At 71.9% G+C, this 45382-nt stretch carries 38 protein-coding genes, 1 tRNA gene and 1 pseudogene; 18 read left to right on the top strand and 22 right to left on the bottom strand.

What is annotated here, in order from left to right; genetic code table 11:
• Positions 1-20 precede the first annotated feature (20 nt).
• The 5 genes from TR48_RS07040 to TR48_RS07020 form a co-directional block, all read right to left on the bottom strand.
• On the bottom strand, positions 21-1487 hold the full coding sequence (locus tag TR48_RS07040) for a penicillin-binding transpeptidase domain-containing protein (RefSeq protein ID WP_042365060.1): 1467 nt from the start codon (positions 1485-1487) through the stop codon (positions 21-23).
• Positions 1488-1561: 74 nt separating this feature from the next.
• On the bottom strand, positions 1562-3088 hold the full coding sequence (locus tag TR48_RS07035) for an FtsW/RodA/SpoVE family cell cycle protein (protein ID WP_063770925.1): 1527 nt from the start codon (positions 3086-3088) through the stop codon (positions 1562-1564).
• 46 nt (positions 3089-3134) lie between these two features.
• Entirely contained in the window at positions 3135-3320 is a 186-nt protein-coding gene (locus tag TR48_RS07030; protein WP_152627828.1) for a hypothetical protein, read from the bottom strand.
• A gap of 44 nt (positions 3321-3364) precedes the next feature.
• On the bottom strand, positions 3365-4894 hold the full coding sequence (locus tag TR48_RS07025) for a sensor histidine kinase (protein WP_063770924.1): 1530 nt from the start codon (positions 4892-4894) through the stop codon (positions 3365-3367).
• Positions 4891-5610 (bottom strand): response regulator transcription factor, encoded by a 720-nt coding sequence (locus TR48_RS07020; protein ID WP_042365016.1) that lies wholly within the window; start codon positions 5608-5610, stop codon positions 4891-4893. Before TR48_RS07020 ends, TR48_RS07025 begins: the two co-directional genes overlap by 4 nt.
• A 413-nt stretch (positions 5611-6023) precedes the next feature.
• On the opposite strand from TR48_RS07020, the gene TR48_RS07015 reads away from it, so the two are divergent.
• The 5 genes and pseudogenes from TR48_RS07015 to TR48_RS07005 all read left to right on the top strand — a co-directional run bounded on the left by TR48_RS07015 (position 6024) and on the right by TR48_RS07005 (position 8958).
• On the top strand, positions 6024-6731 hold the full coding sequence (locus TR48_RS07015; protein ID WP_236652041.1) for a maleylpyruvate isomerase family mycothiol-dependent enzyme: 708 nt from the start codon (positions 6024-6026) through the stop codon (positions 6729-6731).
• Positions 6728-6856: a hypothetical protein gene (locus TR48_RS46245; RefSeq protein WP_268873564.1), complete on the top strand. Its 129-nt coding sequence runs from the start codon at positions 6728-6730 to the stop codon at positions 6854-6856. Before TR48_RS07015 ends, TR48_RS46245 begins: the two co-directional genes overlap by 4 nt.
• A gap of 304 nt (positions 6857-7160) precedes the next feature.
• A pseudogene (locus TR48_RS45240) lies at positions 7161-7415 on the top strand (hypothetical protein); the annotation flags it as partial.
• Positions 7416-7501: 86 nt separating this feature from the next.
• On the top strand, positions 7502-8377 hold the full coding sequence (locus TR48_RS07010; protein WP_042365015.1) for a sulfurtransferase: 876 nt from the start codon (positions 7502-7504) through the stop codon (positions 8375-8377).
• A 50-nt stretch (positions 8378-8427) separates the two neighbouring features.
• Complete coding sequence (locus TR48_RS07005) at positions 8428-8958, top strand: HAD domain-containing protein (RefSeq protein WP_042365057.1); 531 nt, start codon at positions 8428-8430, stop codon at positions 8956-8958.
• Positions 8959-9377: 419 nt separating this feature from the next.
• On the opposite strand, the gene TR48_RS07000 is transcribed toward TR48_RS07005, so the two are convergent.
• The 8 genes from TR48_RS07000 to TR48_RS06965 form a co-directional block, all read right to left on the bottom strand.
• Positions 9378-9451, bottom strand: a tRNA-Ala gene (locus TR48_RS07000).
• Positions 9452-9497: 46 nt separating this feature from the next.
• Entirely contained in the window at positions 9498-10595 is a 1098-nt protein-coding gene (sepX, locus tag TR48_RS06995; protein WP_042365014.1) for a divisome protein SepX/GlpR, read from the bottom strand.
• Between the two features lie 78 nt (positions 10596-10673).
• A complete protein-coding gene (locus TR48_RS06990) occupies positions 10674-11306 on the bottom strand; it encodes a GNAT family N-acetyltransferase (protein ID WP_439654445.1) in 633 nt (210 codons plus the stop codon).
• On the bottom strand, positions 11303-11818 hold the full coding sequence (locus tag TR48_RS06985; protein ID WP_042365012.1) for a MogA/MoaB family molybdenum cofactor biosynthesis protein: 516 nt from the start codon (positions 11816-11818) through the stop codon (positions 11303-11305). Before TR48_RS06985 ends, TR48_RS06990 begins: the two co-directional genes overlap by 4 nt.
• Positions 11818-12306: a cyclic pyranopterin monophosphate synthase MoaC gene (moaC, locus tag TR48_RS06980; RefSeq protein WP_152627832.1), complete on the bottom strand. Its 489-nt coding sequence runs from the start codon at positions 12304-12306 to the stop codon at positions 11818-11820. Before moaC ends, TR48_RS06985 begins: the two co-directional genes overlap by 1 nt.
• A gap of 228 nt (positions 12307-12534) precedes the next feature.
• Positions 12535-13929 carry a molybdotransferase-like divisome protein Glp gene (gene glp / locus TR48_RS06975; RefSeq protein ID WP_084728922.1) on the bottom strand — a complete coding sequence of 465 codons (1395 nt, stop codon included), beginning with the start codon at positions 13927-13929 and terminating at the stop codon, positions 12535-12537.
• Positions 13930-14054: 125 nt separating this feature from the next.
• Positions 14055-15008, bottom strand: a complete 954-nt coding sequence (locus TR48_RS06970) for a UTP--glucose-1-phosphate uridylyltransferase (protein ID WP_042365011.1) — start codon at positions 15006-15008, stop codon at positions 14055-14057.
• On the bottom strand, positions 15005-15703 hold the full coding sequence (locus TR48_RS06965; protein WP_052442452.1) for a GGDEF domain-containing protein: 699 nt from the start codon (positions 15701-15703) through the stop codon (positions 15005-15007). The genes TR48_RS06970 and TR48_RS06965 overlap by 4 nt, the downstream gene beginning before the upstream one ends.
• Positions 15704-15757: 54 nt before the next feature.
• Between TR48_RS06965 and TR48_RS06960 the strand changes: the two genes are divergently transcribed.
• Positions 15758-16342 carry a 5-formyltetrahydrofolate cyclo-ligase gene (locus TR48_RS06960; protein ID WP_042365010.1) on the top strand — a complete coding sequence of 195 codons (585 nt, stop codon included), beginning with the start codon at positions 15758-15760 and terminating at the stop codon, positions 16340-16342.
• A gap of 111 nt (positions 16343-16453) precedes the next feature.
• Here TR48_RS06960 and TR48_RS06955 read toward each other — a convergent pair whose 3' ends face one another.
• Positions 16454-19315 (bottom strand): penicillin acylase family protein, encoded by a 2862-nt coding sequence (locus tag TR48_RS06955; protein WP_042365009.1) that lies wholly within the window; start codon positions 19313-19315, stop codon positions 16454-16456.
• Between the two features lie 270 nt (positions 19316-19585).
• Between TR48_RS06955 and TR48_RS06950 the strand changes: the two genes are divergently transcribed.
• From TR48_RS06950 to mscL, 4 genes are all read left to right on the top strand, one after another.
• Entirely contained in the window at positions 19586-21085 is a 1500-nt protein-coding gene (locus TR48_RS06950) for a potassium/proton antiporter (protein ID WP_084728918.1), read from the top strand.
• A gap of 94 nt (positions 21086-21179) precedes the next feature.
• On the top strand, positions 21180-21500 hold the full coding sequence (locus TR48_RS06945) for an FmdB family zinc ribbon protein (protein ID WP_042365007.1): 321 nt from the start codon (positions 21180-21182) through the stop codon (positions 21498-21500).
• A gap of 28 nt (positions 21501-21528) precedes the next feature.
• Positions 21529-22404, top strand: coding sequence for an S-methyl-5'-thioadenosine phosphorylase (locus TR48_RS06940; protein ID WP_042365006.1), 876 nt, complete (start codon positions 21529-21531; stop codon positions 22402-22404).
• Between the two features lie 509 nt (positions 22405-22913).
• On the top strand, positions 22914-23345 hold the full coding sequence (gene mscL, locus TR48_RS06935; RefSeq protein ID WP_052442451.1) for a large conductance mechanosensitive channel protein MscL: 432 nt from the start codon (positions 22914-22916) through the stop codon (positions 23343-23345).
• Between the two features lie 26 nt (positions 23346-23371).
• Here the strand turns inward: mscL and TR48_RS44235 are convergent, their stop codons facing one another.
• The gene (locus tag TR48_RS44235; protein WP_042365005.1) at positions 23372-23584 is read right to left on the bottom strand and encodes a hypothetical protein; all 213 of its coding nucleotides are present in this window, start codon (positions 23582-23584) and stop codon (positions 23372-23374) included.
• 421 nt (positions 23585-24005) lie between these two features.
• Complete coding sequence (locus tag TR48_RS06920; protein WP_042365003.1) at positions 24006-24977, bottom strand: sigma-70 family RNA polymerase sigma factor; 972 nt, start codon at positions 24975-24977, stop codon at positions 24006-24008.
• Between the two features lie 289 nt (positions 24978-25266).
• Between TR48_RS06920 and TR48_RS06915 the strand changes: the two genes are divergently transcribed.
• Positions 25267-25998, top strand: a complete 732-nt coding sequence (locus TR48_RS06915) for a phosphatase PAP2 family protein (protein WP_042365002.1) — start codon at positions 25267-25269, stop codon at positions 25996-25998.
• A gap of 80 nt (positions 25999-26078) precedes the next feature.
• Here TR48_RS06915 and TR48_RS46240 read toward each other — a convergent pair whose 3' ends face one another.
• From TR48_RS46240 to TR48_RS06900, 3 genes are all read right to left on the bottom strand, one after another.
• Positions 26079-28514: a glycosyltransferase family 39 protein gene (locus TR48_RS46240; RefSeq protein WP_063770923.1), complete on the bottom strand. Its 2436-nt coding sequence runs from the start codon at positions 28512-28514 to the stop codon at positions 26079-26081.
• The gene (locus TR48_RS06905; RefSeq protein ID WP_152627827.1) at positions 28511-29971 is read right to left on the bottom strand and encodes a bifunctional glycosyltransferase family 2/GtrA family protein; all 1461 of its coding nucleotides are present in this window, start codon (positions 29969-29971) and stop codon (positions 28511-28513) included. Before TR48_RS06905 ends, TR48_RS46240 begins: the two co-directional genes overlap by 4 nt.
• Before the next feature lie 162 nt (positions 29972-30133).
• Complete coding sequence (locus tag TR48_RS06900; protein WP_042365001.1) at positions 30134-31717, bottom strand: FadD3 family acyl-CoA ligase; 1584 nt, start codon at positions 31715-31717, stop codon at positions 30134-30136.
• Positions 31718-31898: 181 nt separating this feature from the next.
• On the opposite strand from TR48_RS06900, the gene TR48_RS06895 reads away from it, so the two are divergent.
• From TR48_RS06895 to galE, 4 genes are all read left to right on the top strand, one after another.
• Complete coding sequence (locus TR48_RS06895; protein WP_042365000.1) at positions 31899-33041, top strand: lipid-transfer protein; 1143 nt, start codon at positions 31899-31901, stop codon at positions 33039-33041.
• Between the two features lie 108 nt (positions 33042-33149).
• The gene (locus tag TR48_RS06890; RefSeq protein ID WP_439654444.1) at positions 33150-33611 is read left to right on the top strand and encodes a Zn-ribbon domain-containing OB-fold protein; all 462 of its coding nucleotides are present in this window, start codon (positions 33150-33152) and stop codon (positions 33609-33611) included.
• A gap of 322 nt (positions 33612-33933) precedes the next feature.
• Complete coding sequence (locus TR48_RS06885) at positions 33934-34647, top strand: polyprenol monophosphomannose synthase (RefSeq protein WP_084728940.1); 714 nt, start codon at positions 33934-33936, stop codon at positions 34645-34647.
• A gap of 111 nt (positions 34648-34758) precedes the next feature.
• A complete protein-coding gene (gene galE, locus TR48_RS06880) occupies positions 34759-35724 on the top strand; it encodes a UDP-glucose 4-epimerase GalE (protein WP_042364998.1) in 966 nt (321 codons plus the stop codon).
• A gap of 264 nt (positions 35725-35988) precedes the next feature.
• Here galE and TR48_RS06875 read toward each other — a convergent pair whose 3' ends face one another.
• Positions 35989-38700, bottom strand: a complete 2712-nt coding sequence (locus tag TR48_RS06875) for a serine/threonine-protein kinase (RefSeq protein WP_042364997.1) — start codon at positions 38698-38700, stop codon at positions 35989-35991.
• Between the two features lie 431 nt (positions 38701-39131).
• Between TR48_RS06875 and TR48_RS06870 the strand changes: the two genes are divergently transcribed.
• Together TR48_RS06870 and TR48_RS06865 are read left to right on the top strand one after the other, a co-directional pair.
• Entirely contained in the window at positions 39132-40538 is a 1407-nt protein-coding gene (locus tag TR48_RS06870; protein ID WP_042364996.1) for an SAM-dependent methyltransferase, read from the top strand.
• Between the two features lie 149 nt (positions 40539-40687).
• Positions 40688-41335, top strand: coding sequence for a TetR family transcriptional regulator (locus TR48_RS06865; protein WP_042364995.1), 648 nt, complete (start codon positions 40688-40690; stop codon positions 41333-41335).
• A 331-nt stretch (positions 41336-41666) separates the two neighbouring features.
• Here TR48_RS06865 and TR48_RS06860 read toward each other — a convergent pair whose 3' ends face one another.
• Both TR48_RS06860 and TR48_RS06855 read right to left on the bottom strand, forming a co-directional pair.
• On the bottom strand, positions 41667-42134 hold the full coding sequence (locus TR48_RS06860) for a nitroreductase family deazaflavin-dependent oxidoreductase (RefSeq protein ID WP_042364994.1): 468 nt from the start codon (positions 42132-42134) through the stop codon (positions 41667-41669).
• Positions 42131-43360, bottom strand: coding sequence for an acyl-CoA dehydrogenase family protein (locus TR48_RS06855; protein WP_042364993.1), 1230 nt, complete (start codon positions 43358-43360; stop codon positions 42131-42133). Before TR48_RS06855 ends, TR48_RS06860 begins: the two co-directional genes overlap by 4 nt.
• Before the next feature lie 133 nt (positions 43361-43493).
• On the opposite strand from TR48_RS06855, the gene TR48_RS06850 reads away from it, so the two are divergent.
• Positions 43494-44738, top strand: a complete 1245-nt coding sequence (locus TR48_RS06850) for a thiolase C-terminal domain-containing protein (RefSeq protein WP_084728916.1) — start codon at positions 43494-43496, stop codon at positions 44736-44738.
• Positions 44739-45382: the final 644 nt, after the last annotated feature.

Genomic DNA, 45382 nt, shown 5'->3' with positions numbered 1-45382 from the left:
GCTTCGGACCCCGCGGATCCTCAGCCCGACAGCACGGCCTGCATGACGTCCTTGGCGATCGGAGCCGCCAGGCCACCCCCGCTGATGTCGGCCCGGTGGGCGTCGCTGTCCTCGATCACCACCGCAACCGCGACCGGCGAGGAGGCCGTGGCACTCGGCTTCGCGTACGAAATGAACCACGCGTAGGGCGTGCCGCTGTTGCCGACGCCGTTCTGGGCTGTCCCGGTCTTGCCGCCGACGACGACCCCGGGGATCTGCGCGTTCGTGCCCGTACCGCTGTCGACCACGCCCACCATCGCCTGCTGGATCTGCGCGGCGACGTCCGCCGAGAACGGCCGGCCGAACGGTCTGTTCCCGAAGCTCTGCACGGTGGTGCCGTCGGCGCGGGTGATTTTGTCCAGCAGCCGCGGTTGCATCAGCGTCCCGTTGTTCGCCACAGCGGCCGCGACCTGGGCCATCTCCAACGGCGTCGCGGCGGTGTCGTACTGACCGATGGAGGACAACGCCAGAAAAGCCTCGCTGGTCAGGCCGGGGTCGAAGTTGCTCCTGGCCACACCCACCGGGATCGTCTGGCCGGACTGGTTGAAGCCGAACGCCTCCGCCATCCGCACCATGTTCTGCGCGCTGACGTCCACGCCGACCTTGGCGAAAACGGTGTTGCAGGACACCTGGAGCGCGTAGGCAAGCGTCGCGTTCAGGCACGCGTCGCCGGCCGACTCGTTGGTGATCGGGTGGTCCGTGTCCTCGGGCGTGTACGGGTCCGGCGAGTTCGTCGGGACGTCGATCCCGCTGTAGAGCCCGTACTGCAAGGCCGCCGCAAGCGTCACGACCTTGAATGTCGAGCCCGGCGGATAGCTCTGCCGCAGCGCGCGGTTCAGCATCGGCTCGGTGGTGTCCGTGGTGAGCCTCGTCCAGTCGGCGACCGTGGCCGGTCCGGTGCCGGTGATGCCGTTCGGGTCGTAGGACGGGGTGCTGGCCAGGGCCAGGATCCGCCCCGTCCCCGGTTCGATGGCGGCGACCGCGCCGCGCTTGCTGCCCAGCCCCTGGAAGGCGGCGCGCTGCGCTTTGGGGTTGATGGTCGTGAACACGTTGCCGCCCGGCACGCTGGCCCGGGAGATCGCATCCCAGACCGGGTTCGTCGAGAGACGGCTGTCCTGCCCGGTGAGGATCCGGTCCTCGACGCCCTCGAGGAGTGTGTTCCCGTAGGTCTGCGACGAGAAGCCGGTGACAGGCGCGTACAGGGCGCCGTCGGTGTAGGTCCGCTGATAGGCGAGGGTGCCGCCGGTCTTCTTGGAGCCGGTCACGGATTCCCCTGCCACCAGGATGTCCCCGCGCGGCCGGCTGTAGCGGGCGATGACGGCGCGTTGGTTCGCGGAGTTCTGGTTGAGCGATGGGGCCTGAAAGAACATCAGCCGCGTCGCGTTGGCGAGCAGGAGCAGGATCAGCACCAGACAGAAGAGCCCGGCGCGACGGCCGGTACGGCTCAGCGAGAGCCGCACCGCACCGCGTGGCGGTGCGGGCAGGTTCGCCTGGCCGCCCCTGCTCCCTCTGGTCCTCCGGTTCATGGGCGCGGCACCGCCTGCGTCTCCTCGTCGTCCCCGTAGTCCCCGTCGTCGCCGTCCCCGTCGTCGCCGTTCCCGTCGTCGCCGTCCCCCTCGTCGCCATCGGACTCGTCGTCGGGCTCGTCGCGGTCGCCGTCGAACGCGTCGCGGGCCGCAGCGTCCGAACCGGTGCCCGGAGGCGGGCCGAGCAGGTGCGGTACCGGTGGGCGAGGGCGGCGCGCCGCGTCGCCCAGCTTCACCAGCAGCGCGATCAGGATCCAGTTGGTCACCAACGAGGAGCCGCCCTGGGCGAGGAACGGCATGGTCATCCCGGTCAGCGGAATCAGGTCGGTGACGCCGCCGGCGACGACGAAGACCTGGAGCGCGAGCAGCGAGGCGAGCCCGACGGCGAGCAGCCGTCCGAAGGGATCGCGCAGTTCGCGGCCGATCCGGTAACCGCGGACCACGACGATCGCGTAGAGGAGGAAGAGCGCGGCCAGGCCGGCCAGGCCGATCTCCTCACCGAAGGTGGCAAGGATCCAGTCCGACTTCATCGCGAAGCCGATCAGGTACGAGTGGCCGAGCCCGAGGCCGGTGCCGAGCAGGCCACCGGCCGCGAAGGCGAACATGGACTGGGCGAGCTGGCTGGGCCCCTGGCCGAGCCGAACGGTCCGCATCGGATCGAGCCAGTCGAGAAAGCGGACATGGACGTGCGGCTCCCACAGCGCCACAGGGACCACCGCGATGCCGACCAGGACCAGGCTCACCGCGATCCAGCCCGTACGGGCCGTCGCCACGTAGAGCATCACCACGTACAGGCCGAAGAAGATCAGCAGCGTCCCTAGGTCCTGCTCCAGGAAGAGGATGGCCGCGCCGATCAGCCAGATCAGCACGATCGGGCCGAGATTGCGGCCACGCGGCAGCTCCAGCCGCCAGATCCGGCGTCCCGTCAGCGCGAGGGCGTCACGGTGCTGAGCCAGGTACGAGGCGAAGAAGATCGCCAGCGCGACCTTGGCGATCTCGCCCGGCTGGAACGAGAGCGGGCCGATCTTGATCCAGATCTTGGCTCCGTAGACCGCCGGCAGGAAGGCGGGCACGATCATCAGCAGCAGGGTGCTCAGGGCCAGCACGTAGGCGTAGCGCTGCAGCACCCGGTAGTCGCGCAGCAGGACGACGACGACGATGAAGAGGACGATGCCCACCATCGACCAGATCAGCTGGGTCGGCGCGGTGCTGTCGTGCGGAGTCGACCGGTCGAGGCGGTAGATGACCACCAGCCCGAGGCCGTTGAGAAGAACGGCAATCGGCAGGAGCAGCGGGTCGGCGTAGCGAGCACAGCGGCGAACGGCCAGGTGCGCGAGCAGCGCCAGGCCACCCAGCCCGAGGCCGTAGCGCAGGGTGTCCACGGGCACCCTGCCATCCATGTTGATGCCCACGTCGGCATACCCGTACGCCGCGATGGCGACGGCCAGGACCAGCAGAAGAAGCTCGATCCAGCGCCGGCTCGGTGGCCCTGGCAGCTCGGCGCGCGCCGTCCCACCCGTCACCGCCCCCGCACCGGACTCGACAGCGTCCGGGCCGTCGGCGCCAGGGTCAGGAGGCGTGGGCCGCACCCGCGCGCACGGCGGCGACCGCCTCGCTGAGAACGACGACGGCGTCCTCCCCCTCGATCAGCTTCTGCTTCCGGAGATCGACGAGCTTGGCCCCCACCCGCTCGGCGGTGGCCACGTCGGGGTGGGCGACGGCGATGAGGTTGCTCATGGCGATGAGGTTGCTCATGGAGTTCCCTTCGAGTCCCGTCGAGACGTCGGTCACGAGGGAATCTACCGAGAGGCTCCGTATTTGTCCGACTTGTTCTCGGCATTGTTCTCAGCGTGTCGGGTCCGCTGCGAGGACAGGCTCGCCTGGCGTTGGGGCAGGCCCGCGCCATCGGCGCGACCGCTGGGAGCCGCGTACTCGCCGTCTGCTTCCAGCGTGAAACCGATCTCCGCGCCACCGCCGACACGGTTGCGGGCGAAGACCTCTCCGCCGTGCTCCTCGGCGACCTCGCGTACGATCGACAGCCCCAGGCCCGAACCGGGCAGGCTACGGGCGGCCGTCGCCCGGTAGAAGCGGTCGAAGATCCGGTCCAGATCCTGCGGCTCGACCCCTGGACCACGATCCATCACGGTGATCCGGTCGGCGCGGACGACCACCCTGATCTCCTCCGGACCGGTGGAGAACTTGGCTGCGTTCTCCACCAGGTTCGTCAGGGCGCGCTGCAGCGCCTGCGGGCGGACCACGGCCACCACGGGTTCTGCCTCGACCACGATCTCGCGACCCGTACGGCGACGCGTCAGGTCGGCCACCCGCTCGGCCAACTCGTCGAGCTCGGTCCGCGTCGGCGCCTCGGTGCTGCGGCGATCGTTCGCCAGCTCCACGAGTTCGTTGACGAGGACCGTGAGCTCGCGTGTCTCGGTCTCCAGGTCGTCCAGCAGCGCGCTGCGGGAGGCCGGGGAGAGCCGGTCCATCCGGCGCAGCGCGGCGATGTTGGTGCGCAGGGAGGTCAGCGGGGTCCGCAGTTCATGGCCCGCGTCCTGAACCAGTCGACGCTGGTCCTCCTTGGACCGCGCGAGCCGCCCGAGCATGTCGTCGAAGGCGCGCGCCAGTCGGCCGATCTCGTCCCGGCCGCGCTGGGGGACGTCCAGGGTCAGCTCACCGGTCGCCGAGACCTGCTCGGCGGTGGCCGTCAGCCGGACCAGGCGCCGGGTGATCCGCCCCGCCACCCACCAGCCGGCGGCGCCGGCGGCCACCATCACGGCCCCGGCGGTCAGCGCGATCCGCACCATCAGCGAACCGAGCAGGTCGTCGGTGGCGCTCAGCCGCTCCGAGAGCATCACCGCGCCGCGCCCGCCGCCGAGGGAGACGGTCACCACCCGATAGCGGTCGCCGCCGGTCAGCTCGGTGACGTTGCCGGTCTTCCCCGCCGTCTCGCTGCGGGCCAGGTGCGTGTCCTCGGCGCCGGTCGGCAGCGGGTCCATCTCGCTGTTCTGCTTGTTGGCGTACTGGAGGACCCTGCCGTCCGGAGCGAGGACCTGCAGCCCGATGTCCCCGGAGTGCGTCAGCTGGTCCACCAGGTGGTCCTGGCTCGCCGGCGTGGAGACGAAGTCGTGGGCGTTGAGGTCCAGCGTCTGCGCGTCGGCGACCAACGTGCTGAGCGAGGTCTGGAAGTCCTTGGCCCGGTCCTGGCGGATCAGGGACGCGGCCGAGGTGTACCCGAGCCCGCCGACGAGCACGGTGACCAGTGCCGCGAGCCCGGCGAAGGCAATCGCGAACCGGAGCCGCAGCCCTATATTGGCCCGGAACCGACTCACGGCTCTCGCAGCGTGTAACCGACGCCTCGGACCGTGTGGATCAGCGGGGTGCGCCCCGGCGTGTCCAGCTTGCGCCGCAGGTAGCCGATGTAGACCGCCAAATTCTTCGAGCCCGGCCCGAAGTCGTAACCCCAGATCCTGTCGTAGACCGTGCTGTGGTCCAGCACGATCCCCGCGTTGCGGGCCAGCAACTCCAGCAGGTCGTACTCGGTCCGGGAGAGCTGGATCTCCTCCCCGGCACGCCAGACCCGGCGCGCGGTCGAGTCGATGCGCAGGTCGTCGACCTCGATCAGGTCGTGCCCGGCCGTGACGGACTCCACCTCGACCGGCTCCGTCGCGGCCGCGGGCACCGCGGCGCGTCGCAGCAGCGCCCGCAGCCGTGCCAGCAGTTCCTCGGCCTCGAACGGCTTGAGCATGTAGTCGTCCGCGCCCGCGTCCAGCCCGGCCACCCGGTCGGAGGTCTCCACCCGCGCCGTCAGCATCAGGATCGGCACGTTGTCGCCCTCGGCCCGCAGCACCCGGCAGACGGCGAGCCCGTCGATTCCCGGCATCATCACGTCCAGGACCAGCACGTCCGGGCGTTGCTTGTGGACGGAGGCCAGCGCCTCGATACCGTCGGAGACCGGAGTCACCTGATACCCCTCCAGGGTCAGCAGGCGGTCCAGGGAATCTCGGATGGCTCGATCGTCCTCGGCCAGCAGCACAGTCGGCGTCACGGCATCGATTCTCCACGACGACATGAGGAACCGGTAAGAGACCCGGTGCCGTCGCACCCCCGACACGTCCCCGGTGCTTCCCTCACCGGGCCCCAGGGGTGGCCCGGCTCGAGCCGCCCCGCTCCTCAGCACTCCCTCGTCTGGGAGCACCCGCCGGGCGCCCAGTCGCGGCAGCCCACCCCTTGCCGGGCCCGACAGCGTCGGCTCGGGCCCTGACGAAGGACGACGCTAGTCCGGCGCCGAGCCTCTGGCCAGGCTTCGCCGACGGATTCACTCCCCCGAGTGCGGACCGCAGGTCACGGCGGCCCCCGTCCGCGCGTGTTCGATTACTCGATCCGGTGGACGCGCGCGGCGTTGCGGATGTCCGACCAAAGGGGAGGCCGTTTGTCCGCGTCCGGTGATAGACAGTCAGCATGACGACGACCCCAGAATTCGAACAGAATCTGCGCCGCATCGAGGCGCGGTCCGCTGCCTTCCGCTCGGCTCTCACGGCCCCGACGGCGGGCGGCTCCGACGGCGCCCCGCTCGACGTCCCCCTCGATGCCAAGGTGCCCAGCTGCCCGGAATGGACCCTCCGCGACCTGGCCGTGCACCTCGGCATGGTGCACCGGTTCTGGGCTGCCACGGTCGCGGCCGGGCCGGCCGACGCGCCCCTGCCGGAGGAGGATTTCCTCGCTCCCGAGGGGCTCGATGCAGATGCGCTGGCGATCTGGTCCCGGTCGAGCACGGATGAGCTGCTGTCCGCCCTGCGTACGGCTGGTCCGGGCGGCGAGTGCTGGACATGGTGGGGGGCGTCCGACACGGCGCAGACCGCCGGGGCCGTCGGTCGGCACCAGGTCGCCGAGGCACTGGTCCACACCTACGACGCACAGCTCGCGGTCGGCCGCCCCGAGCCCCTGCCCGCCGAGGAGGCGGTCGACGCTATCGACGAGTTCCTGCACGTGGGGTGCGGCGCGACGGGGCCGTGGCCGCACGAGCCCGCAATCGTCGCGCTGCGAGCGGCGGAGGGGCAGGGCTGGCTGCTGGAACTGGCCCCCGAGGGCTCGCGTGCCCAGTCGCTCCCGGACGACGCGACCACCGGCACCGCCCCGGGCCCCCCGGGCCCCCGGTCCCGACGGTGACGGCGCGGGGCAGCGCAAGCGACCTCGTCCTCGCCCTGTACGGCCGCATCCCGATGGAGTCCCTGGGCGTCGAGGGCGACCGCGAGGTCCTCACCCGCCTGCGCGTCTGGCAGCCCTCGGAATGATCACGTGATCATGTGGTGCGGCTCTCGCCGAGTCGCCGCACCGGTCAAGCCTGCCGACCGCAGGCGCCGGCGACGAGAGAAGAGGACGACGACGCCATGCAGCACCACATCCGGCCTGCGGGGCTGGCTCCGATCAACGGTTACAGCCACGCGGTCGCCGCGGTCGGCACGCTCGTGACCTTCTCCGGCCAGCTGCCCTCGACGCGAGCGGCACCCCGGTCGACGCCCCCGCCAGGACGGCGCTCCGGCCGACCCGGAGGCCCAGCTCCGCCAAGTCTTCGAGAACCTCCGGGCCGCGCCGACCACAGCCGGCGCGGGTCGGGGTGACGTGGCCAAGCTCACGGTCCTCCTCACCGACCTGGCCGATCTGCCGATCTTCCGGGCCGTCCGCGACGAGTTCGTGGACACAGGCTGCAGCGCGAGGGAGCGCAGCAGCGTCGAGGTGCCGAAGCCCGGAGTGCCGCCCGCCCGCGTGCTCCCTGGCCCAGGTCACGTGTCTGGTCCACCCGGAATTCCGGGTGGAGGTCGACGCGCTGGCGATAGTGTCCGGCTGACCTGACCCTCGGCGGCCGGCGAGCCCGATCCGCCGGAAGCGACGGGCGTCGTCGGACGCCGCCCTCCACGTCCAGAAAGGCGTGCGCATCCGTGACCGTCAGCGAAGCCGCAGACCCTCTCGCCGTACCGGGCCCCGTCGTCGACACCGCGTGGTTGGCCCGGCGTACGGGCACACCGGAGCTGCTGGTGCTCGACGCCAGCGTCGGACCACACCGTCGTGAGGTCGCCGCCATCCCCGGTGCACGGATCTTCGACCTGGAAGGGGCGCTCTCCGACCCGGACAGCCCGCTGCCGCACACCATGCCGCGGCCCGAGCAGTTCCAGCGCGAGCTGCGCGGGCTCGGCCTGAAGGAGACCGGCACCGTCGTCGTCTACGACAACGCCGGCCTCTACTCGGCGGCGCGCGGCTGGTGGATGTTGCGCGCCATGGGCTTCGACCGCGTGGCCGTGCTCGACGGTGGTCTGCCCGCGTGGACGGCGGCCGGGCTGCCGCAGCAGGAGCACAACCCGAGCCCGGTCGCGCCCGGGGACTTCACCGCCCACCCCCGGCCAGGGATGTTCGTCGACAGTTCGGCGGTCCTCGCCGCCCTCGTCGACCCGACAGCCGCGGTCCTGGACGCCCGCGCGACCGAACGGTTCCACGGTTCGGTCCCCGAGCCACGCCCCGGTCTGCGCCGCGGTCACATGCCCGGCGCGGTCAACCTGCCCTTCACCGCCCTCCAGGACGATGCCGGGCTGCTCCTCCCTCCGGACGCCCTGCGGGCGCGCTTCTCCGAGGCGTTGGGCGCGGAGGCCCCCGGCTCCGCCGGAGCCGCCGCCCCGGCGCGCCTGCTGTTCAGCTGCGGCTCGGGCGTCACCGCCTGCGTCCTCGCTCTGGGCGCGACCGTCGCGGGCTACCGCGACCTCGCGGTCTACGACGGCTCCTGGAGCGAGTGGGGCCTTCCCTCCGCCCTCCCGGTCGAGTGAGCGCCACGTCCTTGCCGTCCCCGAGCCCGGCACAGGGACGGCCCGTGCTGATGCTCGACGTCGATGGGCCCCTCAATCCCTTCGGGGCCATGCCGGACCACCGACCCGACGGGTTTCAGGAGCACTTTCTGATGCCGCCGAGCTGGGCCGCGCTCGAGGAACTCCGCATCGCGGCCGCCCCGCGCGCCCGCGAGCCGATGCCGCTGCCCGTCTGGCTCAACCCGGCTCACGGAGCGCAGTTGCTCGACCTGCCGTTCGAGCTGGTCTGGGCCACGACGTGGGAGGCGGAGGCGAACGCGTTCATCTCACCCCTCCTCGGCCTGCCCGACCTCCCCTACATCGCCTGGCAGGCACCACGCCGGGCGACACAAGGGCGTCGCTGCTGGAAGACGTCGGAAATCGTCGCTTGGGCAGCCGGACGACCTTTCGCCTGGGTCGACGACGAGATCTCCCGAGCCGACGGCGAGTGGGTGGCTGAGCACCACTCGGGCCCGGCCCTGCTCCGCCGGATCGACCCCCGCCGCGGGCTCGGGGCCGAGGACTTCACGGACCTGTCCGCCTGGGCCGCGGAGCTCTCCTGAAGCCGCCGTGGGGCAGGCCCCGCGGCGGACGGTCCGTCAGCCGGGTCCGGGATCAAGGGGGCAGGCCGTGGTCGGGTAGCCAGCTGACGGAGCCGCCCCGCCGCACCCGCTCTGGGCAGGTCGGACGAGTGGGTAGGCGGGGCCAGTGGGGAGACGGGACCGCGGGTAGGCGGGGCCCGGAGCCGGAGCAGAGCGGCGCTGCGGGTCGGCTCACGCTCCGTCAGGCGCGCCATGCCCCTCGGGCCCCACCCTGACCCCTGAGGCATGCCCCAGCGCCCTCCCGGGATCTTCTGGAAGCCCGACGTCGCACGTATGACGCCCGTCACAGTCGCGCGCCCGACAGCCGCACCGCAGCGACGACTGCTCGCCGACACGACAGAAGCCCTGCCCGATTTCTCGGGCAGGGCTTCTGCGTTGGGTGGAGCTGAGGGGATTCGAACCCCTGACCCCCTCGATGCGAACGAGGTGCGCTACCGGACTGCGCCACAGCCCCAACGAGAAGAAACTCTAGCAGGTCCGGAGGGGTGCTTGCGCACGGGTTACTCGTTGGCGGCGCGTGGTGCGTCCTCGGCGTACTGGTCGAAGAGCGGCGTGGCCGGCTTCGGCGCGGGACGGCGGGGTGCAGGGGCAGCAGACTTGCGGCCCTGCTGGGGCGGCGGGGTCTGCCGGGCCCGGGCCGAGGAGTAGGTGTCCGGCGCGGACAGATCCAGCCCGAGCGTCGCGCGAGGGGCGACGGGGGCCGTGACGTAGGTCGGGAGCGGGACCGGGACCGGGTCCCAGCCCTGGTCCCCGTGGTCGGCCGGCACCGCAGCCGGAGCTGCGTGCTCGGGACGGCCGTCGTCCGCCCAGGACTCGACGCGGCCCGTGCCCATCGCCCCGGTACCGGATGTGGTCGGACCGGCCTGGCCGGGCTCGTCCGCCGTGCCCGAGGGCACCGCCTCCCCCCGAGGAGCAGCGGCCTCCCGGCGCGCCTCCTGCGCCGCGGCGGCCACCGCGCCCTCGCGGCGCACGGCCGCCTGCTGGCGGACGCGCTGGGCCGCCTCCGCGGCGCGACGTCGGTCGAGCTTGACCTCGTAGCGGCGGTGTTCCTGGCGGCGCATCTGCGCGATGTAGACGGAGAACAGGACCGCAGGGACGGCCGGGATCCACAGCAGCGCGACGCCGCCGACGGCCGCGACCACCATCCCCGCCGTGAACGCCGCGAAGAGGATCACCACCATGCGCCGACGCCTCGCCAGGAGCGCGGCCCGGCGTCGGGAGGCGACGGCGGGCGACGAACCGCTCTGGTGGGCGGTGCCCGGAGGGGAGGAGGAGAACGGTGCGGCCGGGGCGACGCCGGGTTCGGCATAGCCCCGCGCCTCGGCGGCCGTGTCCTCTCCGTCGACCTGGCCGACCGCGCCGGGGCCGTGCGGGGAGTGCGGAAGCGGCGTCGACACCGCGAGCGGCTGCGTCTCCTCCAACTGCCGGGAGATCCTCCGCTCCATGGCGGCCCGGCCGGACAGCAGGCGGATGGCCGTGCTGAAACGCTCCGTGGGCCGCGCCTCGTTGAGCTCGTCCTGACGGCGGAGCCACATGGGAACCAGATACGCGGCCCAAGCCCCGACGATGACCGCGTAAATGAGGCCGCTGCTGCTCACGCTTCACACCGTACGGGCGTGAGAGACGGCCCGGCGGCAATTTCGGGCGGTGTGTCGCTGAATCTTCTTCATATCGACCTATTTATGGTGATGGTGGCTCTGGATTCCACTGTTGCCGCGCCATCGCGCGAGCATTCCCTCCGGCACCTCGTCCGCTGTGAGTGTGTAGACCAGGTGATCCCGCCAGCCGCCGTCGATGTGGAGATAGCGCGGACGAAGGCCTTCCTCCCGGAAGCGGAGCTTCTCGACCACGCGGCGGCTCGGCAGATTCTCCGGGCGGATACAGATCTCGATCCGGTGCAGCCCCATCGTGCGGAAGCAGTAGTCGGTGGCCAGCGCGACGGCCGCCGGGATGATTCCGCGTCCGGCGTGGCCCTGGTCGACCCAGTAACCGATATTCGCCGAGCACATCGATCCCCAGGTGATTCCGCCCACCGTGAGCTGCCCGACGAGCTCCCCTTCGTACGTCACCACGAACGGAAGCATGCGCCCGGCGTTGGCCTCCGACCGCAGGAAGCGCACCATCTGACGGTAGGTCGGGCGCGGACTCTGCGGGTGTCCGGGCGGTGGCGGTGGCACGGTGGCCTCCCAGCGGCGCAGCCACTCCCGGTTGCGGCGACTGACGTCCTGCCAGGCCCGCTGGTCGCGCACCTTGATCGGGCGCAGCCCGACCTGCCCCTCCCGCAGCTCCACCGGCCAGAAGGCGTTCAGCGCGGGCCCCCTCTCCCGTCGGTGCCCTCCGGTGCCCGCGGGGCGTGGTCGCCGCCGCCGACCTGGTCGACGGCGTGGGCCAGCAACGGCCCCAGGACGGCGAGGCCGTCCCTGACCCCGCCGGGCGAGCCCGGCAGGTTGATGATCAAGGTCTTGCCGGCCAGCCCGGACAGGCCCCGTGAGAGCGCCGCCGTCGGCACGCCGTGCTCGCGCCCGTAGGCGCGGATCGCCTCGGCGATGCCCGGCACCGGCCGGGTGATGACCTGCTGGGTCATCTCGGGCGTGAGGTCCAGCGGCGTCAGACCCGTGCCGCCGGTGGTCACCACGACGTCGTAGCCGTCCGCGGCGGCCCTGCGCAGCGCCACGAGCACCGGATCGCCGTCCGGCACCACGACAGGGCCGACGACCATGCAGCCGAGCTCCGCGAGGCCCGCTGCCAGGATCGGTCCGCCGCGGTCCTCGTAGACGCCTGCGTGGGCCCGGTTCGAGACGGTGAGCACGAACGCGCGCATCAGGCCTGCGCCCCCGGCTCCCGCTCGGCGGGCTCGCCGGCAGCAGCGGCCTCGGCGAGGTCCGCACGCCGCCAGTCCCCGCTCTTGCCGCCCGTCTTCTCCTCGACCTGCACGGCGTCGATCCTGGCGCCCTTGTCGACCGCCTTGACCATGTCGATCACCGTCAGGCCCGCCACCGCCACCGCGGTGAGCGCCTCCATCTCGACGCCGGTGCGGTCCGCGGTACGGACGGTGGCAGCGATCTCCACCGCGTCGTCGGCCACCACCAGGTCCACCGTCACGCCGGAGACGGCGATGGGATGGCACAGCGGGATCAGGTCGGGCGTGCGCTTGGCTCCCATGATCCCGGCGATCCGGGCCACCGACAGCGCGTCCCCCTTCGGCACGCCCTCCCCGCGGAGCAGTTCCACGACGCGCGGCGAGACCAGCACGCGCCCCGTGGCGCGGGCCGTCCGAGCCGTCGTCGCCTTCTCCGAGACGTCGACCATGCGTGCCGCGCCCGAGGCGTCGACGTGAGTCAACCCGGACCCGGAGGGAACGGGGCTGGTGCTGTGCACTGGCGCTCCTGCGATCGTGACGGCGGGGGTGCGGCGTCAGAGTATCGCTGCCCGGCCCGAGCGTCCCATCGGCAGCGGGAACGGATCCCCGGGCCTCTCGCGTCGCCACCGAGCCATCGACCCCTCGGCCGCCCGACCGCGGTCCTCAGCTCCCAGTCATCAATCCAGGAGGATCGCGCGCACCTCGACGTCCGCGTCGAGCGAGGTGGTCTCCTCGTCGACCACCAGCAGGGCGTTGGCCTGCGCGAGCGCACCGAGCAGGTGCGAGCCCGATCCGCCCACCGGCGTCACCGTGCCCGCCTCGGCATCGAAGGCGGCACGCAGGAACTGGCGGCGACCGGCCGGGGAGGAGGCGACAGCCTCCGTCAGGCGGCCCGTCACCTCGCGGCGGTGGATCTCGGACAGCCCGAGCATCGCCCGGATCGCGGGGCGGACGAACAGCTCGAACGAGATGTACGAGCTGACCGGGTTGCCCGGAAGCGCGAGCAGTGGCACGCCGCCGTCCGAGCCCTCCAGCACACCGAAGCCCTGCGGCTTGCCCGGCTGCATCCGCAGCTTGCGGAACGAGATCTGCTCGCCGAGTGCTTCCTTGACCACGTCGTACGCGCCGACACTGACTCCGCCGCTGGTCACGATGAGGTCGGCGCGGATCAGCTGGTCGTCGATGATCTCCCGCAGGCGCTCCGCGTCGTCCGGCACTCCGCCGACGCGGAAAGCGAGGGCACCGGCGTCCCGCGCGGCGGCGGTGAGGGCGAAGCTGTTGGAGTCCGGGATCTGGCCAGGCCCGATCGGCGCTCCTGGCTGGACCAGCTCGCTGCCGGTGGACAGCACCACGACGCGCGGGCGGGGACGGACCCGCACCCGGTCGTGCCCGGTCGCGGCGAGCAGCCCGATCTGCGTCGGCCCGAGCCTGGTCCCGGCCGGCAGCAGGGCCTGGCCGACCTTGATGTCCTCACCGCGACGACGGACGAAGCCGCCGAGCTCGATCGGCTGGAAGATCCGCACCTCGCCCCCGGTGGCGATCGGAGCCCCGCCCTGAGGGTCCATCGTCGTGGCCGCCTGGCCCGAGCCGCTCCCGGCGTCGGTCCACTCGACCGGGACGACGGCCTCGGCTCCGGGCGGCAGGGGCGCGCCGGTCATGATGCGCGCGCACTGGCCGGGGCCGATGACCGGCAACGCCGCGGCGCCCGCGGCGACGTCACCGACGACGGTCAGCACGGACGGGTAGTCCTTCGTGGCGCCCGCGAGATCGGCGACCCGGACCGCGTACCCGTCCATCGAGCTGTTGTCGAACGGCGGCAGGGCGACCGCGGAGACGATCTCCTCGACGGTCAGGCACCCCTGGGCCTCCAGGAGCTGGAGCTCCAGCGGCGGCAGCGGGGAGACGGCGGCGAGCACCTCGGCGAGGTGCTCATCGACGGTCCACTGCCGCTCCGCGCCCGACTCCGAGGCACACGGGTCCGCGAGACCGGCACCGTGGCCATGGCCGTGCCCGTGGTCGTGCTCGCGACGGTGGCCGTGGTCGTGCCCGTGCTGCTCCTGCAGGTCGGTCATGGTGCCTTCCCCCATGGTCGTGCGGTGCTGTCGCCGCTCAGGTGCCGCGTTCCAGGGCTGTGGCCGGGGCCGTCGGCCCGCCAGGGTGCCGGTGACCGCCCCAGCCTCGCCGGTGACGCCTTCGGTCAGATCTTCTGGGCCTCGCCGTCCAGCTCGCCGCTGACGACGAACTCCTTGAGCCAGGCGCGGAACTCGGGGCCGAGGTCCTCCCGCTCGCAGGCGAGGCGGACGATCGCGCGCAGGTAGTCGCCCTTGTCGCCGGTGTCGTAGCGGCGGCCGCGGAAGATCACGCCGTGGACCGGGCCGCCACGCCCGGGGGTGCGCTGGGCGAGCACCCGCAGCGCGTCGGTCAGCTGGATCTCGCCGTTCTTGCCCGGCTCGGTCTCGTGCAGCACCTCGAAGACGCTGGGGTCGAGCACGTACCGACCGATGACGGCGTAGTTGCTCGGGGCCTCGCCCGGAGCGGGCTTCTCGACCAGGTCGGTGATCCGGACGATGTCCTCGTCCAGGCCGTGCGCGCCGCGGTACTCGGCGGGGCGGATCGACGCGCAGCCGTACAGGTGCGCCAACGTCGGGTCGACCTCGATCAGCGCGACGACGCTGCCGCCGAGCTCGCTCTGGACCTCGATCATCTTCGACAGCAGCGGGTCGCGCGGGTCGATCAGGTCGTCGCCCAGCAGCACCGCGAAGGGCTGGTCGGCAACGTGCGGCTCCGCGCACAGCACGGCGTGGCCGAGGCCCTTGGGGTCGCCCTGGCGCACGTAGTGCATGGTGGCGAGCTCACTCGACTCACGCACGCGGTCCAGCTTGTGCTGGTCGCCCTTGCGCGAGAGCTGCTCCTCGAGCTCGTAGGCGCGGTCGAAGTGGTCCTCGAGCGGCCGCTTGTTCCGGCCGGTGATCATCAGCACGTCGGTCAGCCCGGCCGACGCCGCCTCCTCCACCACGTACTGGATCGCCGGCTTGTCGACGACCGGAAGCATCTCCTTCGGGGTCGCTTTGGTGGCGGGCAGGAAGCGGGTGCCGAGTCCGGCAGCCGGGATGACCGCCTTGGAGATCTGGCGCGCACGAGCTTTCGTCATACGGATGACTCTAGCTTCCCCTGCGTGTCGACTGGCTGTCTCTCCGCTGTCAGTGACTTGTCGGCTGCCCGCAACAGAAGCGCGGCATGCGAACCGTCCTGCGGCAGCAAGCCGATCCCGACGCGGGCCGTGAGGCCGTTACCAGGAAGTGTTCCGCCCTCGCCTGCGAGCACCGGAACGGACGGCAGGGCGAGCGGGTGCCGGCGGACCGTCCACGCCAGCCGATCCGCGACCGTGCGAGCACCACCCTCCTCGGTGTCGGGCAGCAGCACCAGGAACTCCTCCCCTCCGTAGCGACCGAAGACGTCCTCCTCGCGGACCTCCATGGCCAGCCGCTGCGCGAGGTCGCGCAGCACCGCCCCGGCCCGCTGGTAGCCGTGCTCGCGACGGATCTCGACGAAGCCCTCGATCTCCAGCAACAGCACGGCGAGCACTCGCTCCGTCGGACGTCGCTTGCAGCGCGCGATCTCCCGGTCCAGAGCCAGCTGGAGGTAGCGGTAGTTCCACACGCCGGTCAGCGCGTCCGTGCAGGAGGTGCGCTCCAGCTCCGTACGGCCCGCGCGGAGCTGCGCCAGCTCCGCCGCCTGCGCCGCCGCTCGGGACCGCGCCTGTGACCTCCCGCGCCTCAGCACCACGACGGCGAGCAGCGCGGGGAGGCAGAGAGCAGCAAGGATGTCCGCGAGGACGGGCGGCATGTCGTCCCTCCGCACACTGCTGGCCGGTAACGAGACGGAAGGCCGTCCCATCCGATGTTCAACGAGAAGAAGGCGATCAGGTCACGGCTGATCGCCGCACGTGCCGCGATGTCACCCGAGCAGCGGGACGAGGCGGCCAACACGCTGGCCGACGCGGTCCTCGCGCTCGTCTTGGCCGCGGGCGCCCGAACGGTCGCCTGCTACGTCTCGATGGGCTCAGAGCCGGGAACCCGTCCCTTGCTGGACGCGCTGCGGGCGGACGGAGTCCGGGTGCTGTTGCCGGTCCTCCTGCCGGACAACGACCTGGACTGGGCCGAGTACGAGGGCTTCGACCAGCTGACCCCGGGCCGCCTCGGGCTGCTGGAGCCCACGGCGCCACTCCTCGGCCCGGACGCCGTCAGCGAGGCCCACGTCGTGCTGCTCCCGGGCCTGGCCGTCGATCCGGCCACGGGCGTGCGGCTGGGACGCGGCGGCGGCAGCTACGACCGCGTCCTGTCCCGGCTCGCGGCGTCCGGCTCCACCGCGCGGCTGGTCACGCTGCTCTTCGACACGGAACTCGTCCCGGACCTCCCGGCGGAGGTGCACGACCGGCCGGTGGACGCGGTGGTCACACCACGGCGGACACTCCGGTTCCGCTGACGGCGCGTCCCGAACCCGACCGCGCCGCCCGTGCCTTCCCGAAAAAGCGCGAGGGGCGTGGAGAACCTGTCGGCTCTCCACGCCCCTCGCCCGCGGGCGACCCGGTCGCGCCTAGGGCGTCAGCGTGAGCTTGTCCTTCGCCGTCGCGTCGACCGCCTGGCGGGTGTACGGCCAGGTCAGTAGCTCGCCGTTGACCCACATCTGCATCTGGTCGTCGTAGTTCGGACTGAAGGCGTGCCCGGACGCTCCGCCGATGTTGATCCAGTGGGACGAGTCGAAGTCGGACAGGTCGACGACCATCCGCATCGACGGCGCCTCGTCCACCGTGTAGCCGTTCGCAGCGTCCCAACTGGCCGCGTCGACCGCCGCGCTGCCGCCGTTGAGCTGGTACGGACCGCGGTTCAGCAGCCAGTGCACGAGCCCCGAGGCGATCGAGGAGTTGTCGGTGCCGAGGGTCCGCTCCTTGAGCTGGAGGGTGTGGATCCGGCCCCAGCTCCAGCCGCTGATGTCCTTGCCCATGAGCGACGTCAGCTGCTTGCGGGCGTCGATCATGGCTTCCTTGAGCAGGGTGTCCCGGCCCTGGTACTGCTTGCCGTCGCTGTCGGTCCAGTTCCACCACTCGTTGGTGGGATCGGTCAGCATCTTGCCGACGACGGTCGTCCACTGGTCGCTGCCGTCCGGCTGCGCCGTGATGTCGTCACGCAGACCGCAGGTGCGCACGCGCTGGGCCTTGCCGTTGACGTCGTCCTGCGGGATGCCGGCCTTGCCGGCCGGCACGACCATGATGCAGTCGGTGGTGCTGCGCACCTCGGCAGGGAACTTCTCGTCGAAGGCCAGGTGCAGCAGGTTCGACCAGACGGCGTTGTAGTAGGCCGCGGCGGCCGAGCCGGAGTCCTGCTGGTCGTTCCAGCCGCGCAGCAGATCCTGCGCCTGCTTGTAGTAGGGCTCCGTGATCGGGATGTTGAGCAGGTACGGCACAAGGGTCTTGGCGAAGACGCTGGTGTCGTCCAGCTGGATCGAGGCCATGTCCTCGGGCGAGATCTTGCCACCGCCGGCCAGCTTGCCCTTGATCAGCGAGGTGATCTGCCCGGCACGCGTGCCGTAGTCCCAGTCCTTGGTGATCAGGTACTTGTACGAGGGATCAACGGCCGCCTGATTGGCCGTCACGATGTAGCCGGAGCTCGGGTTCTCCTCCCACGGCAGAGAGACGAACTTGAGGTACACGTCCGCCCCGTTGGCGTCGTGCTCCCACTGGTACCGGGAGTCCCAGCCGGGCTGCGGGTACGTACCGTCGGAGGCTGTGCCATCGACGGTCGGACGGATCGGGATGTTGCCGGGCATCTGGTAGCCGATGTTGCCCTGGGTGTCCGCGTAGATCAGGTTCTGTGCGGGGACCGCGAAGTCGGCCGCCGCCAGACGGAACTGCGAGAAGTCGCCCGCCCTGTCCAGGGCGAAGACCGCGTCCATGGTCTTGTTCGGAGTCAGCGCCGTCCACTTGAGCGCGATGGCGTAGCCGCCGCCGCGCGGCGGGGCCGAGCCGTCGACCGGCGCGCTCGCGCCGACGCTCTGCTCCTGCGTGTCATGGTCGGAGATGATCGGCATGCCGTCCTTGGTGCTGCGGACGGTGATGGTCTGATCCGAGCCGCCCGCGACCTTGATGGTCTCCTGACGGGTGGTGAAGGCGGCGTTCTTCCCGTCGAGCAGATAGGTGCCGTCGCTGTTGACCTGCTCCAGGTAGAGGTCCTGGACATCCGCGCCGAGGTTGGTGAACCCCCAGGCGATGTTCTGGTTGTGACCGATGATCACGCCCGGCATGCCCGGAAAGGTGAAGCCGGAGACGTCGAAGGGACACTGTGCGCTGACGGTGGTGCAGTGCAGACCCATCTGGTACCAGATGGACGGGATGCCGGGCGCCAGGTGCGGGTCGTTCGCCAGCAGCGGCTTGCCGGTCGTGGTGTGGCGGCCGTCGACCACCCAGGAGTTGGAGCCGATCCCCGCCGCGCCGGGGCGACCGAGCATGGTCGGCAGCACCGACAGGTTGTCGGCGAGCGCCAGCGCGGCCTGCTGCGCGCCCTGGGCGGCCGGCTTGCCCTGGGCGGTCTTGTAAGCGGCCGGCACTGTCCCGGAGCCACTGCTCGCGTTGGCCGCGCCACCCGTCGTGGCCCCGCTCGAGGCGGCCGTGCCGGAGGTGCCGGTGGGCGTCTTCAGGCCGTCAGCGGGGATGTACTTGCCGTCCGCCTTCGCCACCTCGCCGGTCTTGGCGATGATCGTCCCGTTGGTCGCGTACGGGTACTCCGGGTAGAGATTCGCGATCTGGCTGCTGGTGAACGTCCCGGCCAGGAGGGAACGGTCGATCTCCTGCTGCATGTTGCCGCTGAGGTCCCAGGCCATCGCCTTGAGCCAGGAGATCGAGTCCACCGGCGTCCAGGGGGCCGGCTTGTAGCCCCCGTAGACCGTGCCCAGCAAGGCGTACTCGAGCGAGGCTCCCGCCCCACCGGGGTGCTGGCCGAGCCAGGCGTTGACGCCGTTGCTGTAGGCCTGCAGGTACTTCTTGGTGGTGTCGGAGAGCTGGGTGTCCCACTCCTTCTGCGCCACCCCCTGCCAGTCCATCGTGCGGATGAAGGCGTCGGTCTGCACCTGTCCGGAGCCGAACATCGAGGCGAGGGTGCCCGAGGTGATGTGCCGGTTCACGTCCATCTGCCAGAACCGGTCCTGCGCCTGCACATAGCCCTGGGCCATGAACAGGTCCTCAGGGGTGGAGGCGTAGACCTGGGGGATGCCCTTGTCGTCCCGGACGACGTCGACCGGGCCGGACAGGCCCTGGAGGTGGATGCTGCCGGTGGTCTGCGGGTAGGAGGCGTGCACCTGCTGCACGCCGTACCAGCCGCCGACCGCGACACCTGCCACCAGCAGCAGCACGACCAGCACCACCATCAGGCGCAGACGGCGGAACTTCTTGGAGGAGCGGGGCATCAGGGTCCTTGTGAGGGGCAGTGACTGTACCGCGACGGGCCGCCGGGCAAGGCGGCGGTGCTGACGCTAACACCCGAACCGGAACCGGTGGTGCGCGGGCGTTGGGAGGGGCGTGTGGTACGCGCCCCCGGAGCACCTCGGGAAGTGGGCCCACTTCTTACCGGATGACTGCCCAGCCCTTGGACGAGCAGGGAGTTCCAAGAGGCTGAACGGTAAAATCTTGCTCCAATCAAGCGGAAGCAACGATTCTCCAGCGCGAGGTGCCCCTGCGTGTCCGTCCACCGGCTCGACCTGCTCCTCCTGCTGTTCTCGCTGGTACTGCTGGTGGCCGTCGCGGCGGTCCGGCTCTCCTCCCGCAGCGGGCTCCCCAGCCTGCTCATCTATCTGGGCATCGGGGTCCTGCTCGGCCAGGACGGCATCGCGGGCATCACCTTCAACAACGCCCAACTCGCTCAGGTGCTCGGCTACGCGGCCCTGGTGGTGATCCTGGCCGAAGGTGGCCTCGGGACTCGCTGGCACGACATCAGACCGGCCGTCCCCGCCGCGGCGGTGCTCGCCACCGTCGGCACGGCGATCAGCGTCGGGGTGGTCGCGGTCGGGGCGCATCTGCTGACCGGCAGCGACTGGCGCATCGCCCTGCTGATGGGCGCCGTGGTCTCCTCCACGGACGCCGCGGCCGTCTTCTCGGTCCTGCGGCGTGTGCCCCTGCCGGCTCGGCTGAGCGGCCTGCTCGAGGCGGAGTCCGGCTTCAACGACGCCCCGGTCGTCATCCTGGCCGTGGCCTTCGCGACGGCCGGGCCGATCGACTCCTGGTGGGTCCTGGTCGGCACCGTGGTGCTGGAGCTGGCCATCGGCTCGGCAGTCGGGCTCGCGGTGGGGCGCCTGGGCGCCCTCGCCCTGCGCCACGTGGCGCTGCCGTCCTCCGGCCTCTACCCGATCGCCGTGATCGCCCTCACGTTGTTGGCCTACGCGGGCGGGGCACTGGGACACGGCTCGGGCTTCCTGGCCGTGTACGTGTGCGCCCTGGTGCTCGGCAACGCCCGGCTGCCGCACGGGCCGGCCACCCGCGGCTTCGCCGAGGGACTGGCCTGGATCGCGCAGATCAGCATGTTCGTCATGCTGGGGCTGCTGGTGAACCCGCGCACGATGGCGGACGCCGTGGTCCCGGCCCTGGTCGTCGGCCTGGTGCTGGTCCTGGTGGCCCGCCCGCTCTCGGTCCTGCTGACGCTGACCCCGTTCCGGGTGACCTGGCGCGAGCAGGCACTGCTGAGCTGGGCGGGACTGCGAGGCGCGGTGCCGATCGTGCTGGCGACCATTCCCGTCGTGCACGCCGTGCCGGGGGCCGGGCAACTGTTCAACACCGTGTTCCTGCTGGTCGTGGTGTTCACCCTGATCCAGGGCCCCACCCTGCCCCTGGTGGCGAGGGTACTGCGGATCTCGGACGCCGCCCACGCCGACGACCTCGCGGTCGAGTCCGCTCCGCTGGAGCGGTTGCACGGCCACCTGCTCTCCGTCTCGATCGGCCCGGAGTCCCGCATGGCGGGGGTCGAGGTCAGCGAGCTGCGCCTGCCGAAGGGCGCGGCGGTGACCCTGGTGGTGCGCGAGGGGGCGAGTTTCGTACCCGGCCCCACGACCGCCCTCCGGCACGGTGACGACCTGCTCGTCGTCGCCACGGACCAGGTCCGCGACCGGGCGGAACGGCGGCTGCGCGCCGTCGACCGGGGCGGCAAGCTGGCCGGCTGGCTCAGCGGCACCCGTGGAGAGTACTGAGTCTCACACTCGGATCAGTGGACTTATCGACGGGGAATACAGCATCATTGAGGATCGTTAGCACTCACAGCCTTAGAGTGCCAGGAGGAAGAAAGTGCCGACGTACCAGTACCAGTGCACCTCGTGCGGCAATGGCCTCGAGGCCGTCCAGAAGTTCACGGACGCCGCACTGACCGAGTGCCCCGAGTGCGGCGGCAAGCTGCGCAAGATCTTCTCCGCGGTGGGCGTGGTCTTCAAGGGTTCCGGCTTCTACCGGACCGACAGCCGCTCGTCGTCCAGCAGCAGCATCTCGTCGAACTCCTCCTCGCCGGCCACGTCCTCGACGTCGTCCGCGTCGGGTTCGTCCAGCTCCTCGAGCTCTTCCTCGTCCTCGTCGACGTCCTCCTCGTCCGGCTCGTCGGGTTCTGCCGCCTGAGCCTGCTCCCCCGGCTACGCTGCGGCGCATGACAGACCAGTCAGCAGTCGCGGCCACGGCCGAGGTCGGCATCATCGGCGGCACGGGGCTCTACGCCCTCGTGGACGACCTCGACGAGGTCGTCGTCGACACCCCCTACGGCGCCCCGAGCGACTCCCTTCTTGTGGGGGAGTTCGCCGGGCGCCGGGTGGCGTTTCTCCCGCGGCACGGACGGGCGCACCGGATTCCCCCGCACGGGATCAACTACCGGGCGAACCTGTGGGCGCTGCGCTCGCTCGGCGTCCGACAGATCCTCGGCCCCTGTGCGACGGGCGGCCTGCGCCCCCAGTACGGCCCAGGCACCCTGCTGGTCCCCGACCAGCTGGTGGACCGGACCTACGGCCGGGTCCAGACGTTCTACGACGGCCGGACCCGAGCCGACGGGGTCACTCCGGAGGTCGTGCACGTCTCCGCCGCCGATCCCTACTGCCCGAGCGGCCGAGCGGCGGCTCTGGCCGGCGCCCGATCCTCGGGCTGGGCGCCTGTGGCCGGCGGCACCATGGTGGTGATCGAAGGCCCCCGCTTCTCCACTCGGGCCGAGTCGCGCTGGTACAGCTCCCAGGGCTGGTCGGTGGTGGGGATGACCGGTCATCCGGAAGCCGTCCTCGCCCGCGAGCTGGCGCTGTGCTACACCTCGCTCGCTCTGGTGACCGATCTCGACGCCGGTGTGGAGACGGGCCAGGGCGTGACGCACGCAGAGGTCCTGGCCGAATTCGGCCGCAACATCGACCGGCTACGCGGTGTGCTGGCGGCCACGGTGGCCGCTCTTCCGGCGGCGGAGGAACGCGAATGCATCTGCGTTCACGCGCTGGACGGGGTGACCACCGGCCTGGGAGTCGAGTCGGACTCCCGCGAAGCAGCGTAGGACGCCGGCAAGGCGCCGCGGAAGACTCTTCGGACCGCTTCACTCAGGCGTGGAGAAGTTTTCCACAGGGGCTGTTTATCCACAGCCTGTCGGGGCCCCGCTTGGTCCGGTCATCCGTCGGCGGCACCGTGGTGGGCACAGCGGATCCCCTCGAAGGGATCCCCCACCACGGAGGTCAGCATGTCCCTCTCGATTCCGCCCACCTACTGCATCGCGTCCTTCCCGCCGATCCTGGCCGGTCGTGGGCGGCATCGGCTGCCCACGCCGGTTCGGCGGCGCCCCGGCCCCATCGCGGCCGGACTTCTCGTGGCGGCCACCACGCTCGCCGTCGGATCGATGCGGCCGTTCCCCGATTCGAGTGAAAAGGGTGCGGCCGCCAGTGCGCGCCCCCACCAGCCGTCCGGAACGTTTCCTCAGGTGGAACCGGGCACCGTGGCGGCCACAGCGCCACACGGGTGAATTGCTCCTGGGCCGACGTGCCCGCAGAACTGCCGTAGCTTCCGATGCCCATGAAGGGCTTCAAGGCATTCCTGCTCCGCGGCAACGTCGTGGACCTCGCCGTCGCCGTGGTCATCGGCGCCGCGTTCACAAAGATCATCAATTCGATCGTCGACGGGGTCATCAACCCGATTGTCGGCGCATTCGGTACGCAGGATCTCAGCGCGTACACGACCTGCCTCAAGGGCACCTGCCTGGTGGACAAGGCCACCGGCAAGGTCGACGGCATCCTGATCCAGTGGGGCTCGGTCCTCGGCGCCGCGCTCAGCTTCGTGATCACCGCCGCCGTCGTCTACTTCTGCCTCGTTCTGCCCATGAACGCGTTCATGAAGCGCTACATGGCCAAGAAGGAGGTCCCAGCCCAGGAGTCCAAGTCCCCCGAGGTCACCGAGGTGGCCATCCTCGGCGAGATTCGCGACCTGCTCGTCGCCCAGCGGAGCTGATACCGACCCGACAGCACCGCTCTCCGTCACTTCTCCCCGTGGTGCGGCGGGGTCTCGCCCAGGTACCAGTCCCTGTCACGCGAGCCCTCGCCGCGCTCGCCGCCCCAGCCGGCGTCCGAGTCGTCCCTGCTGCGGCCGCTCATCGGGTCGTCGAAGACGATCCGACGCTTGGCCCTCTCGGAGCGCTTCGCGTCGCTCTCAAGGCCCGGCTTCTTGTCCTGCTGCTCGCCACCACTCACAGCTCCAGAGTAGGCGCATCACTGGTCGCTACGGCCCAAGCGCCAAGCGGCCAGGGCGCCAGTGAGCATCGCCGAGCGTTCGGGGTCGTGGTCCGTCCCCGCGCTCGGGCCGGGGCTACCGTGGCGGATGCGGGAGTCGCCGTATTCGCTGGTGGGGTATTCGCTGGTGGGCCGGATCTGCGGGTAGCGGAGGAACATTTCGCCACGACCGGCGCCACCGGGAGCACGGCGCCCACCAGGGCCGCGCGCTGACGCAGTTGCCGTCTGTCGACCACCGAAGACCCCGTCCTCGTCCACCTGCGGCGAGCCTAGGGCGGTCATACAGGCCCAAGCAGGTTGAAAACGACCGAAGAGCCCCCGCCACACCTGCTCGGCATAACGGGGGCTCCGGTGGGGAATGCGGGGCGAGTCGGGGCTGCGGCTACGCGGCCTCGAAGCCCGCGTGGTCGGCAATCTTGCGCAGCTCGGCCAGCGCGTGCTTCTCGATCTGGCGGATGCGCTCACGGGTGAGGCCGTGCTGCTTTCCCACCTCGGTCAAGGTCCGCTCACGACCGTCCTCCATGCCGTAGCGGGAGCGGATGATCGAGGCGGTGCGGTCGTCGAGGCGGTCGATCAGCGCGTCCAGCTCCTCACGGCGCAGCATCACCAGCACCGCGTCCTCCGGGGAGGTGGCGCCGGTGTCCTCGACGAGGTCGCCGAACTGGGTCTCGCCGTCGTCGTCGACGGTCATGTTGAGGCTGACCGGGTCGCGTGCCCAGTCCAGCACGTCCTTGATGCGGTCCTCGGTGGTGTCCAGCTCGGCCGCGACCTCAGCCGGCTCGGCCTCACGGCCCAGCTCCTTGGACTTCTCACGCTGCACGCGCCGGATCCGCCCGAGCTCCTCCACCAGGTGGACAGGGAGCCGGATGGTGCGGGACTGGTCGGCGATGGAGCGCGTGATCGCCTGGCGGATCCACCAGGTGGCGTAGGTGGAGAACTTGTAGCCCTTGCTGAAGTCGAACTTCTCGACCGCGCGGACCAGGCCGGCGTTGCCCTCCTGGATCAGGTCGAGCAGCGGCAGGCCACTGCGCGGGTAACGGCGGGCGACGGCGACCACGAGACGGAGGTTGGAGCGGATGAAGACGTCCTTGGCGCGCTGCCCGTCGGCGGCCACAGCCCGCAGCTCGTCCTCCGTCGCACCGGCCGCGGTCCGACCCTCGTCGAGCAGCTGCTCCGCGAAGACGCCGGCCTCGATCCGGGTCGACAGCTCGACCTCCTGCGCCGCGTCGAGAAGCGGGGTGCGCGCGATCTCGTCCAGGTACATACCGACGAGGTCGCGGTCGGCCTCACCTGCGGTCGGGCGCGCGGTACGCGTCCGATCGGCCTTGTCGCGGACGACGGCACGGGTGGCCATACGAACTCCCTCGGGTGACCTGACGGGCCTGGCTGGCCCGTACCTGGGAACTGCTTACGTAACGACTGAACGACGATGTCCGAGGAAACATTCCCGAAGCGGTGTTTTTCGTCGCACGTCGCAGTATGCTGTGCGGTTCGCCCGCGATCGTCAGCAGAGCGTCATCGCTCGAACACAGCGCGGCGGGCTTCCAGTTCTGTCACTCTCTGGGACGATTGTCCGCCCCGTAACAGTTCCCCGCGCGGTGAGCCGGGGACGGGGAAAGCCCCCGAACGGAAAGGTGACAGGCGTGCGGTGGAGGGAGTCCTGGCAGCTCTGGGCGGGTGCGGGAGCCTTCCTCGCGATCTTCGGAGTCCTGGGGGCTCTGGTCCAGACACGCTGGGGTTCCCTGGCACACGTCGACACGTCGATCGACCAGAGCCTGCACACGGCGGCACTGCACCAGACCGCCTGGACCGCGTCGATGCGGCTCATCACCACTGTGCTCTCGCCGACCGTGCTGCGTGTGCTCCTCGGCGTGCTCGTGGTCTGGCTCTGGTGGCGCGGAGCACGGATCGCCGCGCTGTGGGCGGCGGCGTGCGGGGTGGTGCAGGCGGCGCTGGAGTTGGGCGTCAAGGAGGCGGTCGCACGTCCCCGGCCGCTTCTGCCTCAGCCTGTCTCGACGGCCACCGGTTGGAGCTTCCCCTCCGGCCACGCGATGACCTCGGCCACGGTGATCCCGCTGCTGGTCATCGTCGCCTGGCCCCACCTGCGCCGACGCGCGACTCGTACGGTGACGGTAGGGGTGGCCGCGGTGCTCGTGTTCCTCGTGGGATGGACGCGGATCGGACTGGGTGTGCACTGGCCCAGCGACATCCTCGGCGGATGGCTGCTCGCAGGCTTCACCCTCTGCGCCGTGACCGCCGCCGTCGACACCTGGCGCCCGACGATGCGCGACGCCGAGCTGCACCGGCTGACGACCCGGGCCTCCCAGCGCGTCCAACGACGGCAGGTGCAGGGACGGGACACGGACCCGTCCTGAGGACGGGTCCGTGTCCCGTGGTCGCTGTGTCCCTCGGTCGCTCGGCCGCGGCCGAGCGAGACCGCGCCGGATTCAGCGGGTCACGCGGTGCACTCGTACAGCGTCTCGCCCGAGGAGGCGCTGCGCGCCGCGGTGGCGGAGTCGCCGCCGGCGGTGGCGGTTCCGGCCGACGTGCTCGACGACGAGCTGGTCGACGACGAGCCGCCGTAGGCGGAAGCGCTGACCGCCGTGCAGGTGGACTTCACGTAGCTCGTCGCCTGGCTGTTGGCCTGTCCGCCGCCGCCCGGCCCGCCGCCCATGCCACCGGAGGTGCCGGAGTCGAGCAGCACGTAGCGCAGCTTGCCGGAGGCGACGAGCGACTTCAGCCTGGCCAGGCTCATCGCCGGGTCGCTGCCGGTGAAGCCGCCCATGGCGATCACGGGCTTGCCGGACTGGAGGATCATCTCGGACGCCGACTGCGCGCTGGAGACCGCGACCAGCCAGGTGGCGCCGCCCTGGTTCTTCTCCAGGTAGGAGAGAAGCGCCGAGCTCACCGCCCCGCCGCCCATGGGGCCGCCGAAGCCTCCCGCACCGCCGAAGCCGCGGGTGCGCTCGGTTCCGCCGGACGTCCCGCCGGACATCCCCCCAGGCATGCCGTCGGCCATGCCGCCGGGAAAACCACCCAGGCCGGACGTGCCCGACGAGCCCGAGGCCCCGGAAGGGCCCGTCGAACCGCCCACGACACCGGAGGACGTCCCGCCCGGGAAGCCGCCCCCGAAACCGCCCGCGCCCTCAGCACCGCCGCGGCCACCGAAACCGGTCGCCCCACCGGCCTCACCCGCCCCACCGCCGGCAGTACCGACAGCGCCACCGGGGAACTCGCCGCCGCGGATCCCGCCCGGGAAGCCCCCGCGCATCCCGCCTCCGGGGCCGCCGAAGCCCTCGCCCGAGGACGGGCCAGCCGTCGGGTTGGTGCCCTGGATCTCACCCGCCGTCACCGTGTCCGCGGCATAGGCGGCCGGTCCGGCCACCAGCGCCAGCGCCGCCGCGATCGCACCGACCGCGAGGACCCGCTTGCGGACCGCCGCCGCGACCGAGGCCGCGCCGAACCGGGCGACCATCAGCGCGGCCACGCCGCCGATCGCGAGCAGCGCGACGACCGGCCACAGCCACGGATCGAAGCTCGCCGTCCGACGAAGCAGCAGCACCGCCCAGATCGCCGAGACGGCCACGCCCGCCGGCAGCACGGCCGCCCAGAGGGGCCCGCGTGAGGGCGAACGCAGCGCGCGCAGCAGCATCGTGCCGCCCGCACCGGTGAGAGCGGCGATCGCAGGCGCCAGCATGGTCGTGTAGTACGGATGGAACGTCCCGGAGGAGAAGCTGAAGACGACGTAGTGCGTGAACAGCCACATCCCCCACAGCAGCAGCGAGGCCCGCTGCATGTCAGTGCGGCGGCGACGGCCGCGGAGCACGAGCGCGCCGACGAGCGCGACCACCGCGAAGGGGATCAGCCAGGAGATCTGGCCGCCGAGAACGTCGTTGAAGAGCCGACCGGCACCAGAGGTGCCGCCGAAGTTGGCGCCGCCCCCGCCCGGGAAGCCGCCCCCGCCCGCTCCGCCGCCCCCGCCGCCCGCTCGGCCGACCGCACCGAGCCCGGCTGCGCCGGCGGTGCTTCCGGTCACGTTGCCGGCGTTGGCGCCGAGCACGCGCTCCAGGCCGTTGTAGCCGATGACCAGGTTCCACACCGTGCCGTCCGAGCTGGAACCGATGAACGGGTGGTCCTTGATCGAGGCGACGATGACCATCCACCAGCCGCTGGAGACCACCAACGCGACGCCGGCGATCAGCAGGTTCCGCACGCGGATCAGCCAACTCCCCCGCCCCGCCCAGACATAGGCGAGGAACAAGGCCGGGATCACCATGTAGGCCTGGAGCATCTTGGTGTTGAAGGCGAAGCCGACCAGCACGGCGGAGATCACCAGGTGACGCAGCGTGCCGCGCCGGATCGCCTCCAGGCAGAACCACGCCGCGGAGACGGTGAGCAGCACCAGGACCGGGTCCGGGTTGTTGTCGCGGCTGATGGCCACGGTGATCGGGGTGAGGGCCAGCACCACGCCGGAGACGCTCGCCGCGACGGGACCGAAGCTGCGTCGGACGGCGCTGTAGAGGACGGCGACGGACGCGATGCCGCAGCCGGCGATCGGCAGCAGCATCTGCCAGCTGCCGAAGCCGAAGACGCGGCAGGAGATCTCCATCAGCCACAGCGCGAAGGGCGGCTTGTCGACCGTGATGAAGTTGCCGGCGTCGAGGGAGCCGTAGAACATCGCGGACCAGCTCTTCGTCCCGCTGAGCACGGCCGCCGCGTAGTAGGAGTTGGCGTTCCCGTTCTGACCCAGGCCGTAGCAGTAGACCAGCGCGGCCAGGGCCATGGTCCCCCAGTAGGCCGGACGGACCCAGCGCGGGCGGCGCGGGCGGCGCACCGCGGTATGCGGGGGAACGGCCGGCGAGTCCGCCGGGGCTTCGATGTAAGCGCTCACCGGCGGGCCTCCTGGTCGGTGCGGTGGTCGGTGCACGGTTCAGTGCACGGTTCGGTGCGGCGTTCGGTGCGGCGTTCGGTGCGGCGTTCGGGATGGCGTTCGGGATGGCGTCCGCTGCACAGATCGCGGCGCTGGCCGGCACGTTGGCCGCCGCTGCCGCCGGCGGCAGCGGCGGTGGCCGCGGAGGACGTGGACAGAGCGGAGAGCTCCGAAAGGTCGGCTTCGCGGGCCTTCCTGGCCGAGCGGTGCGGGTTGAAGACCCAGGCCCGCAGCAGCACGAAGCGCACCACGGTGGCCAGTGCGTTCGCGGCGACGAGCCAGCCGAGCTCGGCCGTGTGCGAGGCGCCCGGTGCGACGGCGTGGGAGACCGCGAGTGCGGCGGTGCTCAGCACCAGGCCGATCACGAAAGCGATGCCGCCCTCGACCTGATGGCGCAGCGCGTCGCGCGGCCCGGTGACGCCGAAGGTGAAGCGGCGGTTGGCGGCCGTGTTGGCGATCGCCGTCGCCAACAGCGCGAACGCGTTGGCCAGGACGGGCGGCGCCGCCTGCCGTGCCAGGAGGTAGAGCCCCAGGTAGGCGAGGGTACTCAGCACGCCGATCACCGCGAAGCTGGAGAGCTGCCAGCGCATGCCCGTCGGCAGCTGCGCCTGGAGTACCCGTGGCGGAACAGGCATCCGGGTGGCCCCGAACACGGCCTTCTTGCCCACGCGCCACATGCCCTTGAGGTCGTCCTTGACCGTGCGGACGATGTCGACGCGGCTGTCCGGGTCGTCGATCCAGTCGACCGGGACCTCGTGGATGCGCAGACCGCTGCGCTCCGCGAGAAGCAGCAGCTCCGTGTCGAAGAACCAGGTCTGGTCCTCGACGTCGGCCAGCAGCGCCTGCACGACCTCGGTCCGGGCGGCCTTGAAGCCGCACTGGGCGTCGGAGAACTTGGCGGCGAGCGTGGCCCGGAGCAGCAGGTTGTAGGTCCGGGAGATGAACTCCCGCTTCGGCCCGCGGACCACCGCAGAGCCACGGTGGAGCCGGCTGCCGATGGCGAGATCGCTGTGACCGGACAGCAGCGGCGCGACCAGCGGGAGGAAGGCGTCCAGCCCCGTGGAGAGGTCCACGTCCATGTAGGCCACAACGTCGGCGTCGCTGCTCCCCCAGACCGTGCGCAGGGCGCGACCGCGCCCTTTCTGATCCAGATGGACGGCACGGACCTCGGGGAGCTCCGCGGCGAGACCGGACGCGACCTGCCAGGTGGCGTCGACGCTCGCGTTGTCGGCGATGGTGATGCGGAACGGATAGGGGAAGTGCTCACGCAGGTAGCCGTGAAGGGTGCGCACGCTGCGGGCGAGCACGAGCTCCTCGTTGTAGACGGGGACGACCACCTCGACCAGCTCGGTGCGAGTGCCGTCCCGGCCTGTGACGGGAGGGGCGGCGTGTGCCGCCGGCGAGGACGAATGGTTCATGCACGGAAGCCTTGGGCGCGGCGCTGTGCTGCACCTGTGCGGCGTTTAGGGCTTGGCTGGCAGGTGCTGCGCCGTTCGTGGGACACGGCGCACGGAGCCTCACTACCGACCCCTCCAGCCCCTACAGGGACCCGCGGCGCTGCCCTCGGCGTGCCACATGCCTCAGCCCCGAAGCCTGCGCAGTTCGCCCTTGAGGACCTTGCCGGAGGCGTTGCGCGGCAGCTCGTCGACGAAGACCACCTCGCGCGGGACCTTGTAGTTGGCCATCTCCCGACGGCACCAGTCCACCAGCTCCGACGCCGCGTCCGGAGAAGGCTGCTGACGGGGAATCACGAACGCGCGCCCCACCTCTCCGAGGCGCGGGTCGGGGACGCCGACCACGGCCGAGTCCGCGACGAGCGGGTGGCGGGCCAGGATGCGTTCGATCTCGGCCGGGTAGGCGTTGAAACCGCCGACGGTGTACATGTCCTTGAGGCGGTCGGTGATCCTCAGGTTGCCGTCGGCGTCGAGCACGCCGACGTCGCCGGTGCGGAGCCAGCCGTCGTCGGTGAAGGTCTCGGCGGTGGCGGCCTCGTCCTCGAAGTATCCGCACATCACGGTGTAGCCGCGGACCTGGACCTCGCCCGCGTGGCCAGGCGAAACGTCCTTGCCGTCGGCGTCGCGGACGCGGACCTCGACGTCGGGGATGGCGCGGCCGGACGTCGCGGCGACGGTGCCGAGGGTGTCGTCACGGCGGCACATGGTGACCATGCCGCAGCTCTCGGTCAGGCCGTAGGCGGTGAGCACCGTGCTGAAGCCGAGCTCGTCGCGGATGCGGTGGACGAGCTCCAGCGGGACGACCGCGGCGCCGGTCACAGCGAGGCGCAGTGAGCCGAGCGCGTACTGGTCGCGAGCGGGGTGGTCGAGCAGGGCCTGGTAGACGGTCGGCGCGCCCGGCAGGACCGTGACGCCCTCGGTGGCGATCTTGGCGAGGACTGCCTCGGGATCGAAGACGGGTTGCGGCAGGATCGTGGCACCGCGCATGAGGCAGGCGAGGACGCCCGCCTTCCACCCGAAGGTGTGGGTGAACGGATTGACCACCAGGTAGCGGTCGTCCTCGGCCAACCCGGCCAGCTCGGCCCAGGCGCCGAAGGCGCGCAGGGTCTGGGCGTGGGTGGTGATCGCACCCTTGGGCACTCCGGTGGTTCCGGAGGTGAACATGATGTCGGCCGGGTCCCCGGGGGCGACGGCGGCGATGCGGGCCCGGACGGAGCGCTCGGGGATGTCCGCGCCCGCGGCCAGGAAGGCGCGCCATGAGAGCAGGCCGTCGGGGACGGCTTCGGTCTCGCCGAGGACGACGGTGGCGCGCAGATCCGGCAGGGGGCCGGCGGCCCTGAGCGCGGAGACGTAGCTGACGCCCAGGAAGGTGGAGGTCACGAACAGCAGCGAGGCGCGGGTCCGGCGCAGCAACGCGGCCGCCTCGCCGCCCTTGAGGCGGGTGCCCAGCGGGACGAGCACCGCCCCCGCGCTGACCGCGCCGAGCGCGGCGACGACGTAGTCCGGAGTGTTCGGGGCCCAGATGCCGATGCGATCACCGGGTCGGACCCCCGCGGCCATGAGGCCCGCCGCCGCGCGCCGGACCCGGCGGGCGAGCTCGGTGTAGTCGAACCGGGTGCGGGGGCCGACCACCGCCTCGCGACCGCCGTAGCGGGCGCCCGCCGCCTGGACCAGGTTCGCGATGGTGCCCCACTCCAGATCCGCGCGCATGGCCGTCCTTCCTGTCGTTCGGCTCCAGCGTCCGTTCGGCTCCGACGCCTCGTATGTGACTGATCGTCAGATTAGGCTGGCCGCAGACTTCCCGGAAGGGCGGCGGTGACCCTATTCTGACGCTACGTCAGAAGATCTTCCTCTGCGGCTGACCGCCGTACCGGAGTTCGGGGAGCCGCCCATGCTCAGGGACCGCACGGCCATCGTCGGCATCGGCCAGACGCGCTTCGCCAAGCACCTGGAGGAGTCCGAGAAGGCGCTCGCCTGCCGGGCCGTGCTCGCCGCGCTGGACGACGCCGGGATCGAGCCGCACGAGGTGGACGCCCTCGCCTCGTACACCATGGAGGAGACCGACGAGGTCGAGCTCGCCAAGGCGATCGGCGCCGGTGACGTCACGTTCTTCTCCCGGATCGGCTTCGGCGGCGGCGGCTCCTGCGCGACCGTCGCCCACCTGGCCATGGCCGTCGCCACCGGCCAGGCCGAGGTCGGCGTCGCCTGGCGCAGCCGGAAGCGCGGCAGCGGCAGACGGCCCTGGACCAACACCGCGCAGCAACTGCCCACCCCCGCCCAGTGGACCCGGCCGTTCGGCCTGCTGCGCCCGGCCGACGAGATCGGCATGTTGGCCCGCCGCTACATGCACGAGTACGGCGCCACCCGCGACCACCTGTTCAACGTGGCGCTGGCCTGCCGCAACCGGGCCAACCAGAACCCCGACGCGATCATGTACGAGCGGCCGCTGACCCGCGAGATGTACATGGACGCACGGTGGATCAGCGAGCCGCTGTGCCTGTATGACAACTGCCTGGAGACCGACGGCGCCCTCGCCTGCGTCGTGGTGAGCGCGGAACGCGCCCGTGACTGCCGGCGCCGGCCCGTCTACGTCCACTCGGCGGCCCAGGGACTGCCCGCACAGCACCACGGCATGGTCAACTACTGGAACGACGACCCGCTGACCGGCCCGGCCTGGACGGCGGCCCGACAGCTCTGGAAGACAGCCGAGTTCGGCCCGGAGGACGTCGACGTGGCGCAGATCTACGACGCCTTCACCCCGCTGATCCCGCTCTCCCTGGAGGGCTACGGCTTCTGCGGCCGAGGCGAGGGGGCGGCGTTCACCGAGGGCGGCGCGCTGGAGTCGGGCGGCCGCCTGCCGATCAACACCGGCGGTGGCGGCCTCTCCGAGGGCTACGTGCACGGCTTCAACCTGATCAACGAGGGCGTCAAGCAACTGCGCGGCATCTCCACCGCCCAGGTGCCGGACGCGGCCACCTGCCTGGTCACCGCGGGCGAGGGGGTGCCCACCTCCGCACTGCTGCTGCGCGTCTGAAAGTTCCTACGCACTTCATGCAATTGCCACGATTCCGAAGGTGGGCCCAGAGCCGGGCCGGACCGGGAGAGCTGAGCGAACCGAGAAAACCGAGAGAAAGGCTGCCGGATGGACACCATGACCGCCGAGGGACTGCTGCTCCCGTGGCCCGATGACGACGGCGAGCCGTTCTGGGAGCACGCCCGCAGCGGCGAGCTGCGCATACAGGCGTGCGCGGAGTGCGGACGGCTCCGCTTCCCGCCCCGCCCGTGCTGCCCGCAGTGCGGCAGCTTCGACGACGAGTGGCGGCTGATGTCCGGGCGGGGACGGCTCTGGTCCTACGTCATCGCCCACCCGCCGCTGCTCCCCGCGTACGCGGAGCGGGCGCCGTACCCGGTGGCGCTGGTCGAGTTGGAGGAGGACCCGCGCATCCGCCTGGTAGGGACACTCACGAACTCGGTCCGCAGGCCGGGCGCGCCCTGGAACGCGGTGCCGCCCGGACGTCTGCGGATCGGGGCGCCGGTCCAGGCCGTCTTCCAGGCGGTGACGCCCGAGGTCACGGTCGTACGCTGGGCCCTGTGCAACGGCTGAGCCCCCGGCCCCGTACCCTGGTCTCACACGTCCCCGGCCGACGCGGGACCGGTTCACCGGTCAAGCGTGCGGGCCGCGACGGGATCGTCCGTCCGGGTGAAACCGAAGCAATGGCTCCTGGCCTGGGAACAGTGCGTTACGCAGCGGTGAACTTACCTCACTCCTCACCGAACGCCTGCCTCCATCTACTACAGTGCAACGTCGTCCGAGCCCTGTCCCCGCGCAGTTGCACGGCCGGACCCCGCAATCAGGACCAGGAGACATCGTGACCATCCCCGCCGCTCTTCCCGACGACTGGGCGGACACGCCCGTCACGGTCGTCATGCCGACGTACAACGAGATCGGCAGCCTGGAGGCGACGGTCGAGCAGGTCATGGCCCTCCCGCTGCCCGGCCTGCACCTGAAGGTCGTCGACGACAGCAGCCCCGACGGCACAGGAGAGCTGGCGGAGAAGCTCGCGGAGCGCCACCTGCTGGACGGAAAGCCCCGCATCAGCGTGCTGCACCGCAAGGGCAAGGACGGCCTCGGCAAGGCCTACGCCGCGGGCATGTCGCTCGCCGTCGAGGAGGGTGCCCGCTACGTCGTCCAGATGGACGCCGACGGCAGCCACCCGGCGAGCGCGATCCCGCAGATGCTCGGCACCGCCCTCTCCACCGGCGCCGGCGTGGTCGTCGGCAGCCGCTACGTCCCCGGCGGCGAGCTCGCCGAGGAGTGGGGTTGGCACCGCCGCCTGCTGTCGCGCTGGGCCAACGCCTACGCCGGCACCATCCTCTCGACCCGCGTTCGCGACATCACCGCCGGCTTCAACCTGTGGAGCGCCGAGGCGCTGCACGCGGTCGACCTGGCCACCCTCGAGAGCGCCGGCTACAGCTTCCAGGTGGAGCTGAAGTTCCGTGCCGTGCACGCCGGTTTCAGCGCGCTGGAGATCCCGATCCGCTTCGAGGAGCGGCGCGCCGGCGAGTCCAAGATGAGCCTCTCGGTGCAGCTCGAGTCCGCGGTCGTCCCGTGGCGTCTGCGGATGCGCGCGCGCAAGTAGCCGACGTCCGGCCGACGGGTGACGGGCGGTCGCCGAGCGACGGCCCGTCACCCGTTGTCGTCGGGCCGCCACCCGACGTGTCCGCAATTCGGACGCCGCTAGAGTGTCGGGATGACTTGGCTTGTCACCGGCGGTGCCGGCTACATCGGAGCACACGTCGTCCGCGCGATGGTCGAGGCCGGCCATGGCGTGGTCGTCCTCGACGACCTCAGCACGGGCGACCCGACACGGCTGCCCGCGGGCGTGCCGCTGATCCAGGGTTCGACGCTGGACCAGCCGCTGCTCGCCTCGGTGCTGCGCGAGCACGACGTCACCGGCGTCCTGCACATCGCGGCGAAGAAGCAGGTCGGCGAGTCGGTCGAGAAGCCGCTCTGGTACTACCGCGAGAACGTCGAGGGCCTTCGGGTCGTCCTGGAGGCGGCCGCCGAGGCCGGAGTGCGCCGCTTCCTGCTGTCCTCCTCGGCGGCGGTCTACGGCATGCCGGACGTCGACCTCGTCACCGAGGAGACCCCCTGTCGCCCCATGAGCCCCTACGGCGAGTCCAAGCTCGTCGGTGAGTGGCTGGTCCGGGCCGCGGGCCGCGCCCACGGCATGGGCACCGTGTCGCTGCGCTACTTCAACGTGGCCGGTGCGGCGACGCCCGAGCTGGGCGACCCCGGCGTCTTCAACCTCGTCCCGATGGTCTTCGAGCGCCTGGACGCGGGCGAGGCCCCGCGCATCTTCGGCGCCGACTACCCCACGCCGGACGGCACCTGCATCCGCGACTACATCCACGTGGCCGACGTCGCGGAGGCGCACGTCGCCGCGGTGCGGCGGCTCACCGCGGACCCGGACGGCACCGACCTCATCCTCAACATCGGCCGCGGCGAGGGCGTTTCCGTCCGGCAGATGCTCGACGTGATCGGCGAGGTCACCGGCCTCGACACGACCGGAGAGGTGACGCCGCGCCGCGCGGGCGACCCGGCACGCGTGGTCGCCTCGGCCGAGCGGATCGCCCAGGAGCTGGGCTGGAAGGCGCGGTTCGACGTACGCGAGATGATCAGCTCCGCCTGGGCAGGCTGGCGCCTGCGACACTGACCCGCGCCCTGCATCCCGGCACCACCCCAACGCGTCCCTTGGCCACAGGCGGTGCCGGCTGTGACCCCGGGGTGACCCCGGGGCCCCTCAGGGACGCGCGAGGCCGCGCCGGAGGCCGTCCGGCGTGCGGGTGGCTGAACGGGCCTGGTCGGGCCGGACGACGCCGCGCACACGACCGACCGTCAGTGCCGAACGTCGACCGCCGACGCCGGACCGCGCGCCGACGTGGCTGCGCGGCTCACGCCGCACGCGGCGACGGCGGGTTCACTCGCGGGTTGTCGCGGTGCCGCGGGCCGCGTCCAGGGCGTAGACGCAGTGGTCCTTGCTGCAGGCGAAGACGCGGCCGTCGGCGGTGACCGGAGAGCCGGTGATCTCGCCGCCGGTGTCCAGCTTCCAGCGCAGACGGCCGGTGGCGAGGTCGAGGGTGTGCAGCGAGTGGTCACGGCTGCCGAGATGGACGAGGCCGTGCGCTGCGGCGGGGATGCCGGTGAGCTCCGCACGCGCGGCGTAGCGCCAGCGCTCCGCGCCCGTGCGGGTGTCGAACGCGAACACCGTGTCGCCGCTGCCGACCAGGACGAAGTCGTCGGCGAGGACGGCCGGGTCCGCGCCCTGACGCCCGCCCGTGCGGGCGTGCCAGCGGACGGCGCCGCTCGCCTGGTCCAGGGCGAAGACGGTGCCGAGATAGTCGGCGACGAAGACGCCCTGCTCGCTCACGGCCGGCGAGGTGAACAGGACGACGGGGGCGTCGAAGCGCCAGCGCTCCGCGCCCGTCTGCTCGTCCACGGCGTAGACGCGCCCACCGCTGCAGAGGAAGAGCGTGCCGCGCCAGAGCACCGGGCGGGACGGGACGTCCTCACCCAGCGGCAACGCCCACTGGAGCTGACCCGTCGTCAACTCGACGGAACGGAGGCAGCCTCCGCCGTAGTAGTAGACCGAGTCACCGATCACGCACGGGCCGGACGCCGGGTTCTCGTAGGCCTGCTGGGCGTCGTTGCTGCGCCACATCTCGCTGCCGTCGATCGCGGAGTGGACGTGGACGCCACCGCCGCGGGTGCCCGCGACCAGCGCGCCGCCGGCCGCATCCAGGGTGTACGTCCAGCCGTCGAGGGCGACCCGCCAGCGCTCGGCGCCGTCGGCTGCCTGCAGGGTGAAGAGGTTCGGGCCGTCGGCGGCGTGAACCCGCCCGTCGGCCACCGCGAGGGCCCAGGCCACGCTCTGGGTGCGGAAGCGGCGGCGTCCGCTGGCGATGTCGAGCGCGTGCACCCCGAAGCTGGCAACGTAGAGCACGCCGTCGGAGATGATCGGCGCTCCCCACACGTCGTGCGACATGCGGAAGCGCCACGGACGCCACGGCGCCTCCGCAGCCGCCTGCGGCTCCCCAGGAGCGGCGGGAGCGGCGGGAGCGCCAGCCGAGGCCAGGGGACTCGCAGGCGAGGCAGCCGAGGCCTGGCCGGACGCCGGAACCGTCGCAGCCACCGAACCGGCAGAGCCGACAGAACCGGCAGGCCCGGGCACGCTCGGCGGAGCGGCCGCGGGAGCCTGCGCGGCAGCGGCCGCGGAGACCGGCCCCGAGGGGCCGGCGGGCGAGCCGGTCGAGACGGGACCGGAGGGCGCGGCGTGGACGCCGCGCTGGACCCAGCCCGTCGTGGGCGGGGTCACCGGCTCGGACGACGGGTTCGCGGGCAGCCGGACGCCGGGCCCGATGGGCGCGGCCATGCCGGGCAGATGCACGACGGGCCGTGCGGTCGTCGCCGCCTCGGGTGCGGGGTTCGACCCTGACTCGTGCGCGGGTGGACCCGCGTGCTGCCCGCCCCGATGGGCTCCCGGCTGGACCGGGGCCTGCCCGCCCACGACCGCACCGGCGGCCATGCCGGCCGCACCACCGGGACCACCGGGACCACCGGGACCGCCAGATCCGCCCGAGCCGTCCTGCGCGACCTCGGACCTCGGGTATCCGTGGGGCGCGGGAGCGCCCGCCGGGAATCCGGGCCGGCCCATCTGGCCGGGGAAGCCGGCCGGGGCGCCCGGCCCGCCCGACTCGGGCGGGGCCGCGGGCTGCCGGAACGGTGGCGGAGGCGGCGTCCGGCGGCCCTTCTTCTTCTCGATGAGCGCGAGCGCCACCGGCGGCAGCCACTCGCCCGCGTCGTCCTCCGTGCCGTCGCCGGAGCCGTACAGGTGGGGGGCCAGCTCGGCGGCGATCTCGGCGGGGACCGGGCGGCGCTCGGGCGCGGTGCGCATGCACGCGCGGACCAGCGAAGCCAGCTCCTCCGGCAGACCGGAAAGGTCCGGGGACTCCCGGAGCAGCATGAACACCGTCTCGACGGGGTTCGCGCCGTGGTACGGCGGGTGGCCGGTGGCGGCGAAGACGAGCAGCGAGCCGAGCGAGAAGACGTCGGAGGCGCCCTGCACGCCGCGGCTGTCGCGGGCCTGCTCGGGCGACATGTACGCGGGGGTGCCCACGGCGACGTTGGTCATCGTCAGGCGGGTGTGCGAGACGCCCGCCGCGATGCCGAAGTCGATCACGCGCGGTCCGTCCTCGGTGACCAGCACGTTGGAGGGCTTGAGGTCGCGGTGCACCAGGTTGGCCGCGTGGATGGACTGCAGCGCCTCCGCGATCCCGGCGATCAGCCAGCGCACCGTGGCGACCGGGAGCGGCCCGCACTCGGTGACCAGGTCCTCCAGCGAGGGCGCCGGGATGTAGGCGGTGGCGAGCCACGGCACGGCCGCGTCGGCGTCGGCGTCGACCACCGCGGCGGTGTAGAAGCCGCTCACCGTGCGCGCGGCCGCGATCTCGCGGGCGAAGCGCACCCGGAAGAGCTGGTCCTCGGCCAGCTCCGCCCGCACCGTCTTGATGGCGACCCGGCGGCCCGCGGCCGAGCGTGCCAGGTAGACCAAGCCCATTCCACCCGCGCCGAGCCGGCCCAGCACCTCGAAGGGCCCGATCCTTCTGGGATCGTGCGCCGTCAGCTGGTCCACGTCCTCAGCACCTCCCCGTTGGGTCGAAAGCGCCGTCGGTAGGAGAAGCAGGACAGACGCAGCACTGATTCTCCACGGCCGGACACCCCACAGGCCAACCCGCTGGGCGGGACATGGGACACACCCTCGCCACAATCCCGCCACAGACCGGCAACCGCGCGGCCGTGCTGCGGAAAGTACCCGCTCGGACCGCTAGTGCGGCGCGACGCGCGACCGAGTCGCCACGAATCCCCCACGGCGTGACGCCGACGATCTAGATTGGTGACGTAGCAACATTCGCACCGGCTCCGTGATGGGCCCGCGCCGTCCTGGGTACACGCCCAGCTGTCGCCCCGGGTGCGTCCGCACGGCACGAACGATCGCGCACCACCTGCACCACCCGCACCACCTGCACCACCTTCGAGCGGCCTGACGATCCTCGAGGAGTCGTGATGAGTGACAGTGCTCTGGCCCTGCGCGCACTGCTGACGGAGCTGCTCGGCGTCGAGCCGCCGTTCCGCCTCCGCACCTGGGACGGCGCCGAGGCCGGCCCGGCCGACGCGCCGCTGCTGGCGTTGACGGATCGGCGGGCGCTGCGGCACCTCCTCTGGGCGCCGAACGAGCTCGGCCTCGTCCGCGCCTACGTCTCGGGGGCCATCACGCTGCCCGGCGAGGACGACGACGCCCACAACATCGAGCTCTACGAGCTGCTGCGCCGCCTGGCCGCTCTCGCCGAGGACCGGCCGGAGCTGTCCCTGCGGCCGACACTGCGCCAGGGGGCGGGCTCGGCGCTGTCGCCGTCCGGCCTGAGGACGCTGTTCGGCCCGGACTCCCGCCGGATGGTCGCGACGGCGGTCAGACTCGGCGCGATCGGGCCGCGTCCGCCGATCCCGCCGGAGGAGGTGCGCCGCTCGCACGGGCCGGTGCACACGCTGCGCCGCGACCGTGCGGCGATCAGTCACCACTACGACGTGGGCAACGACTTCTACCGGCTGGTGCTGGGTCCCTCCATGGTCTACTCGTGCGCCTACTGGCCGCCGGGGACGACCACCCTGGAGGCGGCACAGGAGGCCAAGCTCGACCTGGTCTGCCGCAAGCTCGGCCTGCACCGGCTGCCGCCGGGCTCGCGGCTGCTCGACGTCGGCTGCGGCTGGGGCTCGATGCTGCTGCACGCGGCGCGGCACTACGGCGTCGTCGGCGTCGGCGTCACGCTCTCCGCCGAGCAGGCGCGGATGGCCCGCGAGCGGATCGCGGACGCCGGTCTGACGGACCGCGTGGAGATCCGGCTGCAGGACTACCGGGAGGTCGTTGACGGCCCGTTCGACGCGATCTCCAGCATCGGCATGGCCGAGCACGTGGGCTCGGCCATGTACCTGCGCTACGCGAAGACCCTCTACGACCTGCTGCGGCCCGGCGGGCGGCTGCTCAACCACCAGATCGGCCGACGGCCGAGCGCTCCGGGCGAGCCGTACCGGCTGAGCCCCTTCATCGCCGCCTACGTCTTCCCGGACGGCGAGCTGTCCCCGATCGGCACCACGGTCTCTCTGCTGGAGCAGGCCGGATTCGAGGTCCGCGACGTGGAGTCGCTGCGCGAGCACTACGCGCTGACGCTGCGCCGCTGGGTCGCCAACCTCCAGGAGGACTGGACGCAGGCGGTCAAGCTGGTGGGTCTGGGCCGGGCCCGGGTCTGGCGGCTCTACATGGCGGCCTGCGCCCTCGCCTTCGAGGAGAACCGGATCGGCGTCAACCAGGTGCTGGCCGTCAGGACGGGCTCCGAAGGTTCCAGCGGACTGCCGCTCAGCCGCGGCGCGTGGCTGGAAAACGCCCCTGTGCGGCCGGAAGGGGCCGAAGACGCCTGAGGGTGCCGGAGTGACCCCAGTGACGGGAGTAGCTGATCAGAGGCCTGGTACGGCCCGCGAGGGGCCCTACCAGAGGCCTCGTCAGCCTGACGGAGCATTCACATTTCCCGCCGAATAGCGCCCGGATCTTGCCACGGTAAACTGACGGCATGACAGGACAAGTTCGCACCGTCGATGGGCGTGTCGCCGGGCGACGCGGACAGGCCACGCGGCAGAAGCTGCTGGACTGCCTCCGCGAGATGCTCGCGACCTCGCCCTACCGGGACGTCAAGGTCATCGACGTCGCCCGGATGGCGGGTACCTCCCCCGCAACCTTCTACCAGTACTTCCCCGACGTCGAGGGCGCTGTCCTCGAGATCGCGGATGAAATGGCCAAGGACGGCGCCGGCCTCAAGGACCTGGTCGCCGACAAGTCGTGGGTCGGCAAGGCCGGCTACCAGACGGCAGAGGAGCTGGTCGACGGCTTCCTCTCCTTCTGGCGCGACAACGAGGCCATCCTGCGTGTGGTGACGCTTGGCGCGGCCGAAGGGGACAAGCGGTTCTTCAAGATCCGCATGAAGATCCTCAACGCCGTGACCAACTCCCTCACGGACTCCCTCAAGGCCATGCAGGCCTCCGGCAAGGCGGACAAGTCGGTCAGCGCGCCGGCTGTCGCCGGTTCGCTGGTCGCGATGCTGGCCGCCGTCGCGGAGCACCAGAAGGGGTTCGACTCCTGGGGCGTCAAGGCGAAGGAGCTGACGCCCAACCTGGCTCTGCTGGTCTACCTCGGCATGACGGGCAAGAAGCCCCCGAAGTAGGCCTTCCCGGCCACGACAACACCATCACTGCGGAGCCGTGGGGCCCGGTCGCCTGTCCGCCGGCGTGAGCGCCGGGGCTGTGCCTCGGGGGAGGTAGGTCCTGCGCGTCCACGGCCCGTCCCGCTCGGGCGGCATCGTCGATGACCTGACGATGCCGCCCTTTCCTGTGCCCTTCGCACCGCCTGTTGTCGCAGCGTCCACATCGCCCACCTCGTCCAGGGGCGGCCGCCGCCTGCCGGGAGCCTCCCGTCCGGCTCAGGGCGACACCGGGGCGCCTGCCGCTCCGCCGCCCGGGCCACAGGCCGGGCGTGTTCCACAGAACGGGACCTGGCTAGCGCGGCTCCAGCCGGAAGATGCGGATCTCGCGCTCGACCCGGGCCTGGTAGGACGCGTACGGGGGCCACATCGCCAGCAGCGCCGCCCAGGCCTGCGCGCGCTCGTCGCCCGAGAGCAGCCGGGCGCGGACGGGGACGGTGCGGCCCCGGTGTTCGACGACGGCGTCCGCGTCGGCGAGCAGGTTGCCGGTCCAGGCGGGGTGCGAGGTGCGGCCGAAGTTGCTGCCGACGACGAGGAAGGTCTCCCCCTGCGGCAGACAGGCCAGCGGGGTGGTGCGGGGCTCGCCGCTCCTGCGGCCGGTCGTCGTCAGGAAGAGCGAGGGCAGCATCCACTGACTCAGCATGAACTTGCCGCCGCTCAGCCGGTGCACCGCCTTGTCCAGGCGGGGCACGATCGACGGAGCGACCCGGGCGAAGGCTGGCGTGGCCGAGACCTTCTGCATCGCGTTCTCCAGCACCCTCATCGCGTCGCGCCTCCGGCGTCCGTTCCCGTGGGGGCGAGCACGCCCGACAGCTCCGCCGCGCGGGCCCGCAGCAGGTGGGGCGGGCCGAAGAGCAGTTCGTCCGCCGCGGCCCGCTTGAAGTAGAGATGCGCGTCGTGCTCCCAGGTGATCGCGATCCCGCCGTGCAACTGGATGGCCTCGGCGGCGGTCGCGCGTGCCGCGGTCAGCGCGTGGGCGAGGGCCAGCAGCGCGGGGACGGGGTCGTCGGGGGCGGCCGTCGCGGACCACGCGGCGTAGAGCATCGCCGAACGGGCGGTCTCGACCGCCACGTAGATGTCGGCGAGGCGGTGCCGGACGGCCTGGAATGACCCGACCGGCCGCCCGAACTGCTCCCTGACCTGCACGTAGTCCACAGTACGGGCGAGCGCCTGCGCGGCCGCGCCGACCGCCTCCGCAGCCACCGCGACGGCCGCCGCGCGGCCGACCCCGGCCAGGACCGGGGCCGCGTCCAGCGCCGGGTCGCCGAGAGGACGCGCGCTGACGTCGCGCAGTTGGACGCGGCCGACGCTGCGCGTCTGGTCGATGCCCGCGCTGCGTTCGCGGCGCAGGCCCGGGGAGCCCGCCGCGTCGACGGCGAAGAGGACGGTGCGGCTGCGCGGGAAGCCGCCCGCGTGGGCGGCGACGACGAGCAGGTCGGCGCGGGCGCCGTCGAGGACGTAGGCGGCCTCGCCGTAGAGGGTCCACAGCCCGTCGTCGGCCGGTCTGGCCTGGATGCCGCCGGCGCGTCCGCCGCCCGCCGGGACGTCGCCGGGCAGCACCCGCGGGTTCGCGTCCGGCACCAGGCCGAGGGCGAGGGCGGGCGTGCCGGGGAGGGCGAGGGCGGCCGTCCCGGCTCCCGACGCGAGGAGCGGCAGCACTTCGTCGCGCTGGTCCTCGGTGCCACCGGCGGCGATCGCTCCGGCGGCGAGCACGGAGCTGGCCAGCAGCGGCGAGGGCAACAGGACGCGTCCGGCCTCCTCGCAGGCCAGGGCCAGCTCGACCGGGCCGAGCCCGGAGCCCCCGTGGCGTTCCGGGAGGGCGAGTCCGGCCAGCCCCGGCTGCTTGGCGAGCCGGCGCCACAGTTCGACGTCGTACCCGCTCGGCGAGACCGCCGCGCGGCGGACCTCCTCCGGGCCGGCCTGCTTGGCGAGCACGTCGCGCAGGGCGCGGGCGATCTCTTCCTGTTCCTGGGTGAGCGCGGGATCCATGCCGCCTCCTGGCTTCCAGCCGCTTCGTCGACGTCTACAGGGAGAACGTAGATCTGATGGTTCGTCATACTAGGTTCCACCGTGTGCGCCGGATAGGGAGGCGCGCCAGCAGATCTGATGTACCGTCAGATTTATGACTGCTTCCGGCCCTTCGGCCTCTTCCAGCGGCTCCGGCCCGCTCCGTCACCCCGTCCCGAGCGACGGCGCGACCGGCAGAAGGCGCCGGGTGGCGGTGGTCGGGGTGGCGCTGAGCGACTGCGGGCGCGTGGACGACGCGACGCCGTTCCAGCTGCACGCCCAGGCCGCGCGCCGGGCGCTGGCGGACTCCGGGCTGCCGAAGGACGTGATCGACGGGGTGGCCTCGGCCGGGCTCGGCATCCTGGCACCGGTGGAGGTCTCCGAATACCTGGGCCTGCGGCCCACCTGGACGGACTCCACCTCGGTCGGCGGCTCGACCTGGGAGGTGATGGCCGCCCACGCCGCCGACGCGATCGCGGCAGGCCACGCCAACGCCGTCCTGCTGGTCTACGGCTCCACCGCGCGCGCGGACCTCAAGGCCCGCCGCCGCACCGCCGCGCTCTCGCTCGGCGCGCGCGGCCCACTCCAGTTCGAGGCGCCCTACGGGCACACGCTGATCGCCAAGTACGCGATGGCCGCACGTCGGCACATGCACGAATACGGCACGACGGCGGAGCAGTTGGCGGGCGTCGCAGTCCAGGCCCGGACCAACGCCGCCGCCAACCCGGACGCGATGCACCGAACCCCGATCAGCGTCGACGAGGTCCTCTCCGGCCCGATGGTCGCGGACCCCTTCACCAAACTGCACTGCTGCATCCGCTCCGACGGCGGCTGCGCGGTGCTGCTCGCGGCCGAGGAGTACGTGCCGGACAGCAGGCACGAACCGGTCTGGATCCTGGGCACCGGCGAGGCGCTCAGCCACAGCACGATGTCGGACTGGGAGGACTTCACCGTCTCCCCCGCGGCCGTCTCCGGCCGGCTGGCCTTCGAACGCGCGGGCGTCTCCCCGGCGGACGTCGACCTGTGCGAGCTCTACGACGCCTTCACCTACATGCCGCTGGTGATGCTGGAGGATCTCGGCTTCTGCGCGAAGGGCGACGGCGGCCCCTTCGTCGAGGCCAAGGCGGGCCGCCTCCTCCGCGACGGCGAACTCCCCACCAACACCGACGGCGGCGGCCTCTCGGCCTGCCACCCGGGCATGCGCGGCCTCTTCCTCATCGTCGAGGCGGTACGCCAACTCCGCCGCGAGTACGCCGCCTCCGCACCGGACCGGCAGGTGCCGGGCGACCCCCGCCTGGCGCTGGTCAGCGGCACGGGCGGCTGGTTCTGCTCCTCGGGAACACTCGTCCTGGGACGCTAGACGGGAGCCGCAGGCGCACCCGCCGGATGTGTGAGCCTCACCATCACGGCAGGCCAGCGGGCGGCTTGCCGCAGCCACCGCGGCCGCGTCGGCGCTCGTCTGACCGAGGCCGGCAGGTCCACCAGCCTTTCCCAGGCCCGGCGGGCTCGTCCCGTCATGTCGGCGGTAGGTAGGAGGCCTACGTCGCAGCGCGGCTGAGGTTCGAGTCGGGCGAGGCGGTGCGGCTCCGTCGGCGGGAGTTGCGCATCTCCCGGTCCGAGCTGGGCCGGAGGGCGGGCATGACGCAGTCCGCCGTGGCCGTTTCGAGGCAGGAGGCACCGTGCCGACCCTGCCGCCGCTGGACCGGATCGCGATGCCGGGCCGGATCGCCGACGCGCTCGGGCTGGCGCTCCGGGTGGAGTTCGTTCAGCACGCGGAGAGCGCCTGACCCACCCGCCCCGGACTCGGCCTGCGGGCTGATCAGCCCTCCGTGCGAAGAGATAGTTCTCGATCATTCGTACCCTCCCGCAGCAGGGAGGGATCGCCCTCAGGGGCATCGCGGAAGGCGAGGTCCAGGACGTGGGATCGCGGGCGCCGCCGTGTTGCTGCCGGCGGCCCTCGTGCCGGTCAGCACGCCTGCCGGGGTGGGCGGGTGGGCTCCGCCG

Origin of the sequence: Streptacidiphilus neutrinimicus (assembly GCF_000787815.1) — a bacterium.
In the GTDB taxonomy this organism is placed as follows: Bacteria; Actinomycetota; Actinomycetes; order Streptomycetales; family Streptomycetaceae; genus Streptacidiphilus; species Streptacidiphilus neutrinimicus.
This window is presented reverse-complemented; position numbering and strand designations above follow the sequence as displayed.

Coding starts and splice junctions, on each gene's coding strand:
- TR48_RS06920 (WP_042365003.1), bottom strand. CDS start 24,977: ATGGCCACCCGTGCCGTCGTCCGCGACAAGGCCGATCGGACGCGTACC.
- TR48_RS07030 (WP_152627828.1), bottom strand. CDS start 3,320: ATGAGCAACCTCATCGCCATGAGCAACCTCATCGCCGTCGCCCACCCC.
- TR48_RS06955 (WP_042365009.1), bottom strand. CDS start 19,315: ATGCCCCGCTCCTCCAAGAAGTTCCGCCGTCTGCGCCTGATGGTGGTG.
- TR48_RS06885 (WP_084728940.1), top strand. CDS start 33,934: ATGCCGACGTACAACGAGATCGGCAGCCTGGAGGCGACGGTCGAGCAG.
- TR48_RS06850 (WP_084728916.1), top strand. CDS start 43,494: ATGACTGCTTCCGGCCCTTCGGCCTCTTCCAGCGGCTCCGGCCCGCTC.
- TR48_RS06905 (WP_152627827.1), bottom strand. CDS start 29,971: ATGAACCATTCGTCCTCGCCGGCGGCACACGCCGCCCCTCCCGTCACA.
- mscL (WP_052442451.1), top strand. CDS start 22,914: ATGAAGGGCTTCAAGGCATTCCTGCTCCGCGGCAACGTCGTGGACCTC.
- TR48_RS06900 (WP_042365001.1), bottom strand. CDS start 31,717: ATGCGCGCGGATCTGGAGTGGGGCACCATCGCGAACCTGGTCCAGGCG.
- TR48_RS06940 (WP_042365006.1), top strand. CDS start 21,529: ATGACAGACCAGTCAGCAGTCGCGGCCACGGCCGAGGTCGGCATCATC.
- TR48_RS06965 (WP_052442452.1), bottom strand. CDS start 15,703: ATGCCGCCCGTCCTCGCGGACATCCTTGCTGCTCTCTGCCTCCCCGCG.
- galE (WP_042364998.1), top strand. CDS start 34,759: ATGACTTGGCTTGTCACCGGCGGTGCCGGCTACATCGGAGCACACGTC.
- moaC (WP_152627832.1), bottom strand. CDS start 12,306: ATGGTCGACGTCTCGGAGAAGGCGACGACGGCTCGGACGGCCCGCGCC.
- TR48_RS06985 (WP_042365012.1), bottom strand. CDS start 11,818: ATGCGCGCGTTCGTGCTCACCGTCTCGAACCGGGCCCACGCAGGCGTC.
- TR48_RS06860 (WP_042364994.1), bottom strand. CDS start 42,134: ATGAGGGTGCTGGAGAACGCGATGCAGAAGGTCTCGGCCACGCCAGCC.
- TR48_RS06865 (WP_042364995.1), top strand. CDS start 40,688: ATGACAGGACAAGTTCGCACCGTCGATGGGCGTGTCGCCGGGCGACGC.
- TR48_RS06855 (WP_042364993.1), bottom strand. CDS start 43,360: ATGGATCCCGCGCTCACCCAGGAACAGGAAGAGATCGCCCGCGCCCTG.
- TR48_RS06960 (WP_042365010.1), top strand. CDS start 15,758: ATGTTCAACGAGAAGAAGGCGATCAGGTCACGGCTGATCGCCGCACGT.
- TR48_RS07005 (WP_042365057.1), top strand. CDS start 8,428: ATGCTCGACGTCGATGGGCCCCTCAATCCCTTCGGGGCCATGCCGGAC.
- TR48_RS06890 (WP_439654444.1), top strand. CDS start 33,150: ATGGACACCATGACCGCCGAGGGACTGCTGCTCCCGTGGCCCGATGAC.
- TR48_RS07015 (WP_236652041.1), top strand. CDS start 6,024: ATGACGACGACCCCAGAATTCGAACAGAATCTGCGCCGCATCGAGGCG.
- glp (WP_084728922.1), bottom strand. CDS start 13,929: ATGACCGACCTGCAGGAGCAGCACGGGCACGACCACGGCCACCGTCGC.
- TR48_RS06895 (WP_042365000.1), top strand. CDS start 31,899: ATGCTCAGGGACCGCACGGCCATCGTCGGCATCGGCCAGACGCGCTTC.
- TR48_RS06970 (WP_042365011.1), bottom strand. CDS start 15,008: ATGACGAAAGCTCGTGCGCGCCAGATCTCCAAGGCGGTCATCCCGGCT.
- TR48_RS06870 (WP_042364996.1), top strand. CDS start 39,132: ATGAGTGACAGTGCTCTGGCCCTGCGCGCACTGCTGACGGAGCTGCTC.